This window comes from Planctomycetota bacterium (assembly GCA_033763975.1).
Taxonomy (GTDB): Bacteria; Planctomycetota; Phycisphaerae; order Phycisphaerales; family UBA1924; genus RI-211.
In genome coordinates this window covers 57,672-115,342 of record JANRJM010000008.1, presented here as the reverse complement: position 1 = coordinate 115,342, position 57,671 = coordinate 57,672, and the positions used below count along the sequence as shown (strand labels likewise).

At 72.9% G+C, this 57,671-nt stretch carries 44 protein-coding genes, 1 tRNA gene and 1 pseudogene (2 of these 46 cut by a window edge); 15 read left to right on the top strand and 31 right to left on the bottom strand.

All coding sequences use genetic code 11. From position 1 onward, the window contains the following. The 12 genes from SFY69_05170 to SFY69_05115 all read right to left on the bottom strand — a co-directional run. A protein-coding gene (locus SFY69_05170) for a family 16 glycoside hydrolase (protein ID MDX2131423.1) crosses the window boundary here: on the bottom strand, window positions 1-2,542 show its 5' portion. 716 nt of this gene lie to the left of the window's left edge; 2,542 of the gene's 3,258 nt are visible here — the first part of the coding sequence; its start codon is at window positions 2,540-2,542; its stop codon lies beyond the left edge, outside the window. Between the two features lie 35 nt (window positions 2,543-2,577). After that, on the bottom strand, window positions 2,578-4,083 hold the full coding sequence (locus SFY69_05165) for an aldehyde dehydrogenase family protein (GenBank protein MDX2131422.1): 1,506 nt from the start codon (window positions 4,081-4,083) through the stop codon (window positions 2,578-2,580). A gap of 62 nt (window positions 4,084-4,145) precedes the next feature. Further along, complete coding sequence (locus SFY69_05160) at window positions 4,146-5,450, bottom strand: aminotransferase class III-fold pyridoxal phosphate-dependent enzyme (protein ID MDX2131421.1); 1,305 nt, start codon at window positions 5,448-5,450, stop codon at window positions 4,146-4,148. A gap of 149 nt (window positions 5,451-5,599) precedes the next feature. Further along, window positions 5,600-6,718, bottom strand: a complete 1,119-nt coding sequence (locus tag SFY69_05155; protein ID MDX2131420.1) for an HD domain-containing protein — start codon at window positions 6,716-6,718, stop codon at window positions 5,600-5,602. Then, window positions 6,715-8,754 carry a hypothetical protein gene (locus SFY69_05150; protein ID MDX2131419.1) on the bottom strand — a complete coding sequence of 680 codons (2,040 nt, stop codon included), beginning with the start codon at window positions 8,752-8,754 and terminating at the stop codon, window positions 6,715-6,717. The genes SFY69_05155 and SFY69_05150 overlap by 4 nt, the downstream gene beginning before the upstream one ends. Before the next feature lie 114 nt (window positions 8,755-8,868). After that, window positions 8,869-10,086: an argininosuccinate synthase gene (locus SFY69_05145; protein MDX2131418.1), complete on the bottom strand. Its 1,218-nt coding sequence runs from the start codon at window positions 10,084-10,086 to the stop codon at window positions 8,869-8,871. A gap of 98 nt (window positions 10,087-10,184) precedes the next feature. Further along, window positions 10,185-11,198: an ornithine carbamoyltransferase gene (gene argF, locus SFY69_05140; protein ID MDX2131417.1), complete on the bottom strand. Its 1,014-nt coding sequence runs from the start codon at window positions 11,196-11,198 to the stop codon at window positions 10,185-10,187. A gap of 81 nt (window positions 11,199-11,279) precedes the next feature. Then, complete coding sequence (gene argB / locus SFY69_05135; protein MDX2131416.1) at window positions 11,280-12,089, bottom strand: acetylglutamate kinase; 810 nt, start codon at window positions 12,087-12,089, stop codon at window positions 11,280-11,282. Next, window positions 12,086-13,162, bottom strand: coding sequence for an N-acetyl-gamma-glutamyl-phosphate reductase (gene argC / locus SFY69_05130; protein MDX2131415.1), 1,077 nt, complete (start codon window positions 13,160-13,162; stop codon window positions 12,086-12,088). Before argC ends, argB begins: the two co-directional genes overlap by 4 nt. A 120-nt stretch (window positions 13,163-13,282) precedes the next feature. Next, window positions 13,283-16,057 carry a CHAD domain-containing protein gene (locus SFY69_05125; protein ID MDX2131414.1) on the bottom strand — a complete coding sequence of 925 codons (2,775 nt, stop codon included), beginning with the start codon at window positions 16,055-16,057 and terminating at the stop codon, window positions 13,283-13,285. Window positions 16,058-16,203: 146 nt separating this feature from the next. Beyond that, window positions 16,204-16,527, bottom strand: a complete 324-nt coding sequence (locus tag SFY69_05120; protein ID MDX2131413.1) for a DUF3467 domain-containing protein — start codon at window positions 16,525-16,527, stop codon at window positions 16,204-16,206. 200 nt (window positions 16,528-16,727) lie between these two features. Further along, window positions 16,728-16,811 (bottom strand) — tRNA-Leu (locus SFY69_05115). Window positions 16,812-16,963: 152 nt separating this feature from the next. Here SFY69_05115 and prfB point away from each other — a divergent pair. Further along, window positions 16,964-18,004: pseudogene (prfB, locus tag SFY69_05110) on the top strand (peptide chain release factor 2). Between the two features lie 50 nt (window positions 18,005-18,054). On the opposite strand, the gene SFY69_05105 reads toward prfB, so the two are convergent. Further along, on the bottom strand, window positions 18,055-18,675 hold the full coding sequence (locus SFY69_05105) for a hypothetical protein (protein ID MDX2131412.1): 621 nt from the start codon (window positions 18,673-18,675) through the stop codon (window positions 18,055-18,057). Window positions 18,676-18,928: 253 nt separating this feature from the next. Between SFY69_05105 and SFY69_05100 the strand changes: the two genes are divergently transcribed. Next, window positions 18,929-19,240, top strand: a complete 312-nt coding sequence (locus tag SFY69_05100) for a hypothetical protein (GenBank protein MDX2131411.1) — start codon at window positions 18,929-18,931, stop codon at window positions 19,238-19,240. Between the two features lie 30 nt (window positions 19,241-19,270). On the opposite strand, the gene SFY69_05095 is transcribed toward SFY69_05100, so the two are convergent. After that, the gene (locus SFY69_05095) at window positions 19,271-20,314 is read right to left on the bottom strand and encodes a tetratricopeptide repeat protein (GenBank protein ID MDX2131410.1); all 1,044 of its coding nucleotides are present in this window, start codon (window positions 20,312-20,314) and stop codon (window positions 19,271-19,273) included. A 35-nt stretch (window positions 20,315-20,349) separates the two neighbouring features. Here SFY69_05095 and SFY69_05090 point away from each other — a divergent pair, with 35 nt between their 5' ends. Together SFY69_05090 and SFY69_05085 are read left to right on the top strand one after the other, a co-directional pair. After that, window positions 20,350-23,583 (top strand): valine--tRNA ligase, encoded by a 3,234-nt coding sequence (locus SFY69_05090; protein ID MDX2131409.1) that lies wholly within the window; start codon window positions 20,350-20,352, stop codon window positions 23,581-23,583. Further along, window positions 23,580-24,692, top strand: a complete 1,113-nt coding sequence (locus SFY69_05085) for a hypothetical protein (protein MDX2131408.1) — start codon at window positions 23,580-23,582, stop codon at window positions 24,690-24,692. The genes SFY69_05090 and SFY69_05085 overlap by 4 nt, the downstream gene beginning before the upstream one ends. Before the next feature lie 39 nt (window positions 24,693-24,731). On the opposite strand, the gene SFY69_05080 is transcribed toward SFY69_05085, so the two are convergent. From SFY69_05080 to SFY69_05060, 5 genes are all read right to left on the bottom strand, one after another. Further along, window positions 24,732-26,738 carry a penicillin-binding protein 2 gene (locus tag SFY69_05080; GenBank protein MDX2131407.1) on the bottom strand — a complete coding sequence of 669 codons (2,007 nt, stop codon included), beginning with the start codon at window positions 26,736-26,738 and terminating at the stop codon, window positions 24,732-24,734. After that, a complete protein-coding gene (locus SFY69_05075) occupies window positions 26,735-27,235 on the bottom strand; it encodes a hypothetical protein (protein MDX2131406.1) in 501 nt (166 codons plus the stop codon). Before SFY69_05075 ends, SFY69_05080 begins: the two co-directional genes overlap by 4 nt. Window positions 27,236-27,283: 48 nt before the next feature. After that, window positions 27,284-28,174, bottom strand: coding sequence for a LysM peptidoglycan-binding domain-containing protein (locus SFY69_05070; protein MDX2131405.1), 891 nt, complete (start codon window positions 28,172-28,174; stop codon window positions 27,284-27,286). 153 nt (window positions 28,175-28,327) lie between these two features. Beyond that, window positions 28,328-29,257 (bottom strand): 16S rRNA (cytosine(1402)-N(4))-methyltransferase RsmH, encoded by a 930-nt coding sequence (rsmH, locus tag SFY69_05065; protein ID MDX2131404.1) that lies wholly within the window; start codon window positions 29,255-29,257, stop codon window positions 28,328-28,330. Further along, a complete protein-coding gene (locus SFY69_05060) occupies window positions 29,244-29,798 on the bottom strand; it encodes a hypothetical protein (GenBank protein MDX2131403.1) in 555 nt (184 codons plus the stop codon). Before SFY69_05060 ends, rsmH begins: the two co-directional genes overlap by 14 nt. Before the next feature lie 72 nt (window positions 29,799-29,870). On the opposite strand from SFY69_05060, the gene SFY69_05055 reads away from it, so the two are divergent. Both SFY69_05055 and SFY69_05050 read left to right on the top strand, forming a co-directional pair. After that, window positions 29,871-30,257 (top strand): PAAR domain-containing protein, encoded by a 387-nt coding sequence (locus tag SFY69_05055; GenBank protein MDX2131402.1) that lies wholly within the window; start codon window positions 29,871-29,873, stop codon window positions 30,255-30,257. 1 nt (window position 30,258) lies between these two features. Beyond that, window positions 30,259-31,353 (top strand): methyltransferase domain-containing protein, encoded by a 1,095-nt coding sequence (locus SFY69_05050; GenBank protein MDX2131401.1) that lies wholly within the window; start codon window positions 30,259-30,261, stop codon window positions 31,351-31,353. Window positions 31,354-31,484: 131 nt separating this feature from the next. On the opposite strand, the gene SFY69_05045 is transcribed toward SFY69_05050, so the two are convergent. The 3 genes from SFY69_05045 to SFY69_05035 form a co-directional block, all read right to left on the bottom strand. Then, window positions 31,485-32,270, bottom strand: coding sequence for a hypothetical protein (locus tag SFY69_05045; GenBank protein ID MDX2131400.1), 786 nt, complete (start codon window positions 32,268-32,270; stop codon window positions 31,485-31,487). 84 nt (window positions 32,271-32,354) lie between these two features. Then, window positions 32,355-33,494 carry a pyridoxal phosphate-dependent aminotransferase family protein gene (locus SFY69_05040; GenBank protein MDX2131399.1) on the bottom strand — a complete coding sequence of 380 codons (1,140 nt, stop codon included), beginning with the start codon at window positions 33,492-33,494 and terminating at the stop codon, window positions 32,355-32,357. A 35-nt stretch (window positions 33,495-33,529) separates the two neighbouring features. After that, a complete protein-coding gene (locus SFY69_05035; GenBank protein ID MDX2131398.1) occupies window positions 33,530-34,534 on the bottom strand; it encodes a dihydrodipicolinate reductase in 1,005 nt (334 codons plus the stop codon). A 72-nt stretch (window positions 34,535-34,606) separates the two neighbouring features. Between SFY69_05035 and SFY69_05030 the strand changes: the two genes are divergently transcribed. The 3 genes from SFY69_05030 (at window position 34,607) to SFY69_05020 (ending at window position 37,758) form a co-directional block, all read left to right on the top strand. Beyond that, a complete protein-coding gene (locus tag SFY69_05030; GenBank protein MDX2131397.1) occupies window positions 34,607-35,368 on the top strand; it encodes a prepilin-type N-terminal cleavage/methylation domain-containing protein in 762 nt (253 codons plus the stop codon). A gap of 40 nt (window positions 35,369-35,408) precedes the next feature. Then, the gene (gene panB / locus SFY69_05025) at window positions 35,409-36,236 is read left to right on the top strand and encodes a 3-methyl-2-oxobutanoate hydroxymethyltransferase (GenBank protein MDX2131396.1); all 828 of its coding nucleotides are present in this window, start codon (window positions 35,409-35,411) and stop codon (window positions 36,234-36,236) included. A gap of 142 nt (window positions 36,237-36,378) precedes the next feature. Further along, window positions 36,379-37,758: a trypsin-like peptidase domain-containing protein gene (locus tag SFY69_05020; protein ID MDX2131395.1), complete on the top strand. Its 1,380-nt coding sequence runs from the start codon at window positions 36,379-36,381 to the stop codon at window positions 37,756-37,758. Window positions 37,759-37,862: 104 nt separating this feature from the next. On the opposite strand, the gene SFY69_05015 is transcribed toward SFY69_05020, so the two are convergent. Genes SFY69_05015 through priA form a run of 3 tightly spaced genes read right to left on the bottom strand, consistent with a single transcriptional unit; the run spans window position 37,863 to window position 42,581 of the window. After that, the gene (locus tag SFY69_05015; GenBank protein MDX2131394.1) at window positions 37,863-38,726 is read right to left on the bottom strand and encodes a YdjY domain-containing protein; all 864 of its coding nucleotides are present in this window, start codon (window positions 38,724-38,726) and stop codon (window positions 37,863-37,865) included. Then, window positions 38,723-40,186, bottom strand: a complete 1,464-nt coding sequence (murD, locus tag SFY69_05010; protein MDX2131393.1) for a UDP-N-acetylmuramoyl-L-alanine--D-glutamate ligase — start codon at window positions 40,184-40,186, stop codon at window positions 38,723-38,725. Before murD ends, SFY69_05015 begins: the two co-directional genes overlap by 4 nt. 4 nt (window positions 40,187-40,190) lie before the next feature. Then, on the bottom strand, window positions 40,191-42,581 hold the full coding sequence (gene priA / locus SFY69_05005; protein MDX2131392.1) for a primosomal protein N': 2,391 nt from the start codon (window positions 42,579-42,581) through the stop codon (window positions 40,191-40,193). Window positions 42,582-42,602: 21 nt separating this feature from the next. Between priA and carA the strand changes: the two genes are divergently transcribed. Together carA and SFY69_04995 are read left to right on the top strand one after the other, a co-directional pair. Next, window positions 42,603-43,841 carry a glutamine-hydrolyzing carbamoyl-phosphate synthase small subunit gene (gene carA, locus SFY69_05000; protein MDX2131391.1) on the top strand — a complete coding sequence of 413 codons (1,239 nt, stop codon included), beginning with the start codon at window positions 42,603-42,605 and terminating at the stop codon, window positions 43,839-43,841. Window positions 43,842-44,366: 525 nt separating this feature from the next. After that, the gene (locus SFY69_04995) at window positions 44,367-46,364 is read left to right on the top strand and encodes a hypothetical protein (GenBank protein ID MDX2131390.1); all 1,998 of its coding nucleotides are present in this window, start codon (window positions 44,367-44,369) and stop codon (window positions 46,362-46,364) included. Window positions 46,365-46,532: 168 nt separating this feature from the next. Here SFY69_04995 and SFY69_04990 read toward each other — a convergent pair whose 3' ends face one another. From SFY69_04990 to SFY69_04975, 4 genes are all read right to left on the bottom strand, one after another. Further along, window positions 46,533-46,925, bottom strand: coding sequence for a rhodanese-like domain-containing protein (locus tag SFY69_04990; GenBank protein MDX2131389.1), 393 nt, complete (start codon window positions 46,923-46,925; stop codon window positions 46,533-46,535). Beyond that, the gene (locus tag SFY69_04985; protein ID MDX2131388.1) at window positions 46,922-47,506 is read right to left on the bottom strand and encodes a hypothetical protein; all 585 of its coding nucleotides are present in this window, start codon (window positions 47,504-47,506) and stop codon (window positions 46,922-46,924) included. Before SFY69_04985 ends, SFY69_04990 begins: the two co-directional genes overlap by 4 nt. Window positions 47,507-47,508: 2 nt before the next feature. Continuing rightward, window positions 47,509-48,024 (bottom strand): RecX family transcriptional regulator, encoded by a 516-nt coding sequence (locus tag SFY69_04980; protein MDX2131387.1) that lies wholly within the window; start codon window positions 48,022-48,024, stop codon window positions 47,509-47,511. An 81-nt stretch (window positions 48,025-48,105) separates the two neighbouring features. Next, window positions 48,106-48,417, bottom strand: coding sequence for a tetratricopeptide repeat protein (locus SFY69_04975; protein ID MDX2131386.1), 312 nt, complete (start codon window positions 48,415-48,417; stop codon window positions 48,106-48,108). A gap of 82 nt (window positions 48,418-48,499) precedes the next feature. On the opposite strand from SFY69_04975, the gene SFY69_04970 reads away from it, so the two are divergent. Genes SFY69_04970 through SFY69_04960 form a run of 3 tightly spaced genes read left to right on the top strand, consistent with a single transcriptional unit; the run spans window position 48,500 to window position 52,960 of the window. Then, window positions 48,500-49,366, top strand: coding sequence for a 3-hydroxyacyl-CoA dehydrogenase NAD-binding domain-containing protein (locus SFY69_04970; GenBank protein MDX2131385.1), 867 nt, complete (start codon window positions 48,500-48,502; stop codon window positions 49,364-49,366). A gap of 42 nt (window positions 49,367-49,408) precedes the next feature. Beyond that, window positions 49,409-50,863, top strand: a complete 1,455-nt coding sequence (locus tag SFY69_04965; protein ID MDX2131384.1) for a hypothetical protein — start codon at window positions 49,409-49,411, stop codon at window positions 50,861-50,863. A gap of 60 nt (window positions 50,864-50,923) precedes the next feature. Then, window positions 50,924-52,960: a hypothetical protein gene (locus tag SFY69_04960; protein MDX2131383.1), complete on the top strand. Its 2,037-nt coding sequence runs from the start codon at window positions 50,924-50,926 to the stop codon at window positions 52,958-52,960. 17 nt (window positions 52,961-52,977) lie between these two features. Here the strand turns inward: SFY69_04960 and SFY69_04955 are convergent, their stop codons facing one another. Continuing rightward, complete coding sequence (locus SFY69_04955; protein ID MDX2131382.1) at window positions 52,978-55,455, bottom strand: tetratricopeptide repeat protein; 2,478 nt, start codon at window positions 55,453-55,455, stop codon at window positions 52,978-52,980. A gap of 97 nt (window positions 55,456-55,552) precedes the next feature. Here SFY69_04955 and SFY69_04950 point away from each other — a divergent pair, with 97 nt between their 5' ends. Further along, entirely contained in the window at window positions 55,553-57,436 is a 1,884-nt protein-coding gene (locus tag SFY69_04950; protein MDX2131381.1) for a methylmalonyl-CoA mutase family protein, read from the top strand. 31 nt (window positions 57,437-57,467) lie between these two features. Here the strand turns inward: SFY69_04950 and SFY69_04945 are convergent, their stop codons facing one another. Then, window positions 57,468-57,671, bottom strand: the final stretch of a protein-coding gene (locus SFY69_04945; protein ID MDX2131380.1) for an NF038122 family metalloprotease. The gene runs 1,299 nt beyond the window's last position; only the last 204 of its 1,503 coding nucleotides appear in the window; its start codon lies off the right edge, out of view; it ends in the stop codon at window positions 57,468-57,470.

Here is a 57,671-nt window from a genome sequence, read left to right as displayed (position 1 = left end):
CCAGGCAGATGAACCCCTTGCGCGGCGAGATGTCCTTCCCCCGCGTCACGACCTTCCCGTTCACCGCGAGCGAGATCTCGCCGTTCACGCACTCCACGCGATAGTGGTTCCACTGCGGCGAGGGGCGCATCCGCTTCTCCGTCGGGAACGCGCGGTTGCCCCCCTTGGGCCGCGGCGTCAGCGGCGTCATCGTCGCGCCGTGGATGGGAAAGATGTCCCCGTCGCTCGTCCACCACTCTCCCTCGGAGCCCGTCATCACCTGCACCTCCACGCTCCGCGTGAAGGGCACGCCCCGCGCCGTCAGCGCGTCGGACCACACGAAGAGCCCCGCGTTGCCCTGCGCCCGCAGGTGGCGCCACTCGAGCTCGAGCACGAAGTTCTCGTACATCGTCGTCGTGCGCAGCACGCCCGTCGGCACGCCGCTGCAGCGGATCATCCCGCGCTCCACGCGCCAGGTCGACGGCGCCGTGTTCACGTTCACCCAGCCGTCGAGCGTCGAGCCGTCGAACAGGGGCGTGAACCCCGCCTCGGTCGTGAGGTAGGGCGTGGCGCCCAAATCCTCTGCCGGCGCCCAGCCCTCGGGGGGCGTCTCCCACCCGTCGGACCGGAACGGCGCGACCGGCAGCCCCTCGGCGCTGCGCAGTGTCCCCGCGGGCGAGGTGTCGAACCCGTACCGCACCGCCACCGGCGCGGGCACGCGTGCGCTCCGCACCCGCACCTCGCCGGGCGCGATGACCTGCGCCTCGGCGACGCAGAACACGCGGTCGGCGCCGGCCAGCGCAAAGTCGCCCGACGGCCCCTCGGCCATCCGCACGCCCGCGGAAGGGCCCAGGTCGAAGCGCACCGTGGCGGCGCCGCTCTCGAACGTCGCCCCGCTGAAGCGCGGCGCGTGCGCGACGACGCCCGACACGCCGTACGTGTCGGCAAGCGCGACGCGCGCCAGGCGCTCGCCGACCTCACGCTTCTTGATGGGGTGGATGTCGCGCTCGTCGCCCACGTCGAGCGTCACGACCATGCCGGTGTGGGGCAGGGCGAGCGCGCTCGCCTGCGCCTCGCGCAGCAGCGCCGTCTGCCCCTGGTCCCCCGGATAGTCGAACGGCGCGATCTGCACGAAGTAGAACGGCAGGTCGCCCCGCCCCCAGCGCCCGCGCCAGTCCTCGATCATCGCGGGGAACACCCGCGCGTAGAGCGCCGGGTCGTTGCGGTTTGATTCGCCCTGATACCACAGGAAGCCGCCGATCGCGGTCGGAATCAACGGGTGGACCATCCCGTTGAACAGCGTGCTCGCGGTCGACTGCGAGATCGTCGCGCCCTGGCCGATCGGCGGCAGGTCCGACATCGCCGGGCCCCGGCGCGCCTTCCACGCGCCCGCGAGGGACACGCCCGTCCCGCCGGCCGCGACGCGCATCTGGTCGGGCGTGCCGTGGAAGCCCCCCGGGCCCGCGGTGTCGACGACGCGCACGCCCACTACGTTTCGACCCGCGCGCAGCACGCCCGCGGGGATGGTGTACTGCCGCGCCGAGTTCCAGCGCCCGTCCTCGCGGATTCCCCCGACGTGCACGCCGTTGACGTACACGTCATCGCGATCGTCCACCGGCCCCAGCGAGATGGTCGCCTCGCCCGCGCCGCCGGCCCAGTCGAACGAGCGCCGGAAGTACGCTGCCCCGTCGTGCGACGCGAGCGCGCCCGCGAACAGGGCGGGCAGTTGCACGTCGTCCCACGAGGCGTCGTCGAAGTCCGCCGCCGCCCACGCCTTGCCGGGGCCCGCCCGGTGCGTGTCCAGCCGGTCCCACCACGACGAGCCGAAGGCCGCCATCCGAGCAGCCCGCACGTTGGGGTCCGGGTCCATCGCCTCGACGACGCGGAGATCCTGCGCGTACTCCGAGAAGCCCGCGATGACCTCCCCGCTGGTCCACGCCTGCACCGGCGTCCCGCCCCAGTCGGCCTGGATGATGCCCACCGGCACCCCCAGCGCCTTCTGCACGTCCCGCGCGAAGTAGTACGCCACCGCGCTCACCCCGCCGGCCGTCGCGGGCGTGCACGCCCGCCACCCGTGCTGCGAATCCACATCGGTGCGAGGCCGGGCCGCCACGCGGTTGTCGACCTGCAGCACGCGGATCAGCGGGTGGTCCGCCTGCGCGATCGCCGCGTCGCCGTCCTCGCTGCGCGACAGGGGCCACTCCATGTTCGACTGCCCGGAGCACACCCACACCTCGCCGAGCACGACGTCGGAGATCGTGACGGTCGACGACCCGCTCACCGTGATCGAGAACGGCGTGCCGTCCGCCGCGGGCGTGTCGAGGCGCGCCTGCCAGCGCCCGCGCGCGTCGGCCACCGCCTCGGCGCCCTCGCCGTTCCAGGGCGTGCGCACGCGCACCGTCTCGCCGGGCGTCGCCCAGCCCCAGATCGGCGCCGACGTCTTCTGCTGCAGCACCGCGTGGTCGGTGAACAGGCGCGCGACGCGCACCTGGCCCGCCGCCGACGTCGCGAGCACGCCCGCCACAACCATCCCCGCCCACACGTTCACGGTCCGTTGCGTCATGCCGCCAGTGTACCGGGCGGCGTTCGCCGTGCGCGCTACCCCCGCACTCGCGCCCCATCCACCAGCCGCCAGATCCCGCGCGGGTTGCCGTCCCGCAGTTCCTCCGGGAGCAGCCCCGCGGGCGCGTTCTGGAAGCACACCGGGCGGCACCAGCGCCGGATCGAATACGCCCCGACCGCCGTCGTGTCCGGGCGATTGCACGCCGGGAACGGCCCGGTGTGGTTCATTGCGGGCACCACCTCCACGCCTGTGGGCACGCCGTTGAAGATGAGCCGCCCGACGCGCTCGCGCAGCGCCCCGACGAGCCCGCGCGCTCCCGACCACTCCGCGTCGTCGGCGAAGACCGAGCCGGTGAGCGAGCCGGGCAGCACGCCGACGCCCCGTGCGAAGTCGCGCTCGTGCTCGCAGCGGACCACGATCGTCGACGGCCCGAAGCACTCCTCGCGCAGCGTGGGCTCGTTCAGGAACGCGTCCAGACCCGCTTCGAGCAGCGTCGGCGTGCCGGCCCGCGCCGCGTCGCCTTCGCCGCCTTCGCCGCCCTCGCCGCCCCGTGCCACCACCCGCGCCCCGCCGGCCTGCTGCACGTCCGCCAGCCGCTCCGCGAACAACGACGCCGTCCGGGGTGTCAGCATCGTCACGAGGCCGGCGCTCGCGAAGACTCCGCGGAGCGCCTCGACCACCGCGTCGGCCTGCGGCGTCACGAAGATCAGGCCCGGGCACGTGCACATCTGCCCGCCCGACGCCGTCGCCGACGCGCCGAGCATCGCGCCGATCGCCGCCCCGCGCGATCGCGCCGCCCCGGGCAGCACGAACACCGGGTTCACGCTCCCCATCTCGGCGTAGACCGGGATGGGCTCGGGGCGTTCGCTCGCGGCCCGCGCCAGCGACATCCCGCCCTGCACCGACCCCGTGAACCCGACCGCACGCACCCGCGGATGGCGCACGAGCTCGAGGCCCACCTCGATCGCGCGCTCGCCCGACGCGGGCAGGTACACGAAGAACCCCGGCGGCAAGCCCGCGCGTGCGCACGCGTCCTCAACCACCGCCGCGATCGCCTCGCCCGTGCGTGGCTGAGCGCTGTGCTCCTTCACGATGACCGGGCACCCCGCCGCCAGCGCGCCCGACGTGTCGCCCCCCGCCACGCCGTACGCGAGCGGGAAGTTGCTCGCCCCGAACACGCCGACCGGCCCCAGCGGCAGCAGCATCCGCCGCAGGTCCGGCTTGGGCGTGGGCGTGCGTGCCGGATCGCCGTGGTCGATCGTCGCCTCGACCCACGAGCCCTCGCGGATCAGCGCCGCGAACGCGCGGAGCTGGTTGCTCGTGCGGATCAACTCCGTGCGAACACGCGGCGCGGCGTACGCCGTCTCCTCGCACACCGTACCGACCAACGTCGGGTGCGCGTCGAGCCCGTCCGCCGCGAGGTCGAGCGCCCGCGCTCGCGCGTCGACCGGCGGGGCGGCGTCGAACGCCTCCCACGCGCGCCACGCCGCCCGATCGACCTCGTCCGCCGTCGCCGCGCGCCGCGAGCCCGCTTCGTCCATGAGGTAACCTCCGGGCGCATCGTTCGCCTCCCGCGGGCGAGAGTCGCCGAAGGGCGTGCGGTCTAGAGCGCCTTCAGCACGCCGGTCAGGCGCCGGAGAAACTCCGGCACCGCGTCGCCATCGCCCCCCGGCGCGTCGTGCGCCAGCGAGAGGTACAGCTTCGTGCCCATCGGGTTCACGAACACGCCCGCGCGGAACAGGCCCAGCATCATGGCGCGCGACTTGGCCCGGTCGCCCGCGATCGTGCTGCGATAGTCGAACACCGGCGCGCTCGAGAACACGATCTGCCCCAGCGGGCCGTCGCCGATGACCTGCCCCGCGTGCCCCGTGTCGCGCAGCGCGCGCCGCAGCCCCTCGCGGAACGCCTCGCCCAGCGCGTGCAGGCGCGGGTACGTGTCGGCCCGCCGGTAGACCGCCAGCGCGGCGTTGGCCGCCGCCGTCGACACCGGGTTCCCGCCCAGCGTCGACGCCGTCCACACGTACTCGGCCTCGCCCGCCCGGTCCTCGCGCGCCAGGTCCATGATCTCCGCCCGCCCGACGAACGCGCCGATCGGCATGCCCCCGCCCAGCGCCTTGCCGTACGCCACCATGTCCGCCGGCACGCCGTAGTACGCCTGCGCCCCGCCGAACGCCAGGCGGAAGCCGGTCACGACCTCGTCGAAGACCAGCAGCACGCCGTGCCGATCGCACGCCTCGCGCAGCCCCGCCAGAAAACCCGCCCGCGGCGCGAGGCAACGGTGCAGGGGCTCGACGATCACGCACGCCAGTTCCGACGCGTGCGCCGCGATCGTCGCGCGCGTCGCGTCGAGGTCGTTGTACGGCGCGACGATCGTGTCGCGGAAGTTCACGCCCGCGCTCGACGGCTCGGGCGACGGGAACGCCGTCGTGCCCGAGGGGAACAGGCTCGTCACGCCCTCGTCGTTCGAGCCGTGGTACGCCCCTTCGAACTTGAGCGCGAGCCGCCTGCCTGTGAACGCCCGCGCCAGGCGCAGGGCGTGCATCGTGCCCTCCGTGCCGCTGGCGCAGAACCGCACGCGCCGTTCATCGCCCGCCGGCTGGATCTCCAGCAGCGACTCTGCCAGCGCCAGCGACTCGGTGTTGACGTACGAGAAGTTCGTCCCCAGCGGCGCCCGCTCCCGCACCGCGCTCACCACTTCTTCCCGCGCATGCCCCGGCAGCACCGACCCCCAGCCCATGGAAAAATCGAGCATCTCACGCCCGTCCGCGTCCCACAGCCGACACCCGCGCCCCCGCTCGATCACCCGCACGAGATCCGGCGGCAGGTTGAACTCGCCGTTCGACCCCGCCGGGAAGGCACGCAGCGCCCGCGCGCCGGTGGGCGTGGTCACGTCGTGGTCGGTCAACATCGCGAACCTCGCTCCCGCCCGTGGTCGGCGCAGACATCACGCGCCCGGCACACGAGACGATCCCATCTCGATCGCGCCCGGCGCCCATCGCCGGGCCCGCCCGCACTGTACCAACGGTACCCGCGCCGTCGAGCCCCCAGCGCCGTGCCTCACGCCGCGGGAGCGTCCGTGCGCCGCGCCTCTCGCGCGATCACGCGGTCGATGAAGACGTCCACGAGGGCGCGGTCGTACTTGGTGCCCGCCCCCTGGAGAAGCACCGCGCACGCGCCGTCGGCGGTCATCGCGCTGCGGTAGGGTCGGTGCGTGCGCAGCGCGTCGAACACGTCCGCCTGCTGCACGATCTGCGACACCAGGTGCGGCCGGCGCCCGCGCGCGGGCGTGGGATATCCCGTGCCGTCCAGGTGCATGTGGTGCTCGTACGCGACGATCGGCGAGACGTCGGGAACGCCCGCCTGCCCGAGCAGCACGCGGGCGCCCTCCACCGGGTGCTGCTGCATCAGTTCGCGCTCGTCGGTCGTGAGGGCCGTCCGCTTGCCGAGAATCTGGTGGCGGATCACCCGCTTGCCCACGTCGTGCGTCAGGGCCGCCTGCGTCACGTCGTGCACAAGCCGGGGCGAGAGCCCGCACGCCTCGGCCAGCGCCCCCGCCAGCAGCGCGACGTTCACGGTGTGCACGAAGGTGTACTCGTCGTGCCCCTTGAGGGCCGCCAGTTCCAGCATCGTGCCGTGCGAGTCCGCCACCGCCATGCAGATGCCCGCCGCCACGCGTTCGAGCCCCTGCGCCTCCGCGCCCGCCAGCCCGGGGTCGGCGGGGGCATCATCGCGCACGGCGGCCTTGAGCTCGGCGACGAGGTCTGGCGCGACCGCGCTCCCCGTCGGGGCGGCCTGCAGCCGGTGCGCATGCCCGAGCCGCACGCACGCCGGCGCCGGGCAGACATCGTCCGGGTCGGACAGCGTGCGCACCAGCCATTCGAAATCGGCCCCGTCCAGCCCGTGCTCAAGCCGCACCGACGACGCGCCGCGATCGCGCACGAGGCGGATGACCGCCTGCCCGAGCGACGGGTCGCACTCGACCACGCCCCCGGGCCCGAGCAGGCACGACTCGACGACGTGGAGCGTCAGGCTCCGCTCCGCCGCCAGCCACGTCCCCAGCGCCTCGCGCGCCGCCTCGAAGCGTTCGCGCGCCACGCGATGGTCCGCGCCGTAGAGGCGCCGGGCCGTCACCGCGCCCCCGAGCGCCGCGAAGATCGGCGTCGCCGGGGTGATCATGCCGCCCTCCGCAGCGGGTTTTCCGTCAGCAGCCGCATGATCCGCCCGCCCGGCGAGCGCTTCCAGCGCCGCAGCGACTCGCCCACCCGCCCCCGATCCGCGAACGGACGCAGCGCCGTCGCGATGTAGAGCGCGATGGCCACCTTCCGCTGCGAGAGCGACGTGCTGAGCGCGTCGAGCACGCCCGCCAGCGCCGCGAGCCCCTCGGGCCCGCGCGCCACGAGCGCCCGCACGCATCCCCGCAGGGTCGCGTCCGACGGCAGTGCGCCGGTCAGCGTCCCGCCCAGCAGGCCCGTCAGCACGTCGATCGCGCACGCCTCCGGGTCGCGCTCCAGACGCTGGGCGCCCAGCTCGCGGATTCGGTCGTCCGCGTGCAGCAGCGCGCGGCGCTGCACGCCCGCCGGCCACAGCGCCAGCCGGTTGTCCAGCGTCCGCAGCACCTCCAGCAGCAGGTCCGCGTCGGGCGTGTCGAGCAGCGGCTCGATCACCTCCAGAAGCGTCGCCGCCGGGCACGAGCCCAGCAGCGCCAGCAGCCCCGCGCGCGCGATGGCGTGCTCCCCGCTGCGCGACGCGACCGCCCGCAGCGACGCCGCCGACGCCAGCGACACGCTCCAGCGCACGTGCGGGTGGTCCGGGGCCAGATCGCCCGACGCCACCCGCTCGGCGATGCGCGCGAGCGTGCTCTCCGCCTCGAGCCGGATCACCCGCGCCATCGCCGCCAGCGAGCCGTCGTCGATCCCCAGCCGGTCGACCTGGTCGCGCGCCAGGGCCTCGACCGGCAGCGCCGCCAGCAGTCGCGCCGCGGCGTCCGCCGCCCCCTCGTGCGCTGCGCCGCGCAGCACGCGCGTGTGCGTCGCCACGTCCAGCAGCAGGTCCAGCCGCCCCGCGCCGCGCAGCGCGTCCACGCTGCGCTCCACCACGCGGCAGTGCTGCGCCGTGCGCTCGTCGGCGTACCCCGCCGCGAGCAGGTCCGCCGCGATCTCGCAGCACCGCACCTGCAGCGACAGGGGCTTGACGTCCGGCAGCGCAACGCCCACGCCCACGCCCGTCGCCGCCCGGTCCAGGTTCGCCGAGTAGTCCTCCGGGCAGAACTCGTCCGTCGACCGCGACACCATCAGTTCCGCGAGCGCCGCGCCGATCGTGGGCAACGCGCTCTCGGCACGCTGCGTCGCCCCCGCCTGCCCGGCGAGGCTCCGGATGAGGCGCAGCGCCGCGGGCGGGGGCGTGTACCCGGGCCGGTCGATCGCCCGGACCGCCGCGACCACGTCCTCAACGGGCAGGCGCGACGCCGCACGCAGCACGCCCGGCGAGTCCATCGAGATGCCCACCGCGAGCAGCGAGCGCCGCAGGTCCGGATTCACCGAGCCCAGCGAGTTCGACAGCCGGTCGAGCCGCTCGCGGGCCATCTCCCCGGGCACGCCCTCCGCGAGCACCTGCATCGCTTCCGTCACATGCGCGCGCTCCGCGTCCGACGCCGCCCCCACGCGCCGCTCGAGGTCGTTCACGGCCTCCGACGCCACCGGGTCCGACGACCTCGACGCGAGCGCCAGGCACAGCGATTGCCAGTCTTGCCCGCCGCCGGCGCCGTCGCCCTGCCCTTCGACGAACGCGAGCGACCGGGCATCAACGCGCAAGAACCGGATCCACTCTTCCCCCGGCGCGGGCGGCGCGTCGGCCCCGTGGGGCGCCGGCAGCGTGCCCAGCCACGCCGCCACCGCCGAAACCTCCGCCTGCGAGGGAGCGCGCGTCGCGCGCACCGCGCCCACGCCCGACGCGTGCAGGACCTTCGCCAGCTCGTGCGTGCACGGGGCCGTCGCGACGTCCTCCCCGTCGCGCGTGAGCGCTTCCGCCGACACCGTCACCGTCCATGGCCAGTCCGCCAGCCCCGCGAGGGCCTGCGCCGCGATGCCGACCCGATCGCGCGCCGCGGCGTGGTCCGCGCCGTACAGCCGCACCGCCTGTGCCGCGGTCGCGAGCGACGCCAGCGCCCCCGCAAGGGCGTTCGGTGTCCCGAGCTGGGCCGACGTTTCTCCCACGTGCCCAGTATCGACCGCAGCGCCCGGCGAACTGTGGGACCGCCCGCCCAAACGCGCTTCGCTGTGCGGCGAGGCGCCGCGGCGCCCGGATACCCGCCCGGGGGGCGCAGGTTCTCAGACCTTCGCGCGGGCGTCGTGCAGCGCGCGGATCCGCTCCGGCAGGCTCAGCAGCCGGATAAACCCGCCCGCGTCCTTCTGGCTGTACACCTCTTCGCCCTCGAAACTCACCATCTTCTCCGCGTACAGCGAGTGCGGGCTGCGCCGGCGGACCGCCGTCGCCACGCCCTTCGACAGACGCACCACCACCTCCCCGTCCACGCGCTGCGCCATCGACGACGCGCACGCCCACAGCGCCTCGCGCAGCGGCGTGAACCACCGCCCGTCGTACACCAGCTCCGCGAACGTCAGCCCCAGGTGCTCGCGGTAGTGCAGCGTCTCGCGGTCCAGCACCAGCTCCTCCAGCGCCCGCAGACCTTCCACGATCACCGTCCCGCCGGGCGTCTCGTACAGCCCGCGGCTCTTCATCCCCACGCGCCGGTTCTCCACCAGGTCCACCCGCCCCACGCCGTGCGCGCCCGCCAGCGTGTTCAGCTCGCCGATGATCCGCCATGCCTCCAGCCGCGTGCCGTTGAGCGCCACCGGCCGCCCGGCCTCGAACGTCAGTGTCACCTCCGCGGGCGCTTCCGGCGCCCGCTTCGGATCGACCGTCAGCATCCACGCGTCCTCGGGCGGCGCGTTCCACGGGTCTTCGATCGCGCCGCCCTCGTGGCTGATGTGCCACAGGTTCCGATCGCGCGAGTAGATCTTCGTCGCGCTCGCGGTGGTGGGGATGTTCCGCTCTTTCAGGTACTCCAGCATCGCCAGGCGCCCCGAGAGCTTCCACGCGTCGTGCCGCCACGGCGCGATGACCTGCATCTCGGGCGCGAGCGCCGCGTACGCGCTCTCGAAGCGCACCTGGTCGTTGCCCTTGCCCGTGCACCCGTGCGCCAGGGCGGTGCACCCCGTGCGCTTCGCCACGTGCACCTGCCCGCGCGCCAGCACCGGGCGGGCGATCGCCGTGCCCAGCAGGTACCGCCCCTCGTAGATCGCCCCCGCGATCATCGTGGGCATGACGAACTCGTCGACGAACTCCTTCTTGAGATCGACGACATGGCACTCCGCCGCGCCCGACTTCCTGGCCTTCTCCTCGACGCCCGCGAGCTCCTCCTCGCCCTGGCCCACGTCGCCCACGACGCAGACGACCTCGGCGCCGGGGATGTTCTCCCGCAGCCAGGGCACGATGCAGGAGGTGTCGAGGCCGCCGGAGTACGCGAGTGCGATGCGAGTGGTCATGGTGGTGGGGATGAAAACAAGTGCGGGTGGACGCGGGGAACCGGCGAACGCGCCGGCACGACGGCCGCATCGTACTCACGACGCCGATCACGCCGGCGTCATCTCGGCGCGAACATGAGCGTCAGCAACGCGTTCTGCGCCCACATCCGGTTCTCCGCCTGGTCGTACACCACCGACGTCGGCGCGTCGATCACCTCGTCCGTCACCTCGAGCCCGCGCTGCGCCGGCAGGCAGTGCATGAACACCGCCGGTGAGGGGCGTCCGCGCGACGCCAGCGCCATCGCCTCCGCGTTCACCTGATACTTCGAGAAGATCTTCCGCCGGCGCGTCACCTCGTCCACGCCCCCCGCCTGGCCCATCGACACCCACACGTCGGTGTACACCGCGTCGTGCCCCTGCACCGCCGCGGGGTCGGTCGTGACGCGAAGCGTCGAGCCTTCCCGCGCCGCGAAGGCCTCGCACTCGCGCACGACGTCGGGCGCGGGGGCGTACCCCGGGGGCGTGATCACCGTCATCGGCACGCCCAGCAGGCACGCCGCGTGCATGAGCGACGCGCACACGTTGTTCCCGTCGCCCAGATAGGCCACGCGCGTCTCGCGCAGCCGCCCCGCGTCGTGCCCCGCGCGCTCCCAGAGCGTGAACAGGTCCGCCAGCGCCTGGCACGGGTGGTACCGATCGGAGAGCGCGTTGATGACCGGGCACGAGGCCGCCTCGGCCATCTCCTCCAGGGCCGTCTGCGCGTACACCCGCGCCACGATGCACTTCACCCAGCGCTCAAGGTTCTTCCCGTAGTCCCGCACCGACTCGCGCGCCCCCAGCCGCTGCGACGCGTGGTCCATGAACACCGGGTGCCCGCCCAGCATCGCGATCCCCACCTCGAACGACATCTTCGTCCGCAGCGAGGGCTTCTCGAACAGCATCGCCACCGCGATCCCGTCGAGCGACCGGCGGAACGGCCCCGGGTCGCGCTTCATCGCCGCCGCCCGCTCGAAGATCCCCCGCACCGCCTCCGCGCGGAAGTTCGCGAGCGTCAGCACATCGCGCCCGCGCAGGTCCGCCGCTGTGGAGATGGGCGCCGAGGTCGTCGCGGGCGCGGGCGGGTGCATCGTCATGGCGCAGATCTCAGCACACTGGGGCGATCGGGTCCGCGTGCCCGGGCGCACACGCGCCCGCGGGGCGGACAGGCCCCAACATTACGAGGCCAGCACCCGCGTGCCGACCCGCCCGCCCGACGCCCACGCTTCCAGCGCGCCCGGGTCGTTCCCCGACAGAATCACCACGGGCGCGCCGACCCGCCGTGCAGCATCCCGGGCGGCCCGCACCTTGGGCACCATGCCCCCCGTCACCACGCCGCCCGCGATCAGCGCGTCGATGCCCGCGCCGTCTACCTCCGGCACCACCTGCCCGCGCTCGTCCAGGATGCCCGGCACGTCGGTGCACAAGACGAGCGCCTCGGCCCCCAGCATCGCCGCCACGCCCGCCGCCGCGTCGTCCGCGTTCACGTTCAGGTACTCGCCCGCCTCGTCCAGCCCGATCGAGCACAGCACCGGCAAAAAGCCCCCGGCGAGCAGGTGCCGCAGCAGGTTGCCCGTCTCCGCCCGACCGTCCACCACCTCGCCCACGCGCCCCGGGTCGAACGTGTACCGGCGCGCCGCGCGCGTCGGCACCGCACCGCCGTCGCCCAGGCACAGCCCCACGCCCCGCGCCCCCGCGCGCGCCAGCGCCCCGACCAGCGACTTGTTGATCCGCCCCGCCAGCACCGCCGCGATCTCCTCCACCTGCTCCGGCGGCGTGATCCGGATCCCCTCGCGCCGTTCGGTCGTGAACCCCAGGCGGTCCAGGTGCCGATCGACGGCCTTGCCCCCGCCGTGCACGAGCACGACGCCCCCGTCGGGCGCGCGCCCCGCGTGCAGCGCGGCGATCGCCCGCCACAGCCCGGGCCCCGAGCGCCGGTCCTCCAGCGTCGTGCCGCCCACCTTGATGACGACGACCCGTCCGCTCACGACGCGCCCCCGCCGCCCGGCGTGCGCCCGCCCGGCAAAAGGCCGTCCGTCTCCGGGAGCCCGAACCGCGCGTTCATGCACTGCACCGCCTGCCCCGACGCTCCCTTCACGAGATTGTCCAGCGCGCTGCACAGCACCGCGTGCCCCCAGCCCTCGTCCACCGCCACCGCGATGTCGCAGAAGTTCGTCCCGCGCACGTCCGCCACGCTCGGCCACACCCCCGCCGGGCACAGGCGCACGAACGCCTCGCGCCCGTACGCCGCGTCAAGACACTCGCGCACGCGCGCCCCCGTCCAGCCCGGCGCCAACTCCACGTGGATCGTCGCGAGGATGCCCCGCTCGTACGCCCCCAGGTGCGGCGTGAACACCGTCGGCACGCCCGCGTACGCGTCGATCTCCGGCTGGTGCCGGTGCGTCAGCACGCCGTACGCCTGCTGGTGCACCTCGCAGAACAGCGAACGCAGCGCCAGCCCGCGCCCCGCCCCGCTCACCCCGCTCGTCGCGTCGATCACCGGGCGTGCCACGCGCCCGTCCGCGCGCGTCGCGATCGCCCCCGCGCGCACCAGCGGCGCCAGCGGCAGGATCGCCGACGTCGGGTAGCACCCCGGCACCGCGACGAGGCTCGCCCCCGCCAGCCGCGGGCGCGTCAGTTCCACCAGCCCGTACACCGTCCGCCCCAGCCACGCCGCGTGCGCGTGCTCGAACCCGTAGTACGTCGGATACAGCGAGGCGTCCGCCAGCCGGAACCCCGCCGACAGGTCCAGCACGACCTTCGTCGCGCCGCTGTCAAGCAGGCGCGGCGCCAGGTCCACGCTCGCCTCGTGGGGCGTCGCAAGGAACACCGCGTCCGGGCGGCACGCCGCGATGTCTTCCACCGTCGTCGCACGCACGGGCAGATCCAGCCGCCCGCGGAACCGGCCGAACGTCTCCGACAGCGCCCGCGCGCCCTCGCCCTCGCGCTTCGCCGAGGCGAACAGCCCCACGATTTCCGCGTGCGGGTGCCCCAGCAGGATGGAGACCAGCTCCGCGCCGCTGTACCCGCCCGCACCCACGATGACCGCCCGGATCGTCACGCGACCGCCTTTCCGTCCGCAATGGGGCAAGCGTAGTTCGTCCACCGGGCGTGTCGGCGACATCAGCCCAAAGCGCGCCGTGCCAAGCCCGTGCCCAGCCCAGCCCGTCTCACGCCCGCGCTATTCCGGCGTCGCCGGCGCATTGCCCACCGCCACGATCGACAGCCCGACGCCCAGCACATCGCGCAGCAGGTCGGCCTTGGCGTCCGCCGCCTCGATGTCGGTCCGCGCGTCGCCCTGGCTTTCGACCTCCAGCGTGACCTCGCCCTTGCCGAATCGCACCCGCACGTCGGCCGCCTGCTGCGCGTGCGCGCGGTCCAGTCCGTCCGCCACGCGCAAGATCCCCGCCAGCCGGCGCACCAAAGCCCGGTCCGGCTCTGACAGCCCCTTGAACCCGTCGTGCTTTGGCTGGGGCGTCGCCCGCCTGTGGTACCGCGCGACCAGCGCGATCAGCTCGATCTCCCGGGGCGTGAACCCGCGCAGGTCGGCGTGGCGGATGATCGTCCGCGAGTGCTTGTGATGCCGCGGGTACTCGACCATGATCCCCACGTCGTGCAGCACCGCCGCCGCCTCGAGCAGCAGGCGCTCGTGCCGTTCGCCCCCCAGCCCGCGGATCAGGTCGCTCTCCTCGCGGAACTGGTCGTACAGGCGCAGCGCCAGGCGCGCCACCTGCTCGCTGTGCGCCCGCTCGTACCCGCAGCGCTGCGCGAACGCCCGCACCCACGCCATGTGGTCGTCGTCCGACGCGTTCAGCGCCGCACGCTCGAACTCGACGAGGTCATCGTCGATCATCCGCAGCATCAGCCCCTCGCGGAACCCGCCCGGGTGCACGTGCACCTGCGACACCCCCAGGTGCGTCATCAGCCGCTCGATCACCGTGAACCCCGCGATCACGATGTCCGCCCGGTCCGACGGCAGCCCCGGCACGCGCAGCCGCTCTTCCAGGTTCACCTCGCGCAGCGACTCGATCATCCCGCGCAGTTGAACCAGGCTCACCGGCCCCAGCGACGCCAGCGCCGGGCTCGCGCGGTCCAGCATCACCCCGCGCGACGCCGCCCCCAGCGTCAGCAGTGTCGTGAACGTGCCGCCGCACCCCACCAGAACGCTCGGGGGCGTCGCCGGCTCGGGCACGCGCCGCGCGATCTGCCGCGCGATGAACCGACGCATGTCCTTGTACTCCCGCCCCGCGCACGCGTCCGCCCCGCCGAACGCCTCCGTCAGCCGCACCGCGCCCAGCGGCATGCTCTGGTTCGCCGTGATCACCTCGTCCCGCGCGAGCACCACCTCCAGGCTGCCGCCGCCGATGTCCACCACCGCCGACGTGCCCCGCGACAGGTCCAGCACTCGCGCCACGCTCCGGAACGTCAGCTTCCCCTCGTCCAGCGCCGACACCATCTCCAGCGCCAGCCCCGTCCGGTCGCGCACCAGCGACACGAAGTCATCCCGGTTGTCCGCCTCGCGCACCGCCGCCGTCGCGAACGCCCGCACCACCGCGCACCCGAGCCCTTCCGCCAGCCCCTTGAACCGCCCGATCGCCTCCACCGATCGCGCCATCGCGTCGGGGGAAAGCCCCCCGCCCCGCGCCAGCCCCTGCGCCAGGCGCGTCATCGCCCGCTCTTCGCCCAGCACCTTCCACGTCCGCTCGTCCGACAGCTCCACGCACAGCAGGCGGATGCTGTTGCTCCCGATGTCGATCACGCCCAGCCGACGCCCCGACAGGAACAGGCTCCGCTGGCTTTCTCCGCCGCCCCCCGGCCGCGGCGCCCCCGCGGTGCTCTCCTCGGGCGTTCCGCCGGGCACGCTCCCCGCGCGAACGGCGCGCCCCGCCCGCGAGTGCGAGCCCCGCCCGTTCAGCGGCCCTTCCTTCGTCGCCATCGCCGTGCTCCCCGACACCACCGTCGCTCCGCGTGGGCCCACCTCGCGCGGCGCGCCGGCCGCCAGCACCAGCGGCCCGGGCGTCTCGACCACCGGGGGCTCCGGCGCGAGCGACCCCAGCGCCCGCTCCACGCCCGACGACCTCCACCACGCCAGCGCCCGCTCGAACCGTCGATCCCGCACCCGCGCGAAGCGGTCGCGCAGCGCCCGCAGGTGCGATGTCCCCTCCGCCTCCGCGCCGCCCGCCATGTCCCGGTCCAGCCGATCGACCAGCGTCGACACGTCGTTCGCCTCGCCGAACACGCGCTGCGCCGCCTCCAATTGCTCGAGCAGCGCACCGGTGCCCGCGGCCCCGGGCATCGCCGGACCCAGCAGCTCCAGCGCATACCGCACCCGCTTCACCGCCAGCCGCAGTTCGTGCACCGCCTCGGGCCCCGACAGGTCCGCACGCGACGCCGCCACGCACCGCTCGGCCAGCGCCCGCGTCCGCGCCCACGCCCGCTGTGCCGCGCCCGATCGCTCGACGGGTGCATCCAACGACTTCACCACCCGGCGCGCCGCCCGCGCGAAGGCACCGCCCCCGCACGCCGCCACCGCCTCGCGGAGCCCCTTCGCCGCCGCGTCCCACTCCGAGCACAGGTGCTCCCGCGCCCCGCGCGTGGTCTCGGGCGACGCCGCCCCACGCTCGCGCTCCAGCAGTTCATCGAACAGCGCGCGATGCACGTCGCACTCGCGCACCGCACCGGCCGCACGCCGGAGTCGTCGGGCCATCCGGCGCGCCCGGCGCCACGCCCGCGGCTCATCGTGCGGCGCGAGCGCCCGGAGCACCACCCCCGCCCGCCGCGCCGACACCCGCAGGGCATGCACACGCTGGGCGCTCTTCTCGTCCCCCTGCACCAGATCGTCGTTCGCGCGCACCTCGCGGATCGCGCGGGCGAGGTTCGACAGCACGCCGGACGCCAGCCGTCGCGCCGAACGGCGCGTCCGCTTTCCGCCGCCTTCCGTTGCCGGTCGGATCATGTCTTGTTCATCCCTGCACGCGGCCTCAACACAACCTGAACGCGGTGCCTGAAAGTGTACGACCGCGCGGCACGCCCCGCACGCCCCCAAAAACGGCAAGCACCCCGCGTGCGGCGGGGTGCTTGACGAAGAAATCGAGCGTTCGATCAGTTCGACAGGCGCGGCGCGCCGGGGCGGTTCTGACCCTGGTTCAAGTTGATCTCGCCGTTGCGCTCCTCGTACTGGCGCACGACCTGGCCCAGCGAGATCGCCAGGCGCTTCGCGCCCGACCAGTTCATCACCACGCGCGACCCCACGCTGAACATCAGCATCGGCTGGTTGTCCGGGCCCGGCATCGGCAGGTTGATGCCGAAATCCAGCACCACCTCGTCGTTCGTCGTCGACGTGCGGATCGTGTTCGCGTACGTCGTGTTCATCTTCGACTCATCGATGCGAAGTTGAACCTGCTGCTGCTGCGGTTGCTCGGCCATGGCGAAACCCTTTCCCCCGCGGCGCGCGGGGACTCTGCTGCGGTCGGTCGCGACAGGTTGGACCTTCCACCGCGACTCAGGGCGCCCGGCCCTGAGGCACGCTCCCGCTCGGGAGCCCCGTTCGGGGAGGGGAGTCTAGTCCGCCCGCCCGCCGCGTTCAGGCGCCGCGGGCCCGACCCGTCGCCCGCCGCGCCGCCCAATGCCGGAGGAGGGACTTGAACCCACACACCTTTAAGGGGTAACGGATTTTGAATCCGTCGCGTCTGCCATTCCGCCACTCCGGCGTCGCGTCGCCAACCGTAGGCCAACCCGCGCCCCATCCGCACGCGTAGCATCCCCCCCGAACCGGAGTTCACCATGCACTACGACGCCCACCAGCCCGTCATCGACGACCTCGAGGCGCGGATCGTGACGATCCGCGACTCGCTTTAACTACGCGGGCAAGCTCGAAAACCTGCGGGGCCTCGAGGCCGAGATGGGCTCCGACGGGTTCTGGAACAGCCAGGACCGCGCCCGAAAGGTCGTCTCCTCCGTCAAGACCCTCAAGGCCCAGATCGACCCGCTCTCCGCCCTGATGCGCGAGTTCGAGGACGCCAAGGTCGCCTACGAGATGTCCCGCGAGGCCGGCGACAAGGACCTCCTCGCCGAGGCCGACGAGAAGCTCTTCGACCTCACCCGGCGCATGGAGAAGGTCGAACTCCGCTCCCTCCTCGCCGGCGAGCACGACGCCAAGAACTGCTTCCTCACCATCTCCGCCGGCGTCGGCGGCACCGAGGCCAACGACTGGGCCGAGATGCTCTTCCGCATGTACATCTTCTACTGCGAGAAAATGGGCTACGAGTTCGAGGAGGTCGACAAGGGCTTCGGTGCCGAGGTCGGCATCGACTCCGTCACCCTCCACGTCAAGGGCCCCTTCGCCTTCGGCTACCTCAAGTGCGAACGCGGCTCGCACCGCCTCGCCCGTGTCTCACCCTTCAACGCCCAGGGCAAGCGTCAGACCTCGTTCTGCTCCGTCGAAGTCACCCCGGAGTTCGAGGACGTCGACGTCACCATCCCCGAGAACGAGGTCGACATCATCCCCTTCGTCCGCGCCAGCGGCCCGGGCGGGCAGAACGTCAACAAGGTCGCCACCGCCATCCGCGTCGTCCACAAGCCCACCGGCATCCAGGTCGTCGCCAGCACCTACCGCGACCAGCCCCAGAACCGCGCCCAGGCCCTCCGCGTCCTCCAGGCCAAGCTCCAGCAGATCGCCGAGGACAAGCGCGAGGCCGAGATCGCCGCCGCCCAGGGCGGCCAGCTCCAGCAGGGGTGGGGCACCCAGATCCGCTCCTACGTCTTCTACGACAACCGCGTGAAGGACCACCGCACCGGCTACGAAGAGACCGACTACGAGGCCGTCCTCCGCGGCGAGATCGCCCCGTTCATCGACGCCGAGCTCAAGCGCCGGCGCGCCGAGAAAGAAAAAGCCCGGGCCTAGCGCGGCCCGGGCTCGGTGCAGGAACGCCCCTCCTCGTCCTCCGCCCACACTCAGCGACGCCGACGCAGCGCGACCAGCCCGCACAGCCCGGCCAGCGCCGCGCCCGCCGGCGCCGGCGCCGTGATGATCCGGATGTCGTCCGTCGCCGTGCTCGTCACGAACCGGAAGTTCACGCGGAACTGCGACACAGTGATCGCGAACGCGTCCGCGTTCGACCCGAGTTCCAGCCCGCGTGCCGCGTTGTCCGCGTACGCCGTGCCCGGCGCGCCCAGCGCCGCGTCCGACGCGTTCAGGTTCGAACGCAGCACGATCACGCCCAGGATCGGCTGATCGAACTCGACAAACCCCTCGTACGTCCGCGCGGCGCTGCCGTCCGGGTCCGTGTACAGGTAGTGGCTCTGCACCGTCGTGCCCGCCGCCACGCTGCCCGGCGTCAGCGACCCCGCGCTCGTGTACATCCCCGGCGTGGTCGCGTTGAGCGTCAGCGCCGACGCCAGCACCACGGTGCCCTCCGTGAACACCCACGCCTGCGTGTTGCTCTGGTTCGCGCCCAGAACCGTCGACGCCGGCGGCGCGATCACCGTCGCCGCGCCGCCCACGCCCGTGACCGCGCCCGACGACACGCCCGACGCGAGCGCGAGCGCACCAACCGCCATCATCATCCGATCCATGTCTCTCTCTCCTCTCGGTTCCGCCCGCGTTTCGGCGCGGTACGGTGAACCCCCGCCGAGTCTACGTGCGCCCGCCGGCCGTATTGCACGAGAATCGCAAGACTTGCGCCGCGCCGTGGCCCGCCGCCCCAATCGCCCTCGCCCCGCGCCACCCCCAACCTGCCCGGGTTGCCCAGACTCACACCGTCCCCGCCCGCCGCCGCAACCTCGCCGCCACACCACGGGTACCTTGGGGCGCACCAGGAGCGCGCCGATGTCGTCCCCTCTTGCCAGCGCCGTCGGGTCACGCCTCGCGACCGCCGGCGTCTCGCTCGCCCTGCTCGCGGTGGCGTGGTACCTGCTGGGGCTGCACCCGGTGTTGGGCTCGTCCGTCGCCGGCGTGATCGTGGTGTGCACGCTGGCGCCGCCCCGCTACGCCGACCTCGCCGCGGGCGTGAGCTTTCTCGCGCTCGCGGGCGTCTTGGAGTTCTACTTCGGGTTCCGCGTCGGGGCCATCGTCATCGCGCTGATCAGCGTGGTCGAACTGGTCCGGGGCCTCACCACGCTGCGTCGCACGCCCGCGTAGAGACGCACCCGCCCGGCACGCTCCGGCGTGTCACTCGTCCTTCGACAGCCGCTCCACCACCGGGGCGGCTTCCTGCACCGCCAGCATCCGCGCGTGCCGCGCGTAGTGCAGCGCCCGCTCGGCGTTGCCCGCGCGCTCGAACCACAGCGCCGTCTCGAGCGCGAGCGGGCCGTCGGTCGGCAGCGCATCCGCCGCGGCCGCGTACCGGGCCGCCGCCTCGGCCGGGCGCCCCAGCAGCCCGAAGCACTCGCCGATGAGCGACAGCACGGGCCCCTGACGCTGTTCCGCCGGCTCCAGCGCGGTCAAGATCAGCAACGCGTCCTCCGCCTTGCCTTGGCGGCGCAGCGCGCGGGCTTCGAGCAGCCTCCACAGCGTGACGCGGGGCTCGAGCTCGCGCGCCCTCGCCGCGTGCTGCTGCGCCAGCGTCGCCTTGTTCTCGTCGAGCGCCACCTGCGCCAGCGTGCCCCACACCACCGCGGAGTTCGGCTCCAGCCGCCCCGCGATCAGCAGGCTCGCCTTCGCCTCGTCCACCTTGCGCAGCTTGAGCTGCACCTGCGCCAGGAACAGCGACGGGCGGTGGTCGCCCTTCATCTGCGCCTGGGCGGCCTGGTAATGCTCCTCGGCCCGATCCAGCCGCCCGATCATGCTCGCCGTCGTGCCCGCCGCGAACTCCAGGTCGCCCGTGCGCGTGCCGCTGGCCAGCGCCCGCTCGTACGCCCCGTACGCGTCCTCCAGCCGGCGCAGGCCCAGCAGCGATTCGGCGTGCATGACGTGCAGCGCCTGCTCGCCCGGCTGCTGCGCGAGCGCCGACTCGAGCACCGTCAGCGCCTTCTGGAACTCGCCCCGGTCGATCAGCCCGCGCGCCGACGTCAGCACCTCGTCGAGCGCCCCCGGCGCGAGCGCTGGGGGCGCCGCACCCTCGCCCGCGCCCGTGGTATCCCCGTCCGCACGCCGGGGCGCCGCGTCACCCCAAAGCACGAGCGCCGCGCCGCCGAGCCCCAGCGCGACGACCACCGCGCCCGCCGCCAGGTAGCGGGTTCCGCTCGTCGTCGTCGTTCGTCGCCCGTCGCGCATGCCCGTTCACTCTCGGCTCGCGTACCCTCTCCGCGATGTCCACCGACGCGCCATCGGCCCGCGCCGACCTGCCAAAACAGTATCGCCCCGCCGAGCACGAGGGGCGTGCATGGCGGCGCTGGATCGACGCGCGCGCCTTCCACGCCGACCCGCACCGCGTGCTGCGGGGCGAGGCCCGCCCCTACTGCGTGCTCATCCCCCCGCCCAACGTCACCGCGGCGTTGCACCTGGGCCACGCCCTCAACAACACCCTTCAGGACATCCTCGTCCGCGCGCACCGCATGCGGGGCTTCGAGACCCTCTGGATGCCCGGCACCGATCACGCCGGCATCGCCACGCAGGCCGTCGTCGAGAAGCGCGTCTGGCAGGACGAGAAGAAACGCCGCACCGACTTCTCGCGCGACGAGTTCGTCGCGAAGATCCAGGCCTTCAAGGACGAGTACGAAGCGACCATCACCGGGCAGTTGCAGGCCATGGGCTGCTCGTGCGACTGGGACCGCCAGCGCTTCACCATGGACAGCGTGTGCGCACGGGCCGTGCGCGAGGCGTTCTTCCGCCTCTTCCGCGACGGGCTCATCTACCGCGGCAAGCGCCTCGTGAACTGGGACCCCGTCCTCCAGACCGCCGTCGCCGACGACGAGTGCTACGACGAGGAAATCGACGGCGCGTTCTACTACCTCCGCTACCCGCTCGTGCGGGGTACGCCCACGCTCCGCGTGGGCGATGCTGCGCCCGACGCCGCCCATCCAACACCCGTCACCTGGGGCGAACTCGCGTCCCGCGGCTATCCCGACGCCGACACCCAGCCGCCCGACGCCGAAGCCTGGATCACCGTCGCCACCACCCGCCCCGAGACGTACCTCGGCGACACCGGCGTCGCCATCAACCCGCACGACCCGCGCGCCAAGGCCCTCAAGGGCCTCTGCTGCGAACTCCCGCTCCTCGGGCGCGTCATCCCCATCGTCGAAGACTCGTACGTCGTGCTGCCCGAGCGCTACGCGCGCACCGACGAGGAAAAGGCCGACCCCAAGGCCGCCATGGCCACCGGGTTCCTGAAGGTGACGCCCGCGCACGACCCCAACGACGCCGAGATCGGCCAGCGGCACGCGCTCGGCGCCGTCAACATGATGTCGCCCGACGGCAAGGTCAGCGCCTCGCACGGCTGGACCGACATCGGCGACGCGCACCTCTTCGTCGGCAAGTCCATGCGCGACGCGCGCAAGCTCGTGGTGAGGGAGTTCGAGGCCCGCGGCCTGCTCGAAGGCCAGAAGCCCCATCGACACAGCGTGAAGCACAGCGACCGCAGCAAGGCGATCATCGAGCCGTACCTGAGCGATCAGTGGTACGTGAAGGTCACCGATCCGCGCCTGGCGGCCCGCGCCAACGCGGCCCTGGCGTCGCAGCAGCGGTCCGCGGCGTCGTCCGCTCCCGCCGGTGCGAGCGCTTCGGACTCGTCGCTCGACGCCGGCGATGGCACCATGCGCTTCTTCCCCGCGCGCTACGCCAAGACCTTCGAGCACTGGCACGACAACATCCGCGACTGGTGCATCTCGCGCCAGTTGTGGTGGGGGCACCGGATTCCGGTGTGGAGCAAGGAGCACGTCAGCGAGTCCGAGCAGAACTTGCTCGCCACGATGCTTGATGACGGCGTGCTCGCCGCCGACATCGAGTGGCGCCGAAGCGAACGCGGAGACGGCAGCGCGGATGTGTTCATCTGCTTCCTGGATCCCAACGATCCGCACATCGCTCATGTCGAGCGGCACGGCTTCGTTCAAGACCCCGACGTCCTCGACACCTGGTTCTCCTCAGCCCTCTGGCCGCTCTCCACCCTCGGCTGGCCCGACGGCCCGCAGGCCGCCAGGGACACCGGGCTCGCCGACTTCCCCGCGCTCCTCGACGCCTTCAACCCCACCAGCGCGCTCTGCACCGCCCGCGAGATCATCACCCTCTGGGTCAGCCGGATGACCATGTTCAACCGGTACCTGAGAAGTGGCGAAGTGGCAAAGTGGCAGAGTGGCAAGGTGACGGATGCTCCTCACTCTGCCACTTCGTCACCTGGCCACTCTGCCACTTCCTCCGGCCCTCCCCCCTTCCGCGACGTCTTCATCCACGCCGTCATCCAGGACGGCGAAGGCCGCAAGATGTCCAAGAGCCTGGGCAACGGCGTTGATCCGCTCGACATCATCGCGACGCACGGCGCCGACGCGATGCGCTTCACGCTCTGCCACATGGCGACGAACACCCAGGACGTCCGCCTGCCCGTCACCAAGGGCCAGGACGGGCGCAACACCAGCCCGAAGTTCGACCTCGGGCGGAACTTCGCGACCAAACTGTGGAACGCCACGCGCTTCGCGATGGAAAAGCTGGGCGGCAGCGAGCACGCAGCACCGCGAGACAGCGAGACAGGGGCACACGCGGGCGGCTCGCTCCCGCTCCCCGACCGCTGGATGCTCTCGCGCCTCGCGCGGGCGATCGCCGACTGCGACCGCGCGCTCGCGAACTACGAGTTCGCCGACTACGCCCAGACCTGCTACACGCTCCTCTGGAACGACTTCTGCGACTGGTACCTCGAGGCCGTCAAGCCCACCGTCGCCGAGAACCCGGCCCAGCAGGGCGTGCTGCGCGCCACGCTCGACGCCATCCTGCGTCTGCTGCACCCGGTGATGCCCTTCGTGACCGAGACGATCTTCGAGGCCCTCGCGGGCGTGCCGGCGAGCCCCGTGCGTGGCCTCACGCTCGAAGCGCCCCGCACTGCGGGCCTCCTCGCCACCGCCGGCTGGCCCCAGGCCGATCCGTCGCTCGTCGACGCCGACGCCGAGTCGCGCTTCGCCCGCGTGCAGCAGTTGGTCACCGCCATCCGCGAGGTGCGCGCCCAGCACAACGTTGTCTTCAAGCGTGCCATCACGCTGCACATCCCCGACGACCTGCGCGCCACCCTCGGCGAGGGCGAGCGCCTCGTCGCGACGCTCTGCAACCTGGGCACGATCACCGGTGCGCCCCCCGCCGGGCCCGGCGTGCCCATCACCCTCGACACGCGCGAACTGCGTCTGTCGGACCTCGCCGACGAGGTCGACACCGACGCCGAACGCACGCGCCTCTCGCGCGCCGTGGCCGATCTCACGAAGTCGAAGGCAACCCTCGAAGGCCGCCTGTCGAATCCTGGATACACCGACAAGGCCCCGCCCGCGATGGTGCAGCAGACGCGCGATCAACTGACCAAGATCTCGAAAGAACTCGACGCGGCCCGCGCCGCCCTGGAGGCGTTGTGATCCCCCGGCACGCCCTCATCCCGCCGTCGAGCCTCGTCCGCGCTCGCGCCGCCGCGCTCCTGCTCGGCGTATCCGGCGCGCTCGCGCCGTCGTGCGCGCCGTCTCCCCGGGCCGCCCCGGCGACGATCTCCGAGCGCCCCGTGGCCCCCGCGCCGCGCCCGGCGCCGGTCGTGCCCGCCCCGGTGATCCTCTCGACCGAACTCTGGTCGTTCGAGGGCAAGGACGGCGTGCTGGTGCGCACCCCCTCGTACCGCGTGTACACCACCGCGACGCGCTACGCCGTCGCCGAGCGTGTGCCCGTGTTCCTGGAGCGTGCGCTGATCCACTACAGCACGCACCTGGCCGACCTGCCCCGCCCCGCCGAGGTGATGGAAACGTACCTGATGGCCAGCCGCCCGCAGTGGGCGCGGGTCACGCAGCGCGTCATGGGGCGCGACGCCGAGGTGTACCTGCGGATCCCGCGGGGCGGGTTCGCCGCCAACGGGCGGGCCATTCTCTACGACATCGGCCCCTCCGACACCTTCGCCATCACCGCGCACGAGGGCTGGCACCAGTACACGCAGAAGACGTTCCGCTCGCCCCTGCCGGTGAGCTTCGAGGAAGGGCTCGCGACCTACATGGAGGGCTTCCGCTGGGCCGACCAGGAACGCCTGACGCCCACGTTCCTCCCGTGGAAGAACATCGAGCGCTTCGAGAAGCTCCGGCGCGCCCACGCCGCGGGCGAGCTCATGCCGCTGGAGCGACTCCAGCAGACGACCCCGCAGGACATCATCGGCGACGACCCCGACGCCGCCCTCGTCTACTACGCGCAGGTCTGGGCGATGATCCACTTCCTCGCCGAGGGCGAGGACGGGCGACACCGCGCCGGGCTCCGCCAGTTGCTGGAGGACGCGGCCAGCGGCGACCTCGGCCGGCGCATCCGACGCGAGGCCGGCGGGCGCGCCGCCTCGTCGTACCAACTCCGCCGTACCGGCGTCGACCTGTTCCCGATCTACTTCGGCGGGAGCGCCGCGGAGTTCGATGCCTCGTACCGTGCGTTCATCGCCCAGGTCGTCCGCGTCGGATCGCGCGAGCGCGTCGTCGCCGGCCGGTCGCCGATCACCGAGTAGCCGAGTTCAACCCTGAGGTCGCCGCCCGCCGCGTCGCCATCACCGGGCGCCCGCGGCCCCCGAAGCGCCCGCGGCCTGCGCCACCGGCTCGCCCGTCGGCGACGCCGGCACGCCGAGGTACGTGAGCGCTCGATCCACCACGCGGCGCACCGCCGGCCCGGCCGCCGCCGAGCCGTACATCTGCCGCCGGTCCGGCTTCGGGCCCGGATCGTCGATCACCACGATCACCACGATGCGCGGGTTTTCCGCCGGTGCACCCGCGATAAAACTCGAGTTGAGCTGCCCGGGGTAGAACCCCTTCGCCGTGCGGGGCGGGCGCTTGCCGGCGGGGGCCTTGCCGATCGGGATATCCGCCGTCCCGGACTTCCCGAACATCGAGTACCGCCAGCCCCCCTTGGGGATCTCTTCCTGGCGCACCGTCATCCCGCGTTCCATGTTCGTCACGACGTCGCGCATGATGTCGCGCGTCATGAGCGCCAGGTCCGCCGGCAGCACCCGGTACGTCACGCCCTCGGGCTCGCCCGTCGATGGCGCGCTCAGCCGCAAACGGGGCAAAGTCCCGGCCTTCTCGCCGCTCCGCGCGAACGCGCTGAACGCCCGCACCATCTGCACCGGCGTCACGCCCACCTCGTGCCCCCACGGCACCGACGAGTGCGTGTACTTCGTCCAGCGGCTCAGCGGCGTCACCAGCCCCGTCGCCTCGCCCGGGAAGGCACGCCCGGGCAGCCCGATCCCCGTCGGCGAGCCGAACCCGAACCGCTTCACGCAGTCGTGCAGCTCCTCGGGTGTCAGGCGCGCCGCGCCCTGGATCATCCCGATGTTCGACGACAGCACCAGCACGTCGCGCCACGTCATCTCCGGACGCTTCGTCACGTCGAACACCGGGCGACCGATCCCCGGCACCACCCAGCTCCCGTCGTGCGTGTCGAAGACTTCGTCGAGCCGCGCCCGTCCGAGCTCCGTCACCGTCGCCCAGACGAACGGCTTGAACGTCGAGCCCGGCTCGTAGATGTCCTCGATGCACCGGTTCCGCGCCAGCGACGGATGCACCCGGCGTCCCGGATCGTCGGGAATCGTCACGTACCGCGCCTCGGGCAGCGGCGGGTCCGGCGGCGGGCGCACCCGGCGCTGCCCCCGCGCGGGCGGCGCCTGGGGCGTCACGTCGATCCACGGGAACGGACGCAGCCCAGGCATCTCCCGCACGATGTCCACCATCGCCAGGATCTCGCCCGTCGTCGGGTCCGCCATCACGAGGCGTCCGCCGGCCGCGTCCATCTCCTCCACCCGGCGCGCGAGTTCCTCGTGCGCGATCCGCTGCAACTCGATGTCGATCGACAGCCGCACGTCCGCGCCCGACGTCGGCGGATCGACCGATCCCGGGTTCATCCACAGCGGGCGCCCCGAGGCGTCGCGCACGAACCGGATCGACCCCGCGTCGCCCGCAAGGTCGTTCTCCAGCAGGCGCTCCGCGCCCATCAGCCCCGTCTCTTCGAACCCCACCTTCCCCACGATCGCCGCGGATTCCGGCCCGCCCGCGTACGTCCGCACCTGGCGGCGTTCCAGCATCACGCCCCGCAGCTTGAGATCCCGCACCGCCGCCGCCTGCGACTCGTTCAGCACGCTTCCGATGGGCAGGTACCGCACCTTGCCCCGCTCGCCGGGAAGCCCCGTCCGCTCGCGGTTCTTGTCGATCGCCGTGACGATCCGCGTGCCGACCTCGTCCGGGGGCAGTTCCATCGCGTCGGCCAGCCGCACGATGTCCGCGTCGAGCGTTTCGGGGTTCAGGTTCACCGGGTCGACCACGACCCGCGTGCCCAGGCGCGTCGAGGCCAGCACCCGACCGTTGCGGTCCAGCAGGTCGCCCCGCAGCGCCGGCTCACGGCGCACGCTCTCGCGGGGCGTCATCTCCGCCACCAGCCGCGCATCGGGCGACAGTTGCAACTGCGCCACCCGCGCCAGCAGCACGACGAACGCCAGCGAGATGCCCGCGAGCACCACGCCCGTCACCGCGCGAGCCCGGCCTCCGGTCGGCGGCGTGCCCGTCACGGCCGCCCCCGCCGCGCAATGCGCACACCCCGGGGGGGTCGAGCCGGCGTGCTCGCCGGGGGCTCGTTCGCCGGGCGCACCTCTGAGGGGCGAGATTCAGACGGGCGAGTGTCCGTTGGGCCGCCGCCCCCGGGCGACACGCCCGCCTCCGAGCCCGGTCCGACGCCCGGCCCGACGCCCGGCCCGCGTCCCGCGTCCGTGTTCGCGCCCGCCCCACGCGTCGCGTCGGGCCCGGCGCCCTGCGCCACCGGCAGGTTCGCGGGCTCAACGATCGGCTTGAGCGGCCCCAGCCCGCGCGCCAGCACCTCGATGTTCCGCGGGTTCGTCCGCTCCGCCACCTGCGAGCGCAGCGACCACAGCCGCTCATCCGCCGCGCTGATCCGAAGCTGCGTCCGCGCCAGTTCGCTCGCCACCTGCAGGCGCGACTGGCGCAGCGCCAGCAGCGCACACCCGCACGCGCCCACCGCGAGGATCAGCACCACGCACTTGGCGAACACCCGTCCCTCCCGTCCCGTGCTCCGCCGAACACCCCGCGCGCGCCCGCATCAGCCGGGCATCTTCAAGACCGTGCCCGCCGGCACCACGTCCGGGTTGCGGATCACGTCGCGGTTCAACTCCAGGATCTCCTTCGCCCGGCGCGACGACTTCAGTTCGCGCGACGCGATCTCACCCAGCGTGTCGCCCTTGCGCACCGTGTACGTTCGCTTCGACGGCGTCGGCGTCCCGGCCCGCGGCGTGTCCTTCGGACCCGCCGCCCCGGCCTTCGCGGGGAGCAGCAGCTTCTGGCCCAGGCGCACCCGCCCGTCGGCCGAGACCCGCCCCGCGTTGAGCGACACGATCGTCCGCCACTGCTCGCCGTCGCCCAGTTCGCGCTTCGCGATGCGGTACGCCGTGTCTCCCGACTTCACCACGTACTCGCGCGTCGGCACCGCCGCCGCGGGCGGGGGCGTCGTGGGCACCGCCGTCGGGGGCGGCGCGACCGGGGGCGTCTGGGGCTTCTCGCCCGCCGGGGCGCCAGGCTGCACCTTCACCGCCGGGGGGAGGTAGATCGTCCCGTTCTCGATCCGTCCGCCCGCTTCTTCGATCATCCGCCGGATCGCGTCGAACTCGCTGTCGGACCCATTGCCCCCCGACGCCACGTCGCGCGTCCCGGTGCGCGACATCGTCAGCTCGACCGCCGGGGGCTCGGCCGGCACGTCGGGCTTCGGCTCCGCCCGCTCCTCGCCCGAGGCCAGCGTCCGCGCCGGGGCCGGCGCGTCGGTGGATTCGTACACATCGGGCTCGCCGCCGGCCTCGGGCGTCAGCGCCGGGCGCTCCGCGATGGTCGTGTCCAGCGTGCTCGTGCGGGCCCGCGACAGATGGTCGCTGATCAGCACCGTCACCACCAGCACCAGCGAAAATCCGACGATCAACGCGAGTTTCAGTTCACGGGTCACGGCGTGCGTCCTTGCATTGTCCGGGCCGGCCTGGCCTGCCAGCGAGAGCGCGTCGTGCGGCTCGGTCATCCGTAACCGGGCCCCAACGTCCGACAACCCGCACTGTAGTTCAGTTCTTCGGCATTCTTGCCCGTCCCGCCGGAAAACCCGCTGTCACTTCGGCGCGCCCGCCCGGCGCACCACCCGCAGCTTCGCCGACCGCGCCCGCGGGTTCGCCTCGCGCTCGCCCTCGCCCGCCATCACCACCCCGTGCGAGACCTCGTCCCACCCGCCGTCCGTGCAGCGCCCGAACGCCTCCTTCACCGCCCGGTCTTCCAACGAATGAAACGAGATCACGCCCACCCGCGCCTCCCCCGAAAGCCACCCCGCCGATCCCGATCGCCCGTCCCGTTCGACCGCCGCCAGCAGCGCCTCCAGGTTCCCCAACTCGTCGTTCACCGCGATCCGCAGCGCCTGGAACGTCCGCGTCGCCGGGTCCGTCGGCCCCGATCGCGGCACCACCCGGCGCACCACCTCCGCCAGTTCGGTCGTCGTCCGCAACGGGCTCTTCGCGCGTGCCGCGACCATCGCCCGCGCCACCCGACGCGCCTGCCGCTCTTCCCCGAACTCCTCCAGAATCCGCACCAACTCGCTCTCCGCCAGCGAGTTCACCAACTCCGCCGCGCTCACCGGCAGCGTCGGGTCCAGCCGCATGTCCAGCGGCCCCTCCCGCATGAACGACAGCCCGCGCGCCGGGTCATCCACCTGCGTCGACGCGAACCCCAGGTCCGCGAGCACGAGGTCGGCCCGCACGCCCCGCGCCGCCAACTCGTGCGGCAGCACCGCGAAGTTCACCTGCAACGTACCAACCTCGACCCCCGGCGCCGCCGCTCGCACCCGTGCCGCCGCCGCGTTCAGATTCGCCGGGTCCACGTCCGTCAGGAACACGCGTCCGCCGGGCGACAGGCGCGGGGCGATCAACGCCGCGTGCCCGCCCAGGCCGGCCGTGCAATCCACGTACGTCTCGCCCGCGCGCGGGTCGAGCAGGTCGACCACCTCGCGTGCCAGCACCGGCACATGGCCCGGCGCCTCAGGCGTGGTCATGGCCGCACGCGCCGCCCCCGCAGCACTCGCCCGCCCCGTCGCGCCCCGCCGGTGCCGCGGGCCCCACCGCGGGCCCCACCGCGGGCAACGCCGGCAGCTCGAACACCGGCGGCACGTACCCCGGCTGCCCGTCCGGGTACGCCGATCGGTCGCCGCAGTTCAGGTGGATCACCGCCGCGTCAAGACGGGCGTCGGCCATCGTCGTCATGCCGATCTCGCCCTGCGCGCGCACATCGAGCGTCCCGCCCGTCGAGAGTTTCATCCCTTCATCCGCATGGACGGAAAACTCGCGGCACTTCAGCGCCACCGCGTCCGTGCTCTCGATTTCCAGGCGCGCCCCGCGCACCTGCAGCACCGGCCCCTGCGCCGTAAGCGCGATGGCGATCTCCAGCACGCCGTCGGGCGAACGCACCTCGATCCGCTCCCCCCGCTCGTCCGCGCCGACCTCCACCGTCCGCCCCGACGGCAACACCCGGGCGGCGTCGCTCGCCGCAGGGGGCACCCGCCGGATCGCACCGCGCTCGTTGCCAGGATCGCCCATGCCGGAGTCTAGCGGCCCGGCCCATCGCGACGGCGCGGGGCCCGGAGTACACTCGCTCTCGGGAGGTGGACCATGCCCGCAGCAGCCCGCGTCGGCGACATGATGAAGCAGGATGCCCCGCACTGCCACGCGCCCATCCACCCGCCCGCCCCCGTGCCCACGCCGGTGGCGCACCCGGCGTTGCCGCTGGCGATCATCCCGCCGGGGGCCGCGACCGTCATGATCGCGAACCAGCCCGCCGCCCGCGCCACCGACATGTCCGCGCCGTGCATGCTGCCTTCCTGCGTGCCCGCCGGCCCGGGCATGATCGCCAAGGGCTCCGCGACGGTCATGATCATGAAACTGCCCGCGGCGCGCTCGGGCGACATGACCTCGCACACCTCGTGCGTCGCGCCCATCCCGTCGCCCACGGGCACCATCCAGCCGCCCTGCGCGACCACCGTCAGCATCGGGGGCTAGCGTGCGAGAGACGCACGTCGAGGCCTTCGCGCCCGTCTGCCCGCTCTGCCGCGCGCGTGACGGCTCGCTCCATCGTCTGGCGGTCGGCTCGGTCGCGCGACGCGACGGGACCGACATCGCCGAGGGGTCGCTCGTCTGCGCGCACGCGCCGTGCGCCTGCGAGTACCCGATCCTCGACGGCGCGCCCATCATCGTGCCCGACGTGCGGCGTTTCGTGAGCGACAACTTCGCCGCCCTGACCGCGCGCGACGACCTCTCCGATCTCGCCGAGTCCATGCTCGCCGACTGCGCCGGGCCGGGCACCGCGTACACGCTCTCGCGCCGGTATCTCTCCATCTACGCGCGCGACCACTACGCCGACCTCGACCCCGACGAAGCCCCCGACGAGCCCGCCCCGCCCGGGGCCGCCCTGCGCACGCTCCGCGCGGGGCTGGGCCTGCTGGGCCCTGCGCCTCTGCCGCCAACGCCGAGCCTTGACGTCGGCTGCGCCACGGGGCGCGCCACGTTCGAGCTCGCGTCGTCGCGTCCCGGTCTGGTGCTCGGAGTAGACGTCAACGTGGCACTGCTGCGCCTCGCCCGGCGCGTGCTGTCGCGGGGCGAGGTGTCGTACCCGCGCCGGGACGTGGGCATCGTGCACCAGCGCCGCACCTTCCGCGCCGATTTTCCGGGCGCCGATCGCGTGGACTTCTGGGTCTGCGACGCCGCCGCATTGCCCTTGGCCGACGCGTCGTGCGGGCTGGTGACCGCGCTGAATGTCGTTGACGCGACGCCCTCGCCGCTCGGCGTGCTGCGCGAACTGGCCCGCGTGGGCGCGCCCGGCGCGGGGCTCGTGCTCTCGACGCCGTACGACTGGGAGGGCGTCGTCACGCCCGTCGAGGCGTGGATCGGCGGGCACTCGCAGCGGGCCGTCCACGCCGGGCGGAGCGAACCACTGCTGCGCCAACTGCTCACGCCCGGCGCGCACCCCGCGTCGATCCAGGGCGTGCGCATCGTGGGTGAGATCGACCGGTTCCCGTGGCGCCTGCGCATCCACGACCGCTCGGTCGCGGCGTACGACGCGCACGTCATCGCGGCGCGCCTGGGCGAACCGCGCTGACATACGCACCGACGCGACGGGCCCCAAAACGAACGCCGCCCCCGCGTTGACAGGGGCGGCGTGAAAAATCGTGCAGAAACCAGCGACGCGCTCGGCCGGTGTTCCGACCGGTCGATCACCGGGCGATCCGCTTAGCGGCGGCGGCGCAGGGCGACGATCGCGCCCAGGCCGAGCAGCGCGCCCGCGCCGGGGGCCGGCACCGCGCGGAGCGAGAAATCGTCGACGGCGAGCCCGTCGTCCTGGCCCGACTGCTCGCTGATGAGCCAGCGGATGGCCAGCGTCGAACCGGGGGTCCAGTTGACGCCCGAGATCGTCGCGGTGACGAGCGTCTTGTTCATCGGGTCGTTGCCGTTGAGGGCGACCTCGAGGGGGGCGGCCTGCGTGTTGGCCGAGGAGAAGCTCAGCGCGCTCTCCGCGGTCATCGCGTCGGCGATGCTCGAGCCCAGGCCGTAGAAGAAGCCCAGGAACTGCGGGTCGGCGACGTCGCCGCGGCGCCACTGCTCGCCGGTGTACGAGATGGTGATGTCGGTGAGGGTGGCGCCGGTGTTGTTGGTGAAGAGCGCGCCGAAGTGGGAGATCTGGTTGCTGGTAGGGAGGGCGCCCAGGGCGCGCTCGCCCGAGCCGGTGGTGCCGAACGAGACCACGCCGCGGCCGGCACTGCCGGCGAGGCTGCCGTCCTGCGCGCGGAACTCGGTGTTGCCGTTGCTTCCGCCGGGGTTGCCGCCGAACCAGCCGTCGAGGGAGGCGTCCCCGAAGATCGGGTTGAGGGCGTGCGGCCCGCGCCCGGTCTGGGTGAGCGTGCCGGAGGAGGGCAGGCCGTCGAAGTTCTGGCTGTACACGCCGCCCGTGTACGAAATCTGACCGGCGGCGATCGACGCGAGCGCGCCGACAGCCACGAACGAAGCAGCAATACGCATGGGCTCTCTCTCCTTGGCCCGCGAACCTTCTCCGCGGGGAAGGGGATTATCCCGGGGTGTCCGCCGGGGACGAGTCCAGGTGCGTTAAGACTTCGGTAACGCGAGGGCGTCGGGCGTGGCGGCGAGCGACAGCCTGGAAACCTGGGCAAGCCCGCCGAGAAGTTGGTCAATCTGGGAAGGCTGGTGCGCCGCCGACACCGTGAGGCGGAAGAACCGCTCCGCCGGCCCGCCGGGGTACTCGATGCACGGGGCGTACAGGCCCAGGCGGACCAGATCGGCGGCCATGTCGTTCATCCGTTCAGCCGGATCGAGCGTGAACGTAAAGATCGGGACGTCGTCGCTGCGGTGGCAGAGCCCCAGGTCGCGCAGCCCGTCGCGGAGGTGGTCGGTGTTGCGCCGCAAGGAGGCGAGCAGCGCGGGGTCGTTCTGCACCAGCGCGACCGCGGCGCGGGCGGCGCACGCCAGCGGCGGGGGTACGGGCGTCGAGCGACGGTAGACATCGGCGTACTCGCGGACGGCGTCGACGACCGTGCGGGGGCCGATGATGGCACCGCCGTAGCAGCCCACGCCCTTGGCGAGCGTGGTGGTGATGACGATGCGGGGGTCGCGCAGGCCGTAGTGCTCGACGGTGCCCGAGCCGCGTTCGCCCAGGACGCACACGCCGTGACAGTCGTCGACGACGAGCGTGGCGCGCTGCGGGGGGAGGGCGGCGAGGAGATCCGGGAGCGGGGCGATGGCGCCGTCGGCGGCGAAGACACCGTCGGTGAGGATCGCGACGCCCTGGTCGGCGAACATGGCGGCGAGCGAGGCGGCGGCGTCGGCGTTGAGGTGCTCGTACTCGAAGACCTGCATGCCCGCGGCGGTGGCGGCGCTGCGGAGGCTGCGGTGGGCGCGGGCGTCCATGAGCGCGACGCCGTGCGTGCGGGCGAGGGCCTGGGCGAGCGCGATGTTGGCGGTGTAGCCCTCGGCGGCGAGGATGGCGCTCTGCTGGCCCATCCAGCGGGCGAGATCGCGCTCGAGGTCGTCGTGGGCCTGGGTGTTGCCGGTGGTCTCGCGCGAGGCGGTGGTGGAGATGCCGTAGCGGGCGGCGCCGTCGGTGAGGGCCGCGATGACCTGGGGGTGGTGCGAGAGCCCGAGGTAGTTGCACCCGCCGAAGGCGATGAGGTCGCGCCCGTCGACGGTGATGGTGGTGGGTCCGGCGGTGGTGACGTGCAGACGGGCCATGGCGGTCCTCCTCCCTGAGGATCGGTCCGGCTTGTTCAGGAGATTGAGAGGCGGGGCAGGTGGGCGGGCATCGGGATGGTGGCCATGGTGTGCAGGCCCGGCGGGGAGGCGAGCAGGCTGGGCAGCGCGTTCAGGGTGATCGCGCTGGTGGCGATGTCGCCGTGGACGCCCCCGGGGATCGTGACGTGGATCTCCGGCTCGCCGTGGATGCGGATGCTGTCGTGCGGGTCGGGCTGGCCGATGGCGGCCTGGAACTCCAGGTGCAGAATCTCGCGCTCGTCGGCATACGCGCGGGCCGTCTGCCGGACGCCCGCGCAGCGTCCCTTGGGGATGGGTCCCAGCGCGCAGACGAGGTCGCGCGTGGCGTGCACGGGCTGGATGTCCTCTTCCCAGCGCTCGATGCGCAGGCCCGTGTAGTGCGCGATGAAGTGCATGCTCTCGCCCAGGCCCACGTGGCGCAGCACGCCCTCGCGCACGCGCGCGGCGAACTGGGCGTCGTCGAGCCCGGCGCCGATCTTCTGCTGAAACGGGACGCGCCGCGACGAGGCGTCCTGCACGCGGTGGCAGGTGATGGAGCGGACCGAGCGGCTGACGCCGGTCATGAACGTCGGGAGCGCGTCCATGAGGAACCCGGGGTTCACGCCGGTGCCGAGGATGCGTCCGCCGGTGCGCCGGGCGAGGTCCTGGAGTTCCTCGGCGAGGGCGACGTGGCGGAGCCAGGGGTAGACGAGTTCCTCGCAGGTGCTGACCACGGCGACGCCGCGGGCGAGGAGTTCTCGGAACGTGTCCATGCACGAGGGCAGATCGGAGCGGGTGGTGACGATGGCGGCGTCAAGACGGTTCCAGTCGTCGAAGGCCTCGAGGTCCGGGAGGACGTGGAGGCGGTGGTCGGCGCGGGGGACGACGTCGGCGAGCGACTTTCCCCGCAAGGCCGGGGCGGAATCGACAACGCCGATGACCTGGCCAAGCCCGCGCTCGTGGAGATCTTCGAGGATCCGCTGCCCGAGGGGACCGACGCCGACATGGAGTATTCGTCTCATTCGTGCGGAGCGTAGCGTGCGGCGCTGTCCGGCGGGCGGGTGCGTGGTATTCTGGCGGCGCGGGAGGTCTCCATGCGTCGCGCGGGGTTCACGCTGATCGAACTGCTGGTGGTGATCGCGATCATCGCGCTGCTCATCGGGATCCTGCTGCCCAGCCTGGGCAAGGCCCGCGAGGCGGGGCGGTTCGTCGTGTGCCGCTCGAACATCCGCCAGGTGGGGCTGTCGTTCTGGACGTACGCGGCGGACTACAAGGTGATCCCCGGCGCGTACTGGCAGGGGCCGATCAACCTGGACTGGTGCGGGCGGAACAACCAGCGGTACAACGCCCAGCCCACGAACTGGACGCACCCGGTGCAGACGTCGGTGCTGTACCCGTACATGAGTTCGCAGGACCAGACGTTCGTGTGCCCGACGGGGCGCCGGGCGAACCAGTGGTACGACTACACGATGCCGATCCGGTTCGCGGGCGCGCGGGTCGACATCGACTGGAAGGTGAGTTACCCCGAGTCGCCCATGAACACGCTCTCGCCCCGCAAGTACTTCCCGGGCATCCCGATTCTCATCGAAGAGGACGAGTGGTGGTACAACGTGGCGAACGATGACGGGAGTTTCGCCAACAACGATCAGTTCTCGCGCCGGCACACGCGGCAGGGGAACATCGCGTACCTCGACGGGTCGGTGGGGGCGTTCGAGTCTCCGACCGGCGGGCGGAACAACCTGGAAGAGCCCAACGACCTTCGGGCGAACCACCTGCGCGTGCACGTGCGCAGCCAGATGTTCCCGATCGGCAGTTCGAGCGCCGCGGAGTGGGGCTGGCTGAACCGCCCCCGGTAGGATGCGCGGGGGGCGTGCTGACGGGGCCATAGGATCGGGCGTGAGCACCCGCCCCCCGGTGACGATCCGCACCATCCGCACGCTCGCGCGCGAAGGCCGCCCGTTCGCGTGCCTCACGTGCTACGACGCGACGACCGCGCGGTGGCTGGACCGTGCGGGCGTGCACGTGCTGCTGGTGGGCGATACGGCGGCGGAGATGGTGCTGGGCTTTGACCGGACGATCCACATGCCGCTGGACGTGCTGATCGCGCTGACGGCGGGGGTGAAGCGCGGGGCGGGTTCGGCGATGGTGATGGCGGACATGCCGTTCATGAGTTACCAGGCGTCGGCGGACGACGCGCTGCGGAACGCGGGGCGGTTCATGGTCGAGGGCCTGGCGGACGTGGTGAAGATCGAGGCGGACGAGTCGTTCGCGCCGCTGGTGTCGCGGATGGCGCGGGCGGGCGTGCCGGTGTGTGCGCACGTGGGAAGCCGCCCGCAGTCGGCGGGGCTGAGCGGCGGGTACGCGGCGGCGGGCCGGACGCCGGCGGAGGCGGACCGCGTGGTGCACGATGCGATCGCGCTGGAGCAGGCGGGCGCGGTGATGCTGCTGATCGAAGCGGTGCCCGCCGACGTGACGCGCCGGGTGATGGAGGCGACGACCGCGCCGTTGATCGGGATCGGGGCGGGCCCGGCCTGCCACGGGCAGGTGCTGGTGCTGCAGGACCTGCTGGGGATGACGGACCGCCCGCCCCCGTTCGCCGAGCCGGTGGCGCAGTTGGGCCCGATGATCCAGGCGGCTGGTGAGGCGTGGGTGAAGCGCGTGGAGACGCGGACGGTGCAATCGAACGGGGCGGGAATCCGTTCGGCCCCCGTGGCGAAGCCCTGAGTGCTGGCCGTCCGCGCCCAAGCGGGGGCGGGAAACGGTCGATCTTGGCGGGGCGGGCGGGCGCGGGCGATCCGATGCGCCGTGCGCGGCGTACGTGGAAGGGGCTGAGCCGCCGGTGGAGCGGGCGGAGCGGGGACGGCGCATGCGACGGATCGTTTCGTTCGGGCCGGCGTTCGTGGTGCTCGCATCGAGCGCGGTGGTGCTGTTCGCGGTGCCCGGCGCGATCCACGCGATCTCGTCGGCGCAGACGCGGGCCCGCGTGACCCTGGCGCGCGAGACGCTGGATACCGACGACATCCTGGAGCGGGTGAACGCGGCGGTGCGCGAGGTGGCGGCGGCGGTCGAGCCCAGCGTGGTGCACATCCAGGTCGCGGGCGCCGAGGGGCGGTTCCGCAGCACGTCGGGCTCGGGCTGGGTGTACGACGAGAATGGGCACGTGGTGACGAACGCGCACGTGGTGGCCGGCGCTACGAGCATGCAGGTGCAGTTCTTCGACGGGCGGGTGTCGCGCGCGACGCTGGTGGGAACGGACGCGCCCAGCGACATCGCGGTGCTGCGCGTGGAGCAGGGGCCGCACCTGATTCCGATCCGCCGCGCGACGGGCGATCGGGTGATGAAGGGCGAGCGGGTGTTCGCGTTCGGGTCGCCATTCGGGTTCAAGTTCTCGATGTCGGAGGGCGTGGTGTCGGCGCTGGGGCGGTCGGCGCGGACGGCGATGGGGTTTGCGGGGCTGTCGAACTTCATCCAGACGGACGCGGCGGTGAACCCGGGGAACTCGGGCGGGCCGCTGGTGGATGTGCGTGGGCGGCTGGTGGGGATGAACGTGGCGATCGCGACGGCGGCGGAAAGCCGCGGGAGCACGGAGGGGCAGAGCGCGGGGATCTCGTTCGCGATCCCGCTGGCGATGATCGAGTCGCGCGTGCCGCAGTTGATCGCGGGCGGGCCGGTGCTGTCGGGGTTCCTGGGCATCTCGTTCCCGAACGACGCGTACGACGCGGGGGTGTCGGGAGTGCCGGTGACGGACGTGACGCCCGGCGGGCCGGCGGCGCGCGCGGGCGTGCAGGTGGGCGATGTCATCGTGCGGATCAACGGGTCGCCGGTGGTGGGGTCCGAGTCGCTGCGCGGGGAGATCTCGTCCTTGAGCCCCGGGCAGGTCGCGGCGCTGGAGGTGCGGCGCGACGACGAGGTCGTTGAGATCAAGGTGACGCTGGGCGAGTTCCCGCGCCGGGCACGCGCGGCGGAGTATCAGCGCGAACTCGCGAGCGGGTTCGGGCTGGTGCTGCGCGACGTGAGCGAGGGCGCGGTGGTGTGGGAAGTGGCGCCCGGCATGGGTGCGCAGGGCGCCGGGCTGGAGCGCGGCATGATCGTGCGGTCGGTCGCGGGCAAGCCCGTGAAGGACGCCGACGAAGCGGCGACCGAACTGCTGTCGCAGGGGTTGCTCGCGGGCCGGCCCGTGCGGGTCCAGATCGTCGACGCCGAGGGCGTGCAGAAGACGATCACGCTGCGCGAGTCTGACGAGTAACGCCAGGACGAGTAAGCGACGCGGGGCGGGCGCGCGGGTTGGCAAACGCGCCGAAGAGCGGGCCGCGCCGTGGTCGATCGCGGCGGGGCGAACTGCGTTTCGCGTTAGTCCGCCGGGGTGATGCGCACGCGCACGGGCGAGCCGAAGGGAGGCAGGCGGGCGGGATCGGCGATCCACGCGGGGTCTTCGACGGCGGTGTCGTGGTGGTGCATCGCCGTCCAGGCGATGGTCTCGCCCCCGAAGGTCGTGAGGCCGACGATGCAGCCTTCGGCATCGGCGCGGTACACGCTGTCGCCCGCGCGCGTGATCATCTGCGAGCCCGCGAAGACCAGCCCGTGCCCCGCGTCGTGCGATACGAGCGACTCGCCGGTGCGTGCGCTGACGGCCCACGACGCCAGGGGCTCGGCGACATCGCGCCCGTCTCGCGCAACGTGCACCTCGACGCGCACGCGCGGGCCCGTGGGCGGGATGGCCCGGATGGTGTCGCCGGTCCAGTCCCAGCGCCCGGGCGCGCCGGGCTGCAGCCCGACGAGCAGCAACGCCGCGTGCACGTGCGAGGGGCGGGCGCGGGTCATGACGAGCGACTCGTGCTCCTTGGTGTCGGCGGTGCAGGCGAGCGCTTCGAGGAAGATGCGGGGCGTCTGCGGGTTGTGCGGGTCGATGGGCACGACGCCGTCGAACTCGACCTCACGCCGGGCGATGTGCACGCGGACGTGCGGGAAGACCTCGCGCCACGCGGCGTCATCTGCGGCGGGCGCGGGTGGCGCGGGTGGCGCAGCGGCGGGCGGGGCCGGTGTGTCGGGCGCGGGCGGTGTGTCGGGCGTGGCGGGCGAGGCGGGGGAAGGCGTGTGCGCGCGGGCCTCCGCGTCGCGGCGCGGGGGCTCGCGCCGTGTGGCCGAGCGGCACGCGGGCAACGACGCGCCGACAGCCAACGCAACGAGCACGGCGAGGCGCGCGGGGCGCATCATGGAGCGATCTCCCGCGCGAGGCGTGCGAAGTGCTCGCCCCGCGCTTCGTAGTTGGTGAACTGGTCCCACGACGCGCACGCCGGGCTGAGGAGCACGATGTCGCCCGGGCGGGCGCGGGCGCGGGCCGCGAGGATCGCCCGGTCGAGCGTGGCGCACTCGATGGCCCGCCCGGCGCCGGCGGCGGCGATCGCCCGTCCGGTCGCGCCGATCGCGTACAGCCCCGCGAGCGACGGCGCGAGCGCGCCGACGGGCGCGAGGTCCGAGCCCTTGTCGTACCCGCCCGCGATCAGGTGCACGCGCGAGGTGTCGGGGAACGCGCGGACCGCGAGCAGGGCGGCCTCGGGCGTGGTCGCCTTGCTGTCGTTGTAGTAGCGCACGCCGGCGTGCTCGGCGACGAACTGCAGGCGGTGGGGGAGGCCCGGGAAGGTCGCCAGCGAGCCCGCCGCGGCGCGGGCGGCGTCGTCGAACGCGGGCTCGCCCGGGGCCGCGTGCGCACCCGCGACGGCCAACGCCACGGCGTACGACGCGACCACCGCGTTCAGCCGGTTGTGCGCGCCCGGCACCATGAGCGACGGCGGGCGCAGCGACGGGTGCGCGTCGGGCCAGTTGTCGGGGCGGGCGTCTTGGCGGGCGTCGGGCGGGTCGATCACGTGCAGCGGCGCGGGTGTTGGCCCCAGAGAAGCCGCGAGGTCTCGCCCCACGACGACGCCCGCGTCGCCCGCCCGCTGCTGGCGGAAGATGGCCAGCTTGCTGTCGCGGTAGTGCTCGAACGACCCGTGCCAATCGAGGTGGTTGGGCGCGAGGTTCGTGAGCACGCCGATGCCGGGCGACCAGGCGCGGGCGCCTTCGCCCAGCCAGTGCAGCATGAACGACGAGAGTTCGAGCACGACGCGATCGGTCGGCGCCACGTGCGCCAGGCTCTGCAGCAGCGATCCCCCGATGTTGCCCGCGAGGTGCGTGCGAACGCCCGCGGCATTCAGCGCGTGCGCGATCATCGCGCTCGTCGTGCTCTTGCCCGCCGAGCCCGTCACGCCGATGACGCGATCACGCCTCAGACGCTCGACGAGCAGGCCGACCTCGGTGGTGATCGGCACGCCCGCGGCCTGGGCGGCCCGTAGGAACCGGTTGTCCCAGGGGTGGGGCACCGCCGGGTTCGCGATGACCAGGTCGCACGTGGTGAAGTCGCGCTCGTCGTGCGCGCCCAGGCGGAGCGTGACGACGCCGCGCTCGACGAGCGGCGCGAGCGAGGCGAGCGGCGTCGCCAGGGCGTCGGCGGGCTCGAGATCGGTGACGTGCACGTGCGCCCCGCGCGAGGCGAGGAACGTCGCGACGCCCAGCCCGCCCCCGAAGCGTCCCAGGCCCATCACCGTCACGCGCTTGCCGGGCAGGGCGCCGTCGCTGGTCGGCGATGCCGGCGTTGGGGCGGTGGACGCGTGGGGCGCGGGGGCGGGGTCGGGCACGCGTTCAGAGTAGTGCCGCGGGGTCGACATCGACCTGCGTGCGGCTGTCGGCGTGCAGGAGGCCCGCGGCCCTCGCGCCGGCGAGGGCCCGCTGGATGGGCCCGGCACGCGGCGCGAGCAGCTCGACCGCGATCCGGTGCTCGCCCGCGATGCGCGCGATGACGCACGGCATGGGCCCGCGCACGCGGAGCGTGCCTTCGGCGAGGAACCGGTCGGCGAGCGCCTGGGCGGCCTCGCGCGCGCGGGCGGGGTTCTCGTCGCGGCAGATGACGCGCGCGAGGCGCGCAAAGGGCGGGAGGTCGGTGCGTTCGCGCGCCGCGAGCTCGAGCGCCGCGAACGACTCGAAGTCGTGGCGCGAGGCGAGGACGATCGCGGGTTCGTCGGGGCGCAGGGTCTGGACGATGACGAGGCCCGGGGCGACGCCGCGCCCGGCGCGCCCCGCGACCTGGCTCACGAGCTGGAAGGTGCGCTCGGCGGCGCGGAAGTCGGGCGTGGAGATGGAGGTGTCGGCGTCGATGACGCCGACGAGGCGGACGTTGGGGAAGTCGAGCCCCTTGGCGATCATCTGGGTGCCCAGCAGCACGCGGGCCTCGCCGCGCTCGAACGCACCCAGCGCCCGCGCGTAGTCGGCGGCGGAGCGGACCTCGTCGGAATCGAGCCGCAGCAGCGTCGCGCCGACCTCGAGCCCGAGCGAGGCGAACTTGCCGGCGAGTTCGTCCTCGGCGCGCTGCGTGCCCCAGCCGAAGAGCGACATCTTCGACGCGCACAGCGGGCAGACGGGCGGCACGCGCTGGGCCGCGTCGCAGTGGTGGCAGCGCACGATGCCCCCGCCGGGCGCGTCGCCGGTGCGGTGCACGACGAGCGACGCGTCGCAGTGGTCGCAGGCGAGCACGTGCCCGCAGGCGGTGTTTCGGCACCAGACGTAGCGCGCGAGCCCGCGCCGGTTGAGCAGCAGGATGGCTTGGCCGCCCGCGCGGAGCGTGCGTTCGAGGGCCGCCTCGAGCGTGGGTCCGAGCAGGTGGACGCGCCCGTCGTCGAGCCCCGCGGCGCGCCGTGCGCGGCGTTCCTGGGTCATGTCCACGATGTCGACCTGCGGGAGCGTGCCGCCCCCGACGCGCGCGGGCAGCGTCCACAGGCGGTACTTGCCGGTGCGGGCGTTGTGCCAGGATTCGAGCGCGGGCGTGGCCGAGCCGAGCACGATCGGGACGCCGGCCTGGTGGGCGCGCTGGACGGCGGCGTCGCGCGCGTGGTAGCGGGGCGCGCGGTCCTGCTTGTACGACGCGTCGTGCTCTTCGTCGACGACGATCATGCCGAGGTTGACGACGGGCGCGAACATCGCGGAGCGGGCGCCGACGACGACGCGTGCCGCGCCGGCGGCCGCCCGGAGCCAGGCGCGCCGGCGCTGCGCGGGCGTGAGGCCCGAGTGCAGCGCGGTGACGAGCGCGGGGCCGAAGCGGTCGGTGAACCGCGAGACGGTCTGGGGCGTGAGCGAGATCTCGGGGACGAGCACGATCGCGGCGCGCCCGGCGCGCAAAGTGCGCTCGATGAGCCGCAGGTAGACCTCGGTCTTGCCCGAGCCCGTCACGCCCCGCAGCAGGTGCACGCCGAAGCCGGGCGAGGCGGCGATCCCCTCGACGGCGGCGTGCTGCTCGGGGGTGAGTTCCGGCACGGGCGCGCGGGGCCGGGCGGGCGCGAGCGAGTCGGGGTCGGTGAGGTCGTCGGCGGTGCGGACATCGTCCCACAGGCGCAGGCGGCCCGCGCGCGCGAGCGAGTCGAGCGGCGCCCGCGACTTGACCTCGGCGAGCGCGATGGCGCGTGCGAGCGGCATGGGCCAGAGGTCGCGGGGCGCCCCGAGCAGGCGCTCCAGGGCGACCCGGGCCGTCGCGCGGAGCGCGGGGCGGGCGGGCGCGGCACGGGCGGGCGCGTCCGGCGGTGCACCGTCGGGGGCGTCGGGCTCGACGGGATCGATGTCCGGCGCGAGGTCGACGAGGGTCACGGTGCGGGCACGCCGCTCGACCTTGACGGCGGCGGGCATCATGCCGGCGAGGACGATGCCCAGCGGGCAGGCGTAGTACTCGGCGATCCACCGGGCGAGCGCGACCAGGTCGGGCGGCAGGCGGGCGTGCGTGCGCCGGGCGATGAGGCGGACGCGCGTCGGGGAGAGCGTGCCGAGGAGTTCGGGGCCCCCGACATCGACGACGATGCCCGCGACCCGCCGCACGCCGCGTCCGAGCGGAACCTCGACGCGCTCGCCGACGGACGGGGCGTCGGCGTCGAAGGCGTAGGTGAGGGTCGCGTCGTCGGTGTCGAAGGCGTGTTCGAGCGCGACGCGCGCGTACCCGGCCGGGGCGGCGTGCCGCGGGTCGTCACCTGTCGCGAATAACTCTTCGTGCACGCGCGCTACGCTCCCGCTTTGATGAACACACACGTCACGGTATCGTCCCCGGTCGCACGCCTGGCGCTCGCGGATGGGTCGGTCTATGTCGGTTCGCCGTTCGGGGCCCGCGGGCGGGGCGTCGAATCCGTCGGCGAGGTCGTGTTCAACACGGCCATGTGCGGCTACCAGGAGTCGCTCACCGACCCGTCGTATTCCGGGCAGATCCTCGTGCAGACGTTCCCGATGATCGGGAACTACGGCGTGAACAGCGAGGATGTGGAATCGCGCGGCGTGCAGGTCGCGGGGTTTGTCGTGCGAGAACTCGCCGCGACGCACTCGAACTACCGGGCCTCGGAGTCGCTGGACGCGTACCTGGCGCGCCACGGCGTGTTGGGCATCACGGGGATCGACACCCGGGCGCTCACCCGCCGGCTGCGCGGGGGCGGGGCGATGGCCGGCGTGCTGACGGACCGCCAGGACCGGACGGACGCGGAGCTGGTTGAGGCGGCGCGCCGTGCGCCGTCGATGGCGGGGCAGAATCTCGTGCCGCGGGTGGGGTGCACGAGCGGGCGGACCTGGAGCCAGACGCTGGGCGACTGGGCGCCGGCGGCGACGCCGGCGGCGAGCGCGTTCGGCCGCGGTTCATCCGAGCCGGGCAAGGGCTCGTTCCGCGTGCTGACGCTCGACTGCGGCGCGAAGGCGAACATCCTGCGGAACCTGGCGTCGCGCGGGTGCGAGGTGCTGGTGGTGCCGCACGACACGCCGGCGGCGGAGATCGTCCGCAAGTACCGCGCGGGGGAGATCGACGGGGTGTTCATCTCGAACGGCCCGGGCGACCCGGCGGCGGTCGAGGCGACGATCGCGACGCTGCGCGACCTGCTGCACGAGCCGGCGGCGCAGGCGGTCCCGATGTTCGGGATCTGCCTCGGGCACCAGTTGCTCGCGCTCGCGGCGGGCGGCACGACCTACAAGCTCAAGTTCGGGCATCGCGGGGCGAATCAGCCGATCTTGAACACGCGGTCCGGGCGTGTGGAGATCACCAGCCAGAACCACGGGTTCGCGGTGGATACGCGGTCGATCGAGGCGGCGGGCGGCGAGGTGACGCACGTGCACCTGAACGACCAGACGCTGGCGGGGTTCCGGCTGAAGGACCGCCCGGTGTTCAGCGTGCAGTACCACCCGGAGGCGTCGCCCGGGCCGCACGACTCGGGGTACTTGTTCGACGAGTTCGTGCGGTCCATGGCGGAACGGCGTGCGGGGAAGCCGGTCCGGTTATAGGACGCCGGGCGCGAGGGCGATGCGGCGGGTAGCGCGGCCGCGGGCGAAAGCGTGCAAGATGTTTGGGCGGAACGCGTTGAGGCGATCGGTGCCGCGGCGGAAGAGCGGGCCGCGGAGCACCGAACGCGTACCTGACTTCAAGCGCGGAATGTCAGACCTTGGCAAAATTTCGCGGATGCGCGGGCGCATTCTGCTTGCGAAATCTGGGCGGAGAAGTAGATTGCGTGAAGATATCTCGGGGGTGGACCTTCGCGTGTGTGTGCGGGGTTCCGGCTTGGTTTCTGGTCCGAGTTGTGTGGGACAGGCGTCCAAGGAGCGAGAGTCCCAGAAAACGCCGAAGCGAAGGGGAGGGGTGGTCGAAAAGTACCCGCGAGAGGTCCCATGCCAAGTCCGGGGCCGGTCGCGGTGTGAGTCGAAGCGCAGTATCCCTCGAACGGAGCGAGGGTGAGGCCGGGGCGGCGTGGCTGCCTCGGTGGTTGGTGAGAACAGTCCCCCATGTGGGACACGACAAGAGGAGTTCATGCAATGCGGAAGAGTCTTCTGATCGCGTTGGCCGCCGGCACGCTGTGCCCCGCGGCCCTGGCTCAGGTGAGCGAGAGCACCACGCCGGCGCCGTTCGGCGGTCACGTGGTGATCAACCAGGACGGCGCCCCGCCGTTCGGCGACCGGGCCATCGGCGTGGTGTATGACAACGGCAGCAACGTGTTCGGCGGCGGCGGGCAGCTCGTGGTGCTCGGCACGACGAACGCGCTGGACGACGTGAACCTGGCTCCCGGCCCCTGGGCCGGGCTGACCGGGCGCGCGATCACCAGCATCAACTGGTTCGTGCAGACCTCGGGCACCGCGTGCGGCAACGGGAGCGGCACTGGCCCCGTGAACCCGTTCGACGTGGTGATGGACTTCTACACGGCGGCGGACTTCACCGCCCCGAACATGCTGACGCCCGCGACCCCGTTCGGGACGGTTCGCATCCCGATCGCGGCTGGCGGCCTGGACTGCGGGTTCATCTGGTCGGTGACCTCGGCGCTGACGGTTCCGCTGCCGGTTCCGGACGGGACGAACCAGATCTACATCCAGACCCGCTTCGTGCAGACGGGCACGAACACGCTGCTCCCCTTCGCCTCCGCGGGCACGGGCACGCAGTGGGCGTTCCCGGTGTGGGGTCTGGAGCCCACGACGCGCGTCGGCGCGAGCGTGTCGAGCTACGGGCGTGACATCAACGGCAACAGCGTGTTCGCCGGCGGCACCCCGATCATCACCGGCGCCGGCGCCGGCGCGCACGAGCACCGCGAGACGAACGCGGGCGCTCCGGTGCGCGGGCTGGTCATCCGCCTGTTCGGCGACATCCCCCCGCCGCCCCCGCCCACGGGCATCGACCTCGGCTGCGTGACCGACGGCACGACCGTCGTGAACAACGCCGGCGGCACGGGCGTCCAGTGGTACCAGGTCTGCGTCGCCCAGGGCGCCGAAGACGTCGCGCTGAAGTACTTCGACATCGACTCCGAGGGCTCGGGCTCGGACGTCGCCATCGGCCTGTACGGCGCTGACGGCAACCTGGCCGGCCAGAGCGGCTCGGACGACAACGACGGCTCGGGCAACAACGCCCAGCTGACGTTCGGCGTCGGTCGTCGCGCGGAAGTCGCCGACGGACTGCAGTACGACGGTCGCGACGGGCAGCTCGCCGCCGGCACGTACTACCTCGCCGTGGCGCCCACCGGCTCCTCGTTCGGCGCGAACGCCTTCGGCGTGAGCCCGGTCGGGACCAACGGCGCCTTCACCCTCAACATCCGCACCAACACCAACGGCGCGCCGGCCCCCGCCAGCGTGACCCCCCTGATCAACCACCAGGACTACGCGGCCTCGCCCCCCGGCGGCCCGATCGTCTACCCCGACTTCCGCCAGGGCACGGCGACCGATTCCGGCCTGCGCGGCGTGCTGTGGTCGCGGTTCGAGCTCACCGCCACCGCCGGCGCCGGTGACTCGTTCCTCGACATCGACTTCGCCCGTCTCTCGACTCCCATCGCCGATGGCGTCGCGTACATCTTCAACTCCAACGGCGACCTGGTCGCCTTCTCGGACGACGAGGGCGAGGCGGCCCTCCCGCAGTTCTCCTTCGGCGCCGGCAGCGGCCCGCGCACCTACCCGCCGGCCGTCAACACCTTCGAAGGCCTGAACGGCACCCTGCCCGCCGGCACCTACTACATGGCTTCGGCCCTCTTCGCGACCCAGGACCTCCAGCCCATCAACGACGGGCGCTTCCACGTCCGCGGGACCTCGGGCTCGAACCTGACCCTCGGCGCCGACATCTACACCGGCGGCACGCCCACCACCCCCTGTGACCCCGACGTCAACCAGGACGGCAACGTCGACCAGGACGACATCTCCTGCCTCGCGCAGGCGGTCGCCGGCGACCCCACCTGCCTGGGTGGCGGCGTCGACCCTGACTTCAACCGCGACGGCAACGTCGACCAGGACGACATCGCTGCGCTCGAGCAGGTCGTCGGTGGCGCCCCCTGCCCGTAAGTGGGCGGAACGCCAGAAAGTCGGCACAGGCCGGCTTGTAAGTACTGTGTGAACTCCGCGCCCCGGGGCCCTCAAAGCCCCGGGGCGTTTTCGTTGGTGGCGGGCGACATGGCGGCACGTGAGCGTTGACGCGCGCCAAGACACGCGCGCAGCGAGGTTCGTCGTGGCTCACGGCGTGCGCAGGCGCAGCACGCCCGGGGCACGCTCGTAGCGGGGCACGGCGGTGTCGGCGGCTTGCGACCAGAGGTCGATGCCGCCCGCGACCGAGCGGGCGTCTTTGAGCGATTCGATGCCGCTGGCGCGGAGGATCATCGCGCCGTCGAGCGAGCGCCGCCCGTGGTGGCAGATGACGTAGACGGGCACGCCGGGCGGGACGTCGATCTCGTCGGCGCGGGCGCCCAGTTCATCGAGCGGCACGTGCACGCTGCCGGGCACCCGGACCAGGTCCCACTCCGGCTGGGTGCGACAGTCCACGAGCACGCAGGCCCGGCGCGAGAGGCTCGCGTGCGCGTCGGCGGGCGAGACCTCGTAGTCGGGGTGGACGCGGTGGGGGTGCGTCACCGGTTGAGTTCCCGCGTTGGCGCGGTGTCGGCGGGTTGTTCGACGGGCGCGGTGACGGACGTGGCCTGCCGGGCCGCGGGGACGCGCCAGTACGAGCGGGGAAGGTGGCGGACTTCCTGCCACGGCGGGAGGTAGAAGAACCGCGGGATGAGCAGGACGCCGTCCCAGGCGGCGAGGAAGGGCGACGCGGCGGTCTCGGCGACGCGGACGTCGAGCGTGTCGCCCTCGAGTTCGAGGGCGGTGGAGACGGTGACGGGGTCGCCGCGCTGGCGGGCGGTGTCGTCGGTCCAGCGCGGCGGGCGGGCGTAGCGCGGATAGCCGTACGTGCCGTCGACGGGAACGAGGACTTCCTGCGGCGTCCAGGCGGAGCGGTCGAGCGTGCGAGGGCCGGGCTCGTCGTGCGCGCGAGCGGCGTCGGGGGTCGTCGCGCCCGCACGATCGCGGAACGCCTCGAGCTCGACGGCGTTCGCGGGGTCGTTGAGGCGGCCGAGCGTGTGGCGGTTGTTGGCGTCGGCGAGGCAGCCGCCCAGCGCGAGCGTGCAGGCCCCGGCGACGACGAGGGCGAGGTGCGTGGTGGTCACGGCTACAGGGTAGCGGAGTCCGCGTCGGACGGGTGCGCGTCGGAGGGGTCGGGGGGCTCGCCGAGCACGGCGCGGGCCGCGTCGAGCGAGGCCTCGGCGTCGTGCCCGCGCCGCGCGAGCGCGCCGAGCACGCGGCGCCAGCGGGCGTGCGCATCGAGCGAGGCGGGCAGGCGGGCGGCGGCGGCCCGGGCGGCGGCGAGCGCGAGGGCGGCGTCGGTGGGGGCGGCGTGGATCGCCCGGGCCGCGGCGCGGGCGGGGAGGGAGCGCCGGCGCGCACGGTCGCGCATGAGGGCGTGCGATTCGCCCCGTTCGCCGGCGGCGTCGGCGATGCGCCGGGCCAGGGCGTCGTCGTTCAGGAGGTTCGAGGCGACCAGGCGCGCGATGGTGCGCTCGACGGCGGCGGGCGGGAACTTCGCCAGGCGGGCGCGCAGCTCGGCGGTGCTGCGGTCCTGCACGCGGAGCAGGCGCAACGCCGCGCGATAGGCCTTTTCGTCGGGAGTGAGCGGGCGGGTGGGCACGGTGCGTGATCTCGGCTCGTGACGGCGTGTTGTCGGCGGCGCGTCTTCCACGCCTGCGCGTCCGCGGTTACCTCTCGGCGACTAGTCCTCCGCGTCGAGCGCGAGCGCGCGGAGTTCGTTGAGCGCCTTGGCGTCGCCGGCCTGGGTCGCGGCGGCGATGCCGGTGCGCAGGGCGGCGCGGGCGTCGTCGGCGCGCCCGGCTTCGAGCTGCACGCGGGCCTTGTGGTAGTACGCGTAGAGGTAGGTGGGATCGGCCGCGAGGCAGCGGTCGAAGAAGTCGACGGCGGTGTCGGTGGCGCCGTGCTTGGCGTGCTCCTGGGCGAGGGCGTAGAGCACGAAGGGGTCGTTGGGATCGGCGGCGAGGAGCTTCTCGAGTTGGGCGATGGAGGGCATGCGCGAGGATAGTGCCGACGCGAGACGCGGCGGGCGGGGGACGGACGCGCCGTGCTACGCTGGGGCTTTGCGGGAGGGTGCGATGGCGGACGTGAAGACGCTGGGCGTGATCGGTGCGGGGCAGATGGGCGGGGGCATCGCGCAGGTCGCGGCGATGGCGGGGATCGAGTGCGTGGTGTTCGACGCCTTCCCCGGCGCGATCGAGAAGTGCAAGGGCGTGCACGCCAAGAGCCTCGCGAAGCTGGTCGAGAAGCAGAAGATCTCGCAGGCCGACGCGGACGGCGCGGCGGGGCGGGTCCGGTTCGTCACGAGCCTGGATGCGCTGAGCGGGGCCGACTGGGTCGTCGAGGCGATCGTCGAGGACGCGGCGGTCAAGAAGGATTTGTTCGCGAAGCTGGCGGCGATGTTCCCGCGCGAGGACGTCGTGCTCGCGACGAACACGAGCAGCATCAGCATCACGCAGATCGCGGCGGCGGCCGGGGGCGCGGCGTCGCGGGTCGTCGGCATGCACTTCTTCAATCCCGTGCCGCTGATGGCGCTGGTGGAGGTCATCCCCGCGATGCAGACGGCGCCGGGGGTGGTGGAGCGGACGATCCAGTTGGCGACGAAGATGGGCAAGACGCCCCTGAAGGCGAGCGACCGCGCGGGGTTCGTGAGCAACCGCGTGCTGATGCCGATGATCAATGAGGCGTTCTACGCGTGGATGGAGGGCGTGGCCGAGCCCGAGGCGATCGACGGGATCATGAAGCTCGGGTGCAACTTCCCCATGGGCCCGCTGCGCCTGGCGGACTTCATCGGGCTCGACACGTGCGTGCACATCATGGACGTGCTGGCCGACGGTCTGAACAACGACCGGTACCGCGCGTGCCCGTTGCTCAAGCAACTGGTGACGGCCGGGCGATTGGGCGACAAGTCGCGCCGGGGCGTGTACGAATACCCGGCGAAGTAGCCCCCGAGCGTGCGGGCGCGTGGTGTCGGCGGGGAGGTCATCATGCGACGATCCAGGAGAGGCGGGGCGAGCCTCGCGGGGTTGCTGGCCGGGCTGATCGGCGTGGCCGGGTGCGATCGGCAGCCGGCGCCGGGCGTGGCGCCGGGGCCGTCGGCTGCGGGAGCGCCAGCGCCGGTCGCGCCCGGAACGACGGACACGCTGGACGCGATCTTTGCGCGATCGCACGCGGCGTATGCCGCCCTGCTACGCGAGGACCAGCCTGCGACGGGCGAGGACGCGCTGGCGGTGATCGAGGAAGCGGGTGCGCGGGTGCTGGAGGTGGAGCGGTCGCTGCTCGAGTCGGGCGACGGTGTTCAGTTCGACGCGCTGTGGAGCAAGGACGCAACGCCCGCGCAGCGCGACGCCGCGCGCCGGGGCGTGGAGGGACTGGAGGCGGCGGGCGTGGGCGCGCTGATCGCAAAGGCGGCGGCGCTGCCGCGCGCAGTCCCGGTGCACGAGGCGAGCGGGCCGCTGATCGACACGAAGTTGCCGCAGCTCGGTCGTCTGCGGTCGTTGACGCGGCTGAACTCGGCGCGGGCGGTCATCGCGCTGGAGGCGGGCGACGCCGAGGCGTTTGTGGAGCGGGTGGGCGAGATCCTGGCGCTGGGCGTGCACGGCTCGCGCCAGGGCCCGATCATCGCGCACCTGGTGGGTTTCGCGGTGCAGTCTCGCGCGTTGGAGGTGATCCGGCAGGGGATCCTCACCGGGCGCCTGGACGACGCGTCGCTGGCACGGCTGGCGTCGCTCATCGAGGAGCAGGCCGTGGCGCCGTTGAGCCGCGCGTTGCGCGCGGAGCGGCTGCTGGCGTCGGACACGATCGAGTTCGTGTACTTCACGGGGCCGGAGGGGCTGGCGTATCTGCGGGGGTCGACGGACGGGGCGGTTGTGCCCGACGTGCGCACCCGCGTGGTGCCGGAGGGGCGTGCGCTCGGGCCGGGCATGCCCGATCGGGCAACGCAGCAGCGCCTGTCCGAGGAGGCGTATGACCTGGTCGACGAACTGGCGGCGATGCTGCCCGCCGCGCGTCGCGGCGCGGGCGGGTGGGAGCGTCTGGACACCATTCGCAACGAGAACCTGCTGCTGGGCATTCTGATGCCGGCGCTGGACAAGGCGTTGGCGTCGCGGGACATGTTCGAAGCCGATCGGAGCGGCACGCGGGCGCTACTGGCGCTCGCGCGGGCGGAGCGAGCGCTGGGCGCGCCCCCGGAGACACTGGCGGCGCTCGTGCCGGCGTTCGTCGCGGGCGTGCCTGTCGACCCGTACACCGGGCACGCGCTGGGATACATGCCGCCGTCGAAGGGGCCGTACGAGGGCGGGCGGCGGTTCGTGCTGTACGCCGCGGGCCCGGACGGGACGGACGACGGAGGGAAGGTGGACTTTGCCGAGCCGCTCCGATCGCAGAGCGCGGGCGGCGCGGGGCTGGATTTCCTGCTGAACCGCGAGTCGGCGGAGCGATGAGGCGGCGGCGGGGTCGGGGCTTCGCAACCCGCGCAAGGCGGTGGAGGTAGACGGTCCCGCATGCGCCTGCCGATGTCCAGGGTGTACCGCGCGTTCCCGGAGCTGGACGCCTTCAGCGACGAGCAATGCGCGGGGTTCGTTCGAGCGACGAAGCGCCGCCTGGGGCGTCGTGCGCTGCGCGTGCTGCTGCAGGGCATCGCGACGGTCCTTGGGATGGCGTGCGGGGCCGGTGTCGCGTGGGCATACTCCGAGTATGTCCTGGGCGGGGACTCGCTGCGCCTCACGGATGCCGCGTACCTCGCGATGATGGCCGGCGTGTTCGTGCTGGTGATCGGGCTGGGCGGCGCCGGCTGGCTGGTGACGCGCGACGTGCTGCTGCGGCGCGGCATCCGGCGCGTGCTGAGCACGCGCGGCACGTGCCCGGCGTGCGGGTACGGGCTGACGGGGATCCCGCTTGTGGCCGACGGGCGCGTGTTGTGCCCCGAGTGCGGGTTCCACGCGACGCCCGACGAATCGCTCGGCGAGGTGCAGGTGAACGAGGCGGGCGTGCGGCTGTTCATGCCCTCGCCCGAGATGACCAAGGCCGGCGGACGCGTGCGCACGCCCGAGGAGCGCCGGCGTCTGCGCACGCGCATCACGTGGGCCTTGGCGACGCCGGTCGTGCTGCTGCTGGTGCTCGCGCTGGGGTACGAGGTGTTCATCCGCTGGCAGGCCGGGGTGGCGGCGCGCGAGCGCCCGGGCGCGCCGGGCCTCGTTGAGTTTGTGCTGTCGCAGCAACCCCCGGGCACGAAGGAAGGCGACCCCAACGCGTGGGATTCGTTCGACCAGGCCCGCATGCGGAAGGAACAGACCGACGCGAACACCTGGCGCGCGGCGGCCGCGATGGCCGGGGCCGACGGCGTGTATCCGTCGTTCGGCGCGCTCTACGACCGGTCGGTGTCGGGCCAGGCACACGTCGACGAGCGCAACGAGCGCGGGCGCGTGCTGGCGATCGACCTGCTCGGGCAGTATCGCGCGGCGGGCGTGTTCGACAAACTGGACGAGATGGCGACGCGCCCGTTCGCGGTGCGGCCGATCACACTCCCTCCCGGAGCGCCCAGTCTCGGGATGCTGCTGCCCGAACTGGGCGTGGCGCGTGAGTTCGCGCGGATCAACGCCGGGCGGATGACGCTCGCGCTCGCCGACGAGGACGAGCGCGAGTGGGTGTCTGCGTACGAGTCTTCGCTGGCGATGTCGCGCATTCTGAAGTCGCAGATCTTGCTGTTGGATTGGCTGGTCGCGTTCGCGATCGAGGCCCTGGCGTTCGAGCGGCTGAAGGACTTCGTCGCGTCACGGCCTGATGCGGGGACGGTGCAGGCGGCGGAAGGCGCGTTCGTGCGCCAGCAGTCGCACCTGCCCTCGAGCAGCATGATCGAGGGCGAACGTCTCGTGCAACAGGACACGATCGCCTGGGTGTTCGAGGATCCATCGCGCGTGCGGCTCGAACGCTGGTCGAGACCGCTCAAGGCGATCTCGTTCGGGTCCCATCTGCCGAGCGGGCGTCTGGGGACGTACCGGTCCAACCTTCGCGCGATGGATCTTCGCTTCGCGGTGCTTCGCGGGAAGATCGAGACGGAGCCGCACGAGCGGACTGCGCTCGCGCCCGCGGATGAGACCAATCTCTTGCTGATGGCGTTGCTGGCGCCGACGCCCGACCGCTTGATCGCGCCATCGACGATGGCGGCGCTCCATCGTCGCGCCACGCGCATCATGCTGGCGTTGGAACGCAGCCGGCTCGCGACGGGCGCGTACCCGGCGACGCTCGCCGAACTCGACGGGCTCGACGCCGACACGCTCCGCGACCCATGGTCGGGCAAGACGCTCGGGTATCGGCGCGAGGGCGGCGGGTACGTGCTGTACAGCGCGGCGGCGGACGGCGTGGACGACGGAGGCGTGTTCGATCCGGCCGCTGGGCCCAGTGTGCTCGTGCCCGGTTCGATCGCGGGGCTGGACTATCTGATCCATCGCCAGCCGGGAGACCGTGTGCTGCCCACGCCGCGTGAGCCGCTGCCGATCTCGCCCGATGCGGAGGATCCCGACAACCAGCCCCCGGGCTGAGGCGCGGGCCGCGCGCGTCACCGAGGCGGCGGGGGAATGGGCGTGGTGGGGGCCGTGGGGGTGGTCGGCGGTGTGGTGGCCTTGGGAGCCGCCTGCTGGAGGTAGGCCTTGGCGCGCGCGAGGTTCTCGGCGGCGCGGGTTTGCGCCGGGTCGATCTTGAGCGCGTTCTCGAAGCAGGTGATCGCGCCGCGGAGTTCACCCCGGCGGCCCTTGTACGTGCCGAGCATGCTCCACACGAGCGCCTGGTTGGGGTCGAGGTTCAAGGACGCCTCGGCGGCGCGCTCGGCGTTGGCGGGGTTGCCGAGCGCGTCTTCGATGGTCGCGATCTTGTTCCACTCGTTGGCGTGGGCGGGGCCGAGGTCCTGCGCCTTTACATAACACGGCAGGGCGTCCCGGGGCCTGCCGCCCTGGAACAGCGCGTCGCCGCGCGCCACGTGCAGGTCGCGGGCGTCGGGCTCGAGCGCGATCGCCTCGGCGAGCACGCGCTCGGCAAGGTCGAATCGCGGGGCGCTGAGGAGGGCGCGCGAGGCCTCGCGCAGCACGCCCGAGCGGCGTTCGCGCGGAAGCGCGCGGAGCGAGGCCCAGCCCTCCGGGTCGTCGGCGGCGCCCAGGCGGGCGGTCGCGTCGAACGCGCGCAGGTTGAGGTTCCGCGGCTCGGCCGCGAGCCCCCGCGTGATCCACGCGCGCGCAAGTTCCGGTCGTCCGAGCGCGAACCACGCGGACGCGAACCCCTCGGCCCGCCAGGCGCGCGTGGGCGCACCGACGCCGCGCTTCCACGCGGGCGGGGTGTCGGGCGGGAAGGTCTCGGGCGGGGGCGGCGCGATGAGGCCCGGCGACGCCGCGGCGATCACGGTCGCGTGCGCGGGCGTGCGGCGGTAGAACACCACGCTGCGATGATCGACGAAGACGGGAGCCCACTGTGGCGAGCGGGCCATCGTGCTGATGAGATCGTCGTAGCCGACGGTGGGGAGGATCGCGGCGTCGATGGCGCGGGCGTTGGCGAAGGCGTCCCAATCGGCGCCGGAGATGGTGGAGACTTCGGTCAGAAGTTGCGGGCCGTAGGCGTCGGTCCGTCCGTCGATGAACACCGGGATGGAGTGGGCGCGCCAGATGAGGTACGCGCCGTCGCGGATGGTGTTGAAGAGGCGTCCGGAGGGCGGGTTCTCGGCGAGGAACGCGACCCCGCCCGCGGGCAGGGTCCATTCCACGACGCCGAAGCCCGACTCACGCGGCTGGTTGAGGCGCGGTCCGACGCGGTCCGACGCGATGAACCATGCCGCCAGCAGGCAGGCGACGAGGAACGCCACGGGCGACGCGCGCCGCGCGAGAACGGACGCGGCGGACGGGGCGCGGGGCGAGCCGGCGTGCGGCGAGGAGCGTCTCGCGGCGGCGAGCGATCGCAGTTCGCCCAGGGCGGCCCACGCCGCCATGAGCGCGAGCATCGGCGCGTTGCGCTGCAACTGAATGAAGAGAATCACGCCGAGCGCGAGGATGCCCAGACGCACGACGTCGAAGCGCCGGATGTTCAGCGCGGCGATCGTCACGCCCACGCACGCGAGGATCGCCCCGGCGACGAGGTCCCACGTCCAGTCGGCGAGCGGCATCTCGGTGGGGCTGCGCATCTCGCCGATGAACTGGTTGGTGGCGTGCCCGGCCCGCGTCTCGCGGAACATCTGCACGACGTACATCGCCCCGTCGTGGAAGTACGGGTTGGCCCAGCAGGCGAGCGTCGAGCCGACAGCGCCGGCGAGCAGGGGCAGGCTGACAAGCGGGCGCCGGGGCGCGCCGCGGGCGCGATCGATGGCGCGCTGCACGCCTTCGCCCGCGACAAAGCACCAGGCGAGGAGCGGGCCAAAGAAAAAGAGCGTGTGAAGGTTGGTCCAGAGGACCTGCATCAGGACGAGCGAGCCGACCGTGAGGTACGGGAAGGGCCGCGGGCGAGCGCCGTGCGCGCGGGCGCTCGCGAAGGCGTCGGCAGGCACGTGCGCGGTGGGGGCACCGTGGCCATCGCCCGGTTCGTCGCGCCCGCGCAGGCGCGACAGCAGCGCGAGCGAGAGCGCCACGCCGACGTAGGTCGCGAGTTCCGGGCGCATCACCCAGCGGCCGAGCCCCGCGGCGACGCCCAGCCCGATGATCCACGGCACAAGCGGATGGCGCAGCATGCGCCGGAACGGCCAGATCGTGATGGCCCACGCGGACCACACCGCCGCGGCCTGCAGCAGCGTCATCGACCAATCGCCCACGCGGGCGTACAGCAGGTACAAGGCCGCGCAGTACAACCAGCGCATCTCGCGCAGCGGTGCCCCGGCGTTCGTCCACGAGTACATCTCGCTGCGGGGCACGTCGAGGTGCTCGACGATCCACTGCCCGTTGCGGAGTTGCCACCAGACGTCGATGGACCAGACTTTCTGCAGCCCGGCCGCGAGCAGCAGGACGCCCAGCCCGGCGAGCGCGAGCAGCGGTGGGCGGCGGGACGTTGCGGCGTCGGGGTGCATCGCCCGATCCTACACGCCGGCCCGCCCAGCGCCGGATTCGGGAGGCGGTCGGGGACGATCGTCTCGATCTTTTTGGGTCGATCCCTACACTGCGGGCATGACCACCACCTCGCGCCCGCAGACGACCCCGGTGACCCAGAAAGTCGATCCGCACGCCGTCACGATCAGCGGGGTGGTGCTGGATCCGTCGTACGGCCCTGCGTCGCAGGGCTACCGCGAGCCGGAGGCGCTGCGAAACATGCCGCGCGACCTGCCCGCGCCCGGCGCGTACCCGTACACGCGCGGGCTGTTCCCGCAGGGCTACCGCACGCGCCTGTGGACCATGCGCCAGTTCGCGGGCTTTGGCAGCGCCGACGACACGAACCGCCGGTTCAAGTACCTCCTCGAGCAGGCCAAGGGCACGAACGCCAACACCGGGCTCTCGACCGCCTTCGACCTGCCAACGCTCATGGGGCGCGACAGCGACGATGAGCTCTCGGTGGGCGAGGTCGGCAAGTGCGGCGTGGCGATCGCGACGATCGAGGACATGCACCGCCTGTACGCCGACATCCCCGTCGATCGGGTGACGGTGAGCCAGACGATCAACGGGCCGGCGGCGGTGATCTGGGCGATGTACCTCGCGCACGCGCTGCAGCGGGGCATCTCGTGGGGCAGCCTGGGCGGGACGCTGCAGAACGACATCCTGAAGGAGTTCCACAGCCAGAACGAGTTCATCTACCCGCCCGAGCCGAGCGTGAAACTGGTGGTGGACACCATCGAGTTCCAGAGCCGCTTCGTGCCGAAGTGGAACAGCGTGTCGATCAGCGGGTACCACATCCGCGAGGCCGGGAGCACGGCGGCGCAGGAACTGGCGTTCACGCTGCGCGACGGGATGGAGTACGTCGAGGCGTCGATGGAGCGCGGGCTGGACGTCGACGCGTTCGCGCCGCGCCTGTCGTTCTTCTTCAACAGCCACAACGAGTTCTTCGAGGAGGTCTGCAAGTTGCGGGCCGCCCGGCGCATCTGGGCGCGCGTGATGAAGGACCGCTACGGGGCGTCGAGCGAGCGGTCGTGGTACATGAAGACGCACGTGCAGACGGCCGGGTGCAGCCTGACCGAGCAGCAGCCGCTGAACAACATCGTGCGCGTCGCGTACCAGGCGATGGCCGCGGTGCTCGGCGGGTGCCAGAGCCTGCACACCGACAGCATGGACGAGACGCTGGGCCTGCCGACCGAGCAGGCCGTCACCGTCGCGCTGCGCACGCAGCAGATTCTCGCGCACGAGACGGGCGTCACGCGCGTCGCCGATCCGCTCGGCGGATCGTGGTTCGTCGAGCAACTGACGGACACGATGGAGCGGGCGGCCCTCGATCTGCTGCACGAGATCGACGCGATGGGCGAGTATCGCGACTGGCGGAACCCGAGCCGCGCCGGGCACGCGCACGAGAGCGCGACGCCGCTGGCCGAGCACGTCGCGTACCAGGGACGCAAGACGTACGGGCGGGGCGTGGTGAACGGCATCAACCGCGGCTACTTCCGGCGCGCGATCGCGGAGGCGAGCTACCGCTTCAGCGAGGAGTGCGAGGCGGGGGACCGCATCATCGTCGGCGTCAACGCGTACATCGACCCCGACGAAAAGCGCCCGATCGACATCCTGGTGATCCCCGACGAGGTCGAGATCCAGCAGAACGAGCGGCTGGCGGATTTCAAGAAGCGTCGCGACGCCGCCGGCGTGAAGGCCGCGCTCGACGCGATCCGCAAGGTCTGCCGGGGCGAGGTGGCGACGTTCCCCGCGCTCGACGCGGCGGGCATCCGCATGGGCGCGGCGTCGCAGGCGCCCGCCGTCAGCGCGGGCGAGCGGGCGGACTGGAACTACGGCCTGCATCCGACGAACGTCATGCCCGCGCTGGTGAACGGCGCGCTCGCGAACTGCACGCTTGGCGAGATGGTGCAGGCCATGGCCGACATCTACGGACGCTACACCGGCGGGCCGGAGTGGTAGCGGTTGCGAGTGGTTGGACGCGAAGACAGTGTTACGGACACGGGCCGCCGGCGACGACTTCCGTGAGGCGGGCGACGTCCTCCTGATCGAGATTGCCATCCTGGTTGAAGTCCGGATCGCCGCAGGCGCAGGTCGGGTCGCCCCCGACGGCGCTGACGATGCAGACAATATCGTCCTGATCGATGTTTCCGTCGCAGTTGATGTCGGGGTCGCACGCGGGGAGGATTGTCAGGCT

Coding starts and splice junctions, on each gene's coding strand:
- SFY69_05165 (MDX2131422.1), bottom strand. CDS start 4,083: ATGGACGAAGCGGGCTCGCGGCGCGCGGCGACGGCGGACGAGGTCGAT.
- SFY69_05160 (MDX2131421.1), bottom strand. CDS start 5,450: ATGTTGACCGACCACGACGTGACCACGCCCACCGGCGCGCGGGCGCTG.
- SFY69_05155 (MDX2131420.1), bottom strand. CDS start 6,718: ATGATCACCCCGGCGACGCCGATCTTCGCGGCGCTCGGGGGCGCGGTG.
- SFY69_05145 (MDX2131418.1), bottom strand. CDS start 10,086: ATGACCACTCGCATCGCACTCGCGTACTCCGGCGGCCTCGACACCTCC.
- argF (MDX2131417.1), bottom strand. CDS start 11,198: ATGACGATGCACCCGCCCGCGCCCGCGACGACCTCGGCGCCCATCTCC.
- SFY69_05125 (MDX2131414.1), bottom strand. CDS start 16,057: ATGATCCGACCGGCAACGGAAGGCGGCGGAAAGCGGACGCGCCGTTCG.
- SFY69_05120 (MDX2131413.1), bottom strand. CDS start 16,527: ATGGCCGAGCAACCGCAGCAGCAGCAGGTTCAACTTCGCATCGATGAG.
- SFY69_05105 (MDX2131412.1), bottom strand. CDS start 18,675: ATGGATCGGATGATGATGGCGGTTGGTGCGCTCGCGCTCGCGTCGGGC.
- SFY69_05100 (MDX2131411.1), top strand. CDS start 18,929: ATGTCGTCCCCTCTTGCCAGCGCCGTCGGGTCACGCCTCGCGACCGCC.
- SFY69_05095 (MDX2131410.1), bottom strand. CDS start 20,314: ATGCGCGACGGGCGACGAACGACGACGACGAGCGGAACCCGCTACCTG.
- SFY69_05090 (MDX2131409.1), top strand. CDS start 20,350: ATGTCCACCGACGCGCCATCGGCCCGCGCCGACCTGCCAAAACAGTAT.
- rsmH (MDX2131404.1), bottom strand. CDS start 29,257: ATGACCACGCCTGAGGCGCCGGGCCATGTGCCGGTGCTGGCACGCGAG.
- SFY69_05060 (MDX2131403.1), bottom strand. CDS start 29,798: ATGGGCGATCCTGGCAACGAGCGCGGTGCGATCCGGCGGGTGCCCCCT.
- SFY69_05055 (MDX2131402.1), top strand. CDS start 29,871: ATGCCCGCAGCAGCCCGCGTCGGCGACATGATGAAGCAGGATGCCCCG.
- SFY69_05045 (MDX2131400.1), bottom strand. CDS start 32,270: ATGCGTATTGCTGCTTCGTTCGTGGCTGTCGGCGCGCTCGCGTCGATC.
- SFY69_05040 (MDX2131399.1), bottom strand. CDS start 33,494: ATGGCCCGTCTGCACGTCACCACCGCCGGACCCACCACCATCACCGTC.
- SFY69_05035 (MDX2131398.1), bottom strand. CDS start 34,534: ATGAGACGAATACTCCATGTCGGCGTCGGTCCCCTCGGGCAGCGGATC.
- SFY69_05030 (MDX2131397.1), top strand. CDS start 34,607: ATGCGTCGCGCGGGGTTCACGCTGATCGAACTGCTGGTGGTGATCGCG.
- SFY69_05020 (MDX2131395.1), top strand. CDS start 36,379: ATGCGACGGATCGTTTCGTTCGGGCCGGCGTTCGTGGTGCTCGCATCG.
- SFY69_05015 (MDX2131394.1), bottom strand. CDS start 38,726: ATGATGCGCCCCGCGCGCCTCGCCGTGCTCGTTGCGTTGGCTGTCGGC.
- carA (MDX2131391.1), top strand. CDS start 42,603: ATGAACACACACGTCACGGTATCGTCCCCGGTCGCACGCCTGGCGCTC.
- SFY69_04995 (MDX2131390.1), top strand. CDS start 44,367: ATGCGGAAGAGTCTTCTGATCGCGTTGGCCGCCGGCACGCTGTGCCCC.
- SFY69_04975 (MDX2131386.1), bottom strand. CDS start 48,417: ATGCCCTCCATCGCCCAACTCGAGAAGCTCCTCGCCGCCGATCCCAAC.
- SFY69_04970 (MDX2131385.1), top strand. CDS start 48,500: ATGGCGGACGTGAAGACGCTGGGCGTGATCGGTGCGGGGCAGATGGGC.
- SFY69_04965 (MDX2131384.1), top strand. CDS start 49,409: ATGCGACGATCCAGGAGAGGCGGGGCGAGCCTCGCGGGGTTGCTGGCC.
- SFY69_04960 (MDX2131383.1), top strand. CDS start 50,924: ATGCGCCTGCCGATGTCCAGGGTGTACCGCGCGTTCCCGGAGCTGGAC.
- SFY69_04955 (MDX2131382.1), bottom strand. CDS start 55,455: ATGCACCCCGACGCCGCAACGTCCCGCCGCCCACCGCTGCTCGCGCTC.
- SFY69_04950 (MDX2131381.1), top strand. CDS start 55,553: ATGACCACCACCTCGCGCCCGCAGACGACCCCGGTGACCCAGAAAGTC.